The 57,671-nt window shown below is 63.2% G+C and carries 51 protein-coding genes (2 of these 51 running past the window's edge); 18 read left to right on the top strand and 33 right to left on the bottom strand.

The window, feature by feature from the left end; translation table 11 throughout:
- The 11 genes from fadD32 to glf all read right to left on the bottom strand — a co-directional run.
- Window positions 1-995: the 5' portion of a long-chain-fatty-acid--AMP ligase FadD32 gene (fadD32, locus tag FEZ59_RS06765; protein ID WP_064073591.1), read on the bottom strand. The gene continues 895 nt to the left of window position 1, outside the view; 995 of the gene's 1,890 nt are visible here — the first part of the coding sequence; its start codon is at window positions 993-995; its stop codon lies off the left edge, out of view.
- Between the two features lie 182 nt (window positions 996-1,177).
- Window positions 1,178-2,173 carry an LLM class F420-dependent oxidoreductase gene (locus tag FEZ59_RS06760; RefSeq protein ID WP_019746410.1) on the bottom strand — a complete coding sequence of 332 codons (996 nt, stop codon included), beginning with the start codon at window positions 2,171-2,173 and terminating at the stop codon, window positions 1,178-1,180.
- Window positions 2,174-2,379: 206 nt separating this feature from the next.
- On the bottom strand, window positions 2,380-3,333 hold the full coding sequence (locus FEZ59_RS06755) for a cutinase family protein (RefSeq protein WP_172932454.1): 954 nt from the start codon (window positions 3,331-3,333) through the stop codon (window positions 2,380-2,382).
- 9 nt (window positions 3,334-3,342) lie between these two features.
- Window positions 3,343-3,894, bottom strand: coding sequence for a DUF732 domain-containing protein (locus FEZ59_RS06750; protein ID WP_021342459.1), 552 nt, complete (start codon window positions 3,892-3,894; stop codon window positions 3,343-3,345).
- Between the two features lie 106 nt (window positions 3,895-4,000).
- Complete coding sequence (locus FEZ59_RS06745; RefSeq protein ID WP_021342458.1) at window positions 4,001-5,884, bottom strand: alpha/beta hydrolase-fold protein; 1,884 nt, start codon at window positions 5,882-5,884, stop codon at window positions 4,001-4,003.
- 253 nt (window positions 5,885-6,137) lie between these two features.
- Entirely contained in the window at window positions 6,138-7,148 is a 1,011-nt protein-coding gene (locus FEZ59_RS06740; protein WP_020905770.1) for an alpha/beta hydrolase family protein, read from the bottom strand.
- A 331-nt stretch (window positions 7,149-7,479) separates the two neighbouring features.
- Window positions 7,480-9,399: a flagellar motor control protein ZomB gene (zomB, locus tag FEZ59_RS06735; protein ID WP_021342457.1), complete on the bottom strand. Its 1,920-nt coding sequence runs from the start codon at window positions 9,397-9,399 to the stop codon at window positions 7,480-7,482.
- Window positions 9,377-10,282: a decaprenyl-phosphate phosphoribosyltransferase gene (locus tag FEZ59_RS06730; protein ID WP_003943808.1), complete on the bottom strand. Its 906-nt coding sequence runs from the start codon at window positions 10,280-10,282 to the stop codon at window positions 9,377-9,379. The genes zomB and FEZ59_RS06730 overlap by 23 nt, the downstream gene beginning before the upstream one ends.
- A complete protein-coding gene (locus tag FEZ59_RS06725) occupies window positions 10,279-10,812 on the bottom strand; it encodes a phosphatase PAP2 family protein (RefSeq protein WP_003943893.1) in 534 nt (177 codons plus the stop codon). Before FEZ59_RS06725 ends, FEZ59_RS06730 begins: the two co-directional genes overlap by 4 nt.
- A complete protein-coding gene (locus FEZ59_RS06720; RefSeq protein ID WP_134998597.1) occupies window positions 10,793-12,706 on the bottom strand; it encodes a glycosyltransferase in 1,914 nt (637 codons plus the stop codon). The genes FEZ59_RS06725 and FEZ59_RS06720 overlap by 20 nt, the downstream gene beginning before the upstream one ends.
- Entirely contained in the window at window positions 12,703-13,917 is a 1,215-nt protein-coding gene (glf, locus tag FEZ59_RS06715; RefSeq protein ID WP_097388267.1) for a UDP-galactopyranose mutase, read from the bottom strand. Before glf ends, FEZ59_RS06720 begins: the two co-directional genes overlap by 4 nt.
- Window positions 13,918-14,122: 205 nt before the next feature.
- On the opposite strand from glf, the gene FEZ59_RS06710 reads away from it, so the two are divergent.
- On the top strand, window positions 14,123-15,043 hold the full coding sequence (locus FEZ59_RS06710; RefSeq protein WP_172932453.1) for a VOC family protein: 921 nt from the start codon (window positions 14,123-14,125) through the stop codon (window positions 15,041-15,043).
- On the opposite strand, the gene FEZ59_RS06705 is transcribed toward FEZ59_RS06710, so the two are convergent.
- From FEZ59_RS06705 to FEZ59_RS06685, 5 genes are all read right to left on the bottom strand, one after another.
- Window positions 15,009-15,479, bottom strand: coding sequence for a MarR family transcriptional regulator (locus tag FEZ59_RS06705; protein WP_021342452.1), 471 nt, complete (start codon window positions 15,477-15,479; stop codon window positions 15,009-15,011). The two genes, FEZ59_RS06710 and FEZ59_RS06705, sit on opposite strands and share 35 nt — an antisense overlap.
- Window positions 15,480-15,488: 9 nt before the next feature.
- Complete coding sequence (locus FEZ59_RS06700; RefSeq protein WP_141487974.1) at window positions 15,489-16,412, bottom strand: MBL fold metallo-hydrolase; 924 nt, start codon at window positions 16,410-16,412, stop codon at window positions 15,489-15,491.
- A gap of 110 nt (window positions 16,413-16,522) precedes the next feature.
- Window positions 16,523-17,674, bottom strand: a complete 1,152-nt coding sequence (locus FEZ59_RS06695) for an acyl-CoA dehydrogenase family protein (RefSeq protein ID WP_007731824.1) — start codon at window positions 17,672-17,674, stop codon at window positions 16,523-16,525.
- 2 nt (window positions 17,675-17,676) lie between these two features.
- On the bottom strand, window positions 17,677-18,858 hold the full coding sequence (locus tag FEZ59_RS06690; protein ID WP_007731825.1) for a thiolase family protein: 1,182 nt from the start codon (window positions 18,856-18,858) through the stop codon (window positions 17,677-17,679).
- Between the two features lie 90 nt (window positions 18,859-18,948).
- The gene (locus tag FEZ59_RS06685; RefSeq protein WP_019746401.1) at window positions 18,949-20,370 is read right to left on the bottom strand and encodes an amino acid permease; all 1,422 of its coding nucleotides are present in this window, start codon (window positions 20,368-20,370) and stop codon (window positions 18,949-18,951) included.
- A 171-nt stretch (window positions 20,371-20,541) separates the two neighbouring features.
- Between FEZ59_RS06685 and FEZ59_RS06680 the strand changes: the two genes are divergently transcribed.
- Window positions 20,542-22,035, top strand: coding sequence for a PucR family transcriptional regulator ligand-binding domain-containing protein (locus FEZ59_RS06680; protein ID WP_019746400.1), 1,494 nt, complete (start codon window positions 20,542-20,544; stop codon window positions 22,033-22,035).
- A gap of 102 nt (window positions 22,036-22,137) precedes the next feature.
- On the opposite strand, the gene FEZ59_RS06675 is transcribed toward FEZ59_RS06680, so the two are convergent.
- Entirely contained in the window at window positions 22,138-23,700 is a 1,563-nt protein-coding gene (locus FEZ59_RS06675; RefSeq protein ID WP_172932452.1) for a SpoIID/LytB domain-containing protein, read from the bottom strand.
- Between the two features lie 331 nt (window positions 23,701-24,031).
- On the opposite strand from FEZ59_RS06675, the gene FEZ59_RS06670 reads away from it, so the two are divergent.
- Window positions 24,032-26,041, top strand: a complete 2,010-nt coding sequence (locus tag FEZ59_RS06670; RefSeq protein WP_070796556.1) for an N-acetylmuramoyl-L-alanine amidase — start codon at window positions 24,032-24,034, stop codon at window positions 26,039-26,041.
- Between the two features lie 37 nt (window positions 26,042-26,078).
- Here the strand turns inward: FEZ59_RS06670 and FEZ59_RS06665 are convergent, their stop codons facing one another.
- Genes FEZ59_RS06665 through FEZ59_RS06655 form a run of 3 tightly spaced genes read right to left on the bottom strand, consistent with a single transcriptional unit; the run spans window position 26,079 to window position 28,447 of the window.
- The gene (locus tag FEZ59_RS06665; RefSeq protein WP_024488043.1) at window positions 26,079-26,900 is read right to left on the bottom strand and encodes a Cof-type HAD-IIB family hydrolase; all 822 of its coding nucleotides are present in this window, start codon (window positions 26,898-26,900) and stop codon (window positions 26,079-26,081) included.
- 53 nt (window positions 26,901-26,953) lie between these two features.
- Window positions 26,954-27,688, bottom strand: coding sequence for a lysophospholipid acyltransferase family protein (locus FEZ59_RS06660; RefSeq protein ID WP_029254200.1), 735 nt, complete (start codon window positions 27,686-27,688; stop codon window positions 26,954-26,956).
- A 3-nt stretch (window positions 27,689-27,691) separates the two neighbouring features.
- Window positions 27,692-28,447, bottom strand: a complete 756-nt coding sequence (locus FEZ59_RS06655; RefSeq protein WP_020905757.1) for a lysophospholipid acyltransferase family protein — start codon at window positions 28,445-28,447, stop codon at window positions 27,692-27,694.
- 93 nt (window positions 28,448-28,540) lie between these two features.
- Here FEZ59_RS06655 and FEZ59_RS06650 point away from each other — a divergent pair, with 93 nt between their 5' ends.
- The gene (locus FEZ59_RS06650) at window positions 28,541-29,380 is read left to right on the top strand and encodes a hypothetical protein (protein WP_097388048.1); all 840 of its coding nucleotides are present in this window, start codon (window positions 28,541-28,543) and stop codon (window positions 29,378-29,380) included.
- A gap of 10 nt (window positions 29,381-29,390) precedes the next feature.
- Here FEZ59_RS06650 and FEZ59_RS06645 read toward each other — a convergent pair whose 3' ends face one another.
- The 4 genes from FEZ59_RS06645 to FEZ59_RS06630 all read right to left on the bottom strand — a co-directional run bounded on the left by FEZ59_RS06645 (window position 29,391) and on the right by FEZ59_RS06630 (window position 38,410).
- Window positions 29,391-32,573 (bottom strand): Ig-like domain repeat protein, encoded by a 3,183-nt coding sequence (locus FEZ59_RS06645; RefSeq protein ID WP_172932451.1) that lies wholly within the window; start codon window positions 32,571-32,573, stop codon window positions 29,391-29,393.
- A gap of 251 nt (window positions 32,574-32,824) precedes the next feature.
- Window positions 32,825-36,331: an Ig-like domain-containing protein gene (locus FEZ59_RS06640; protein ID WP_242459739.1), complete on the bottom strand. Its 3,507-nt coding sequence runs from the start codon at window positions 36,329-36,331 to the stop codon at window positions 32,825-32,827.
- Between the two features lie 364 nt (window positions 36,332-36,695).
- Window positions 36,696-37,949 (bottom strand): serine--tRNA ligase, encoded by a 1,254-nt coding sequence (serS, locus tag FEZ59_RS06635; protein WP_003945400.1) that lies wholly within the window; start codon window positions 37,947-37,949, stop codon window positions 36,696-36,698.
- 65 nt (window positions 37,950-38,014) lie between these two features.
- Window positions 38,015-38,410, bottom strand: coding sequence for an ankyrin repeat domain-containing protein (locus tag FEZ59_RS06630; protein ID WP_003945404.1), 396 nt, complete (start codon window positions 38,408-38,410; stop codon window positions 38,015-38,017).
- 82 nt (window positions 38,411-38,492) lie between these two features.
- On the opposite strand from FEZ59_RS06630, the gene FEZ59_RS06625 reads away from it, so the two are divergent.
- The 6 genes from FEZ59_RS06625 to FEZ59_RS06600 all read left to right on the top strand — a co-directional run bounded on the left by FEZ59_RS06625 (window position 38,493) and on the right by FEZ59_RS06600 (window position 44,680).
- On the top strand, window positions 38,493-39,587 hold the full coding sequence (locus tag FEZ59_RS06625) for a septum formation family protein (RefSeq protein ID WP_029254194.1): 1,095 nt from the start codon (window positions 38,493-38,495) through the stop codon (window positions 39,585-39,587).
- 3 nt (window positions 39,588-39,590) lie between these two features.
- The gene (locus FEZ59_RS06620) at window positions 39,591-39,941 is read left to right on the top strand and encodes a metallopeptidase family protein (RefSeq protein WP_007736028.1); all 351 of its coding nucleotides are present in this window, start codon (window positions 39,591-39,593) and stop codon (window positions 39,939-39,941) included.
- Between the two features lie 133 nt (window positions 39,942-40,074).
- Complete coding sequence (locus FEZ59_RS06615; RefSeq protein WP_046377729.1) at window positions 40,075-40,374, top strand: PE family protein; 300 nt, start codon at window positions 40,075-40,077, stop codon at window positions 40,372-40,374.
- 76 nt (window positions 40,375-40,450) lie between these two features.
- Window positions 40,451-41,719, top strand: a complete 1,269-nt coding sequence (locus tag FEZ59_RS06610; RefSeq protein WP_172932449.1) for a PPE domain-containing protein — start codon at window positions 40,451-40,453, stop codon at window positions 41,717-41,719.
- On the top strand, window positions 41,719-42,537 hold the full coding sequence (locus FEZ59_RS06605) for an ESX secretion-associated protein EspG (RefSeq protein ID WP_172932448.1): 819 nt from the start codon (window positions 41,719-41,721) through the stop codon (window positions 42,535-42,537). Before FEZ59_RS06610 ends, FEZ59_RS06605 begins: the two co-directional genes overlap by 1 nt.
- A gap of 40 nt (window positions 42,538-42,577) precedes the next feature.
- Window positions 42,578-44,680, top strand: a complete 2,103-nt coding sequence (locus FEZ59_RS06600) for an acyltransferase family protein (protein ID WP_172932447.1) — start codon at window positions 42,578-42,580, stop codon at window positions 44,678-44,680.
- Between the two features lie 9 nt (window positions 44,681-44,689).
- Here the strand turns inward: FEZ59_RS06600 and FEZ59_RS06595 are convergent, their stop codons facing one another.
- Genes FEZ59_RS06595 through FEZ59_RS06585 form a run of 3 tightly spaced genes read right to left on the bottom strand, consistent with a single transcriptional unit; the run spans window position 44,690 to window position 46,939 of the window.
- Complete coding sequence (locus tag FEZ59_RS06595) at window positions 44,690-45,358, bottom strand: histidine phosphatase family protein (protein ID WP_019746386.1); 669 nt, start codon at window positions 45,356-45,358, stop codon at window positions 44,690-44,692.
- Window positions 45,355-46,287 carry a prephenate dehydratase gene (gene pheA / locus FEZ59_RS06590; RefSeq protein ID WP_172932446.1) on the bottom strand — a complete coding sequence of 311 codons (933 nt, stop codon included), beginning with the start codon at window positions 46,285-46,287 and terminating at the stop codon, window positions 45,355-45,357. Before pheA ends, FEZ59_RS06595 begins: the two co-directional genes overlap by 4 nt.
- Before the next feature lie 13 nt (window positions 46,288-46,300).
- Window positions 46,301-46,939, bottom strand: a complete 639-nt coding sequence (locus FEZ59_RS06585) for a hypothetical protein (protein ID WP_172932445.1) — start codon at window positions 46,937-46,939, stop codon at window positions 46,301-46,303.
- Window positions 46,940-47,078: 139 nt separating this feature from the next.
- Between FEZ59_RS06585 and FEZ59_RS06580 the strand changes: the two genes are divergently transcribed.
- From FEZ59_RS06580 to FEZ59_RS06560, 5 genes are all read left to right on the top strand, one after another.
- Window positions 47,079-47,858, top strand: a complete 780-nt coding sequence (locus tag FEZ59_RS06580; RefSeq protein ID WP_019746383.1) for a DUF2470 domain-containing protein — start codon at window positions 47,079-47,081, stop codon at window positions 47,856-47,858.
- 10 nt (window positions 47,859-47,868) lie between these two features.
- A complete protein-coding gene (locus FEZ59_RS06575; protein ID WP_020905746.1) occupies window positions 47,869-48,690 on the top strand; it encodes a type II CAAX endopeptidase family protein in 822 nt (273 codons plus the stop codon).
- A gap of 148 nt (window positions 48,691-48,838) precedes the next feature.
- Complete coding sequence (locus FEZ59_RS06570; protein ID WP_020968096.1) at window positions 48,839-50,074, top strand: LCP family protein; 1,236 nt, start codon at window positions 48,839-48,841, stop codon at window positions 50,072-50,074.
- Window positions 50,075-50,173: 99 nt separating this feature from the next.
- Entirely contained in the window at window positions 50,174-50,644 is a 471-nt protein-coding gene (locus FEZ59_RS06565; RefSeq protein WP_020968095.1) for a hypothetical protein, read from the top strand.
- A 37-nt stretch (window positions 50,645-50,681) separates the two neighbouring features.
- A complete protein-coding gene (locus FEZ59_RS06560; RefSeq protein ID WP_172932444.1) occupies window positions 50,682-51,227 on the top strand; it encodes a ferritin in 546 nt (181 codons plus the stop codon).
- Window positions 51,228-51,238: 11 nt separating this feature from the next.
- Here the strand turns inward: FEZ59_RS06560 and FEZ59_RS06555 are convergent, their stop codons facing one another.
- Window positions 51,239-52,081, bottom strand: a complete 843-nt coding sequence (locus FEZ59_RS06555; RefSeq protein ID WP_166501623.1) for a cytochrome c oxidase assembly protein — start codon at window positions 52,079-52,081, stop codon at window positions 51,239-51,241.
- 126 nt (window positions 52,082-52,207) lie between these two features.
- Here FEZ59_RS06555 and FEZ59_RS06550 point away from each other — a divergent pair, with 126 nt between their 5' ends.
- Window positions 52,208-52,852 carry a thioredoxin domain-containing protein gene (locus FEZ59_RS06550; RefSeq protein ID WP_172932443.1) on the top strand — a complete coding sequence of 215 codons (645 nt, stop codon included), beginning with the start codon at window positions 52,208-52,210 and terminating at the stop codon, window positions 52,850-52,852.
- Here the strand turns inward: FEZ59_RS06550 and FEZ59_RS06545 are convergent, their stop codons facing one another.
- From FEZ59_RS06545 to FEZ59_RS06535, 3 genes are read right to left on the bottom strand one after another with little or no spacing between them, the layout of a single operon-like run.
- Complete coding sequence (locus FEZ59_RS06545) at window positions 52,853-53,800, bottom strand: M56 family metallopeptidase (RefSeq protein WP_172932442.1); 948 nt, start codon at window positions 53,798-53,800, stop codon at window positions 52,853-52,855.
- Window positions 53,797-54,156: a BlaI/MecI/CopY family transcriptional regulator gene (locus FEZ59_RS06540; protein WP_019746375.1), complete on the bottom strand. Its 360-nt coding sequence runs from the start codon at window positions 54,154-54,156 to the stop codon at window positions 53,797-53,799. Before FEZ59_RS06540 ends, FEZ59_RS06545 begins: the two co-directional genes overlap by 4 nt.
- 28 nt (window positions 54,157-54,184) lie before the next feature.
- Window positions 54,185-54,814 (bottom strand): M23 family metallopeptidase, encoded by a 630-nt coding sequence (locus FEZ59_RS06535; RefSeq protein ID WP_021342425.1) that lies wholly within the window; start codon window positions 54,812-54,814, stop codon window positions 54,185-54,187.
- A gap of 179 nt (window positions 54,815-54,993) precedes the next feature.
- Here FEZ59_RS06535 and FEZ59_RS06530 point away from each other — a divergent pair, with 179 nt between their 5' ends.
- Entirely contained in the window at window positions 54,994-55,920 is a 927-nt protein-coding gene (locus tag FEZ59_RS06530; RefSeq protein ID WP_019746373.1) for a cation diffusion facilitator family transporter, read from the top strand.
- Window positions 55,921-56,074: 154 nt separating this feature from the next.
- Window positions 56,075-56,620 carry a ferritin gene (locus FEZ59_RS06525; RefSeq protein ID WP_024487904.1) on the top strand — a complete coding sequence of 182 codons (546 nt, stop codon included), beginning with the start codon at window positions 56,075-56,077 and terminating at the stop codon, window positions 56,618-56,620.
- Here the strand turns inward: FEZ59_RS06525 and FEZ59_RS06520 are convergent.
- Both FEZ59_RS06520 and FEZ59_RS06515 read right to left on the bottom strand, forming a co-directional pair.
- Window positions 56,617-57,435, bottom strand: a complete 819-nt coding sequence (locus FEZ59_RS06520) for an alpha/beta fold hydrolase (RefSeq protein ID WP_172932441.1) — start codon at window positions 57,433-57,435, stop codon at window positions 56,617-56,619. The two genes, FEZ59_RS06525 and FEZ59_RS06520, sit on opposite strands and share 4 nt — an antisense overlap.
- Before the next feature lie 53 nt (window positions 57,436-57,488).
- On the bottom strand, window positions 57,489-57,671 hold the final stretch of the coding sequence (locus FEZ59_RS06515) for a DUF5926 family protein (RefSeq protein ID WP_021342421.1). The gene runs 732 nt beyond the window's last position; the window shows 183 of its 915 coding nt (coding positions 733-915); its start codon lies beyond the right edge, outside the window — the gene reads right to left on this strand; the stop codon is at window positions 57,489-57,491.

Below are 57,671 nucleotides of genomic sequence, written 5' to 3'. Positions count from 1 at the left end.
CCGTACTGAGCAAAAGCGTCGTTGAACTTGCGCATCGACGACGTCGTGACCGGCTCACTGCCGTTGATCAGGCCGATGACGTTGCTCAGGTCCAGGGTCTCGCCGTCCTTCGGCAGGCCGCGCGCGGCAGCGTGCTCGAAAGCGAAGTTGGGAGCGGCGGCAAAGGTGCCTGCGCCGTCGGAAACCGCAGCCAGTTCCTTGATCCACCGGTACGGCCGCTGCACGAAAGCGCGCGGGCTCATGATGGTGATGTACTTGCCGCCCAGAGCAGGCAGGATGACCGTCAGCAGGCCCATGTCGTGGAACAGCGGCAGCCACGTGACGCCGCGTGAGTCCTCGTTGAGTTCGATGGAGTCGACCATCTGCAGCGCGTTCGTTCCGACAGCGCGGTGGGTGATCTCCACGCCGGCGGGAACTCGGGTCGAACCGGAGGTGTACTGCAGGTACGCGATGTCGTCGAGTTCGATGTCGGGACGAACCCACGTTTCACCGACAGTGTCGGGAATCGCGTCGACGGCGATGATGCGCGGACGCTCGGCAGCGGGAAGCGAGCGGAACAACTGACGAACACCGGCTGCCGACGATGCGGCAGTCAGAATCGCAGTCGGCTTGCAGTCACCGAGAACAGCGTGAAGACGGTCGGTATGGCCAGGCTCGTCCGGATCGAAGAGCGGCACCGCGATGGAACCTGCCTGAATGGCGGCAAAGAACGAAATGACGTAGTCGAGCCCCTGCGGCGCAAGAATCGCGACACGGTCGCCACGCTTGGTGACCTGCTGCAAACGGGCTGCAACAGCGCGCAGACGCACACCGAACTGCTCCCAGGTCAGCTCCAGGGCTTCACCGTCACGCTCGCGTGAGTAATCGATGTACCGATACGCGAGCTCGTCCGCGTTGACACGCGAGTGTTGCTCGACGTAGTCGACCAGCGTGAAGCCTGGTTGCAGGCGGATCTGGCCCTTCTCGTCGAGAAAGCCATCGAACAGCGCGTTCATTCCATCTCCTCCGAAGCGATCACACAAGCACTGTCTTTCATGCCTGCGCCCCAGACTTCCTTCGCTCTCTCGGGTCCATCTTCGATCAATCGAATCGCACTTTGTGCGCAACTCACCTGAATCACTTCATCGATCCCAAACCATCGATATGTTACAGATTCGCATCGTCCGTATTCTCCGGCCTACTCGCCCGCCAGTAACGGGATGATCGGGGCGAACGCTTCCATCTGCGTCGGGAAGACCCCGACGTACGACATCGACGTCTTCTCACGGACCAGTCGAATCTGGTCTGCGATTTCCTCGAAAGTGCCCACAGCCAGGTATGGAGAGTTCAGCAACTCCTCCACGCTCAGCTTACGATCCACTTCGATGTTCGGCGGAAAACCTTGGTCCAGAGCGGCGATTGCCATCTCGGCAGCCTGCTCTCGATCGTCGGTGATCATGATCATGGTGATGGTCCAGTTGAGTTCGATCTCATCGAAACGCTCGCCGGCAGCTTCGCGGATCCGCTCGACACGTTCGATGGTCTTTTCCATCGTGATTCCGGAGAGCAGAAGCCGCCCGTCACGGTTGGTCGGTGTGGCGACCGAGATGATGTCCGCGTACTTCGCGGCGAGAGCGAGCATCTTCGGTCCACCGCCACCGACGATGATCGGTGGCCGCGGGCCCTGCCGCGGCCGCGGGCTGCCCTTGAGGCCACGCACCTGATAGTGCTTGCCTTCGAAAGTGCATTCCTGCCCGCGCAGCAGTGTGTCGAGAATCTGCAGAGACTCCTCGAGTTTCTCGATGCGAACGCCGGGGCTTTCGTATGCGATGCCGCCCTTGTCGAACTCTTCCTTCATCCAGCCTGCGCCGATACCGAGTTCGAGTCGACCACCGGACAGCACGTCGATAGTCGCCGCGTCCTTCGCGAGCACAGCAGGATGACGGAAGCCGTTGGCCAACACGGCAGTGCCCAGACGGATCTTGTCCGTGGCCACTGCGAGCGCTCCCAGAGCGGCGATCGGTCCGACCTGATTACCCAGGTGGTCCGGAATCATGAACGAGTCGTAGCCGAGTTCCTCGGCCTTCTGCGCAAGCTTGACGAAACGTCGCGCACCACCCTCTTCGGCGTTGCCCTCGCCACCGGCCGCAAACCGGAATTTGCGTAGGGCATCGCTGCCGTGGGTGGAACTCATATAGCGATTCTCCTGTGATGGACACGTACGTCGTACTCGGACTTCGAAACCGGACAAATCGAACCTACTCGCCAGTCACTTACGTGACAGCACTGTAGAGGACGCCCCCGGACCGTGCAGCACTCTACCGGGACCAAACGAGCAGATTACCCGCGAGCGAACTCCCGAGACGCCCGATTGTGACGAATCAACAGTGCGGCGGTGACTCAACTGTGGGGCGGTGTCGGTGCGGCGTCGATCTGCTCCGCAGCCCACTGTGCCATCCATTGGGTGGCCGTCGTGCCGTTCGGATCGACTTGGAAGGAGTTGTACATCGCGTGCACAGGGTTGTTGTAGTACTCGAGAAGCCGCGGCGCCGAACTCAACCAGTTGGTCGGATTGAGAGCGGCGGCCGGAGCGTCGCAGATACCGTCGCTCGGCGCGCAGATCTGATAAGTCCGGTCGTTGAGGTCACCGAATCCGCCTGGCCTCGGGCCGGTCATCGTGAGACCGGGAAGCTTCAGCCCGTTCAGCGACAGCTCGGCACCGACACCGGCAACGCTCGGGCCAACCGTGTTCCCGAACGCCGGATCGCGCCGACCGTCGGCAATCAAGCCCACGCCCAGAACCAGATCGGCAGGCACCGCGCCGGTACCGTCGCCGATACTCGCGGCGACGTCACCCGCGATCACCGCGCCCTGGGAAAATCCGGTCAGAACGTAGCTCGTGAGCGGGCACTCGGCGTGCCGCTTCATCAGAAAGTCGTTAGTGGCAGCAGTTCCCGCAGCCCGGCTGTTGTTGTAGGACTGCTGTCCGTCCGGCGGGATCGCAACCGGATTCGAAAACTGTGCGACGTAAGGAACGGTGTAGACGTCGGCCCTCGAACTATCGAACTTCTCCTGCAGAGGACGGGTCACGTTCAGCATCAACGACGCCGGATTGGCCGTCGGGTTGTACGGGTCGTCGGTAGCGCTCGACTCCCACGTACCCGGTATGGCTACTACCTGGACATCGGGGCAACTGGCCGGCTGAGAGACCGGTGGCTCCGGACTCGGCGGGATCGGAGTCGGCGAAGGCACCCGCCCGGCCAGGATGTACCAACCGCCGATCACGACCGCTGCGACCACAATAATGATCAGCAGCGGGATCAGGCACCCACGACGCTTTCCAGACCTCGCCATGACCCGCGCCTACTTGCAGTAGGTGGTGTTGGCGACGTCGATATAGATCTGAGCGTTCGCACCTGCCTGCTCGGGAGTGATCTGCTTGCCTTCCGCCGACGCTTCCTGGCCGACGAAGGCAGTCACGAAGGTCAGGACCTCGTCGTCGGTCTGAGGACCGGCAGCGCAGATGTAATTGGCCGTGTTGACGGCGATGCTTCCGTCACCGGCTGGGGTGATGCCCTTCGCCTTCAGTCCGTCGAGGAACTTCTGTGCCTCTGGACTGACCTCGACGACTGTGGGGCCTGGGAAGCCTTCGATGCTCTGCGGCTGCTCCGGCGGCGCAGTGGCTGCTGCTCCTGGACTGGTGGGCGCAGCCGACGCCGTCGTGGTCGCAGAGGCGGACGCAGACGCCGAACCGCTCGAGGACGAAGCCGCAGCGGACGTCGTGGTGACCGGATTGGAGGTTGCAGTGGAGTCGTCACTACCGCACGCGACAAGCGCGCCGCCCGCGGCGAGCGCCAAGGCGCCGACCGCGATCGCGCGTGCACAAGTGTTTCGGTTACCCGAGAAAAGCGACATCAATGTCCGTCCTTGCCTTCAGTCGAAAGTCCATCAACAGGTTACGCAACGCACGCGGGCGGGCACCGATCCGTGATCGGGCCCGCCCGTCGTGCACCACTGTGAGTTAGTGAACTTCTGTCTTGTCACCGATCACCGTGATGTAGCCGAACTGGAAGTTCTGCTGGACACCACCGGGGATGTCGAATTTGTCACTGATCGGGAATCCGAGGCGGCCGCCCTCGTATCCGACGCTCTTCCAGCCGTCGAAGAGCGGGCCGTTCTCGACGGACCATGCACCGGTGCCGGGGCTCCAGTAGATGTTGCCGCCCTCGAACTCGGTGAAGCGTCCGTTGTCCTTGATCGGAACCTCGTTCGACTTCGGGAATCCGAGCCAGCCGTTTTCCCAACCGAGTTCGCCGTACTTGCCCATGATCATTCCGAGAACCGCGTGAGTTCCGTTGGCGCTGCTGTACATCGCGCCGATCTCGAATCCCTGAACCTTGCCCGGCTTGCCGGGCGTCGCGATCTCGTCAGCGGTCGGGTAGCCGAGCGGGCCACCTTCCCATCCCTGTGCGGACCACTCGGCGAGGATGTCGCCGCTGACGGGGTGAGCACCGGTCTGCGGGGTCCAGTAGATAGAGCCGTTCTGGAAGTGGTTGAAGCGTCCGCGTCCGTCGGGGGTACCGAGTTCCGGAGTGCGCGGGAAGCCGAGCGGGCCGGCCGCTGCTCCGGTGTTCATGTACGCGCCGGCGATACGACCGGCGACAGGCTGGGCGCCCGTTCCACTGGTGAAGTAGATGCGACCGTTGCGGAAGTCCTGTGCCAGGCCACCCGCGACGCTGTACTCGGGGGTGATGCAGTCGCCGATCCAACCGTTGGCTGCGGCCGTCGCACCGATCTCACCCGAAGTGCCGCAAGCCGGCTTCTCGACCTCGACGCCGATGGCGTTGGCCAACTGCGGCCACAGCTGATGAAGCTCGAACTGCCAGTACGGCCACGAGTGGGTTCCTGACGGGCGGTAATTGACCTGCGCGGGGATGCCGAGCTGGTTGAGCTTGGTCGCGAAGGTCTGCGAGGTCAGCCGAGCGAGGATCTCGAGGCCCATACCTGCGTAGTTGGTGCTGACGCCGGGAATTCCCGACGGCTGGTCGTACGGGCCGGTCGTACCGCTACCACTCGAGACGTACAGGCTGACGCCCTTGAGCTTCTCGGCGAGCGCATACGGATCGTGTGCAGCCCACTGTGCGTTGGACGGCGGTCCCCACATCGCGGCGGAGTTGTATCCACCGGCGTCGGTCATCGCGAACTGGATTGCCTGAGGCATGCCGAGCGAGGTGGTGGTGAGGATGCCGGACAGCGAAGCCGCGAACTTGAAGAAGCCGGGGTTTCGCGCCGTGAGGAACATCGCGGACGTTCCGCCCATCGACAGTCCGACGACACCGCGCGTCTGCGTGGTCCGCCAGTCCTTTTCGAGGATGGGGGGCAGTTCCTTGGTCAGGAACGTCTCCCACTGGTAGTTCTTGCCGTTGTCGGGCTGCAGCCAGTCGGAGTAGAAGCTGGACTGACCGCCGACGGGAAGAATGACGTTGACGTTCTTGTCCGCGTAGAAGGACTCGGCGTCGGTTTCGTAGGTCCAGGCGTTCTCGTTGTCGGTCGCGCGAAGACCGTCGAGCATCCAGACCGAGGGGAAGCTGGCCGACGGATTGACGTTCCAATCGCGAGCCAAGAGGATCTGCACCTGAATCGGGGTGCCCATCGCGGGAGAGTTCACCCACAGCGCGACGCGACGCTCACTGAGCCAGTCGACCTTCGTGACCGCTGCGCCGGTGGGGTTCTGGGTCACGGCCGGTGCGGCCTGAGCAGGTGCCGGCGCGGCTGCCGCGGTTCCGGCCGTCGTCAAGCCCGCGGCGATCGGCAGTACCAGCATCGCTGCCAGTGCGCCGACGACCTTTGTCCGGAAGGTTGCCCGGGACCGGCGACGGTCCTCCGTGGCAAGGCCTACTCGCATGAGCTCACTCTCTTTCCTTACGTTCGGTCCGCGCGTCGATCGTGTAGCCGCCTGAGCAGCCAGACCCCCGTTGAAACTATTTCTACACGCAAACGATCCCCGCTTGGGGTAGCCGCGCTGTTACTGGTGGTGCAATTGTTACTGACCTCAGGCGATCGTGCAGCACCTGAATACACAAGTGCCGTCCCGGTTTCCCTTGGAGGGAGTCCGGAACGGCACTGGTGAAGTGACTAGGTCACGGGATGGCGCACGATCACCAAGCGTTCATGGTGTCGAGGATCTGGCCGCGAGCCTTCCACAGCTCTGCCGACCAGTACGGCCACGAGTGCGTGCCGTTGGACGGGAAGCTGTAGGTGGCCGGGATACCCAGCGAGTTCATGCGGATCTGGAATGCACGGGTGTTGACCAGGGCGAGAGCTTCGAGGCCCATGCCGTTAGCCGTGTTGTAGTAATCGATCGGTGCGCGCGGGTGGTCGTATTCACCGGGCAGGCCGCTTGCCGACGAGATGTACATCGACAGGCCCTGCAGACGCGGTGCGAAGACGAACGGGTCGTTGCGCAGCCACGACGGGCTCCACGGCGGTCCCCACATGGAGTCGACGTTGAAGCGACCGGCATCGAGCATTGCGACGCGGATTGCCTCGCGCATGCCGGGAGCCGAGATGTTCAGGTAGCCCGACAGCGAGCCGGCGAACTTGAACTGGTCACGGTGGTAAGCAGCCAGCGTCAGAGCAGCGCTGCCACCCATCGAGAGACCGAGAACCGCGTTGTTGTTCGGCGAGACGCCGTAGTTCGCGAGGAAGTTGGGGAGTTCCTGCGTGAGGAACGTTTCCCACTTGTACGTGATCTGCTGGCCGTTGAAGTTCGACGGTGCATACCAGTCGCTGTAGAAGCTGGACTCGCCGCCGACGGGCATCACGAGGGTGATGTTGTCGTTGCGGTACTGGTCCATCGCGTTGGTCTCGAAGCTCCACGCGTTGGCGTCGTTGCGCGCACGCAGGCCGTCGAGGAGGTAGAGGGCAGCGTTTCCGCCGCGTGCGGCCCACTGGACCTGGACCTTGATGTTGCCCATCGAGGAGGGCACCCACAGCTCGTCGTATCCGCCGGAGGGGGCGGTGTGGCTGGGAGCAGTGTGCGCGGGCGCAGCAGAGGCGACAGCACTACCGGCAACTCCTGCAGCAAGGGGTAGCACAAGTGCTGCGGCACCGATGGCCAACGCTCGGTGCTTGAGGCGCTGGGTCAGCCTCTTTCTGGCAAAACGCATGGATACTGCTCTCTCTCTTCGTCTGCGGCACTCACTCGGTGGAGTGGCTCCGGCGGATTCCGTCGGGGAACAGGCTTTTCTGCCAGCCCGAACAAGTTCGGGTCGGCAGCGGACCTCTTCCAAGTCACACTGCGCTCGCTGGACTTTATGTCACAGGTTCAGCTGTGACAAATAGACAGACCGTTACGTCTCAGTCCGCGGGCGACGCCGTCATCACCCCTAGGGAGTGATTCAGGTTAGGTGAATCGTCTTCGAGTACATCGTGGCCAATCGATTCGGTGTTACTGAATCGAAATATTCAAACCTTCAACGGTCGGTGATGCTGATCACATCACTTCGACGGCTCCGGCGGAACGAGCCCGCAGCGTTCCAATTCGTAGGCCGGAACCCGGTCGAATCGGTACTTCGCGAAGTCGAAAGCCTGCTGGAAGTTCTGTTTGAATCTGGCCCAGGTCAGCTCGGAGCGATACGACGTGAGCAGCTCCTGCGTTTCCGGGCACGTGATGGCCAGCTTCGCGTCGGCAACCCAGTCCTCGTCGAGGAAGAACGGCAGCCACGGGCGAACGTCGATCATTCCGGTATCAGCGACCACCCAGTCCGGATAGAGATTCTTGTCGTGCCCGATCCGGCCGTCTTCGAGGCGCTCGGTGTGTGCTGCCAGGGGGTACGCCAGCCCCATCTGATCGAGCACCCGAACGTCGAGGCCCACGTTCATGCTCGTCATTCCGAGGTTGAGGAAGAAGACGACGTGCTCGGCAGGCTCCTCGAGCGGCCCTGGCGGTGGGACGACGAACCAGGAGTCGTAACTCGCCGACGGCAACAGCAGCCCACCCTCCGGAGTCCGCGCGATGGTCTCCACCATGGCACGCATTCGCGGATAGTCGAGGTAGTCCTCGGCAAGAATCGGGTGCTTGTGACCGGTGTTGAGTGCATAGAACGCACGCTCGTCGACGATTCCCGAGCGACCCACCACGGAGCCTTCCGGCATGCCCGTCGTGTTGGCGGCGAAGAAGGCCCAGATGATCGTGCCGATCCACAGCACCGCCGAGACTCCGAAGATCGCGGTGTCGCGGTTACTTCCGAACGCTGCCCGCGCCGGAACCCGCAGCGGAATGACGGCGACCGGAATGAGCAGGCAGAACAACACCGGCAACAGGACGCGGCCGTGCATGAAGTCGCCGCCGACGCGCAGAGAGTAGATCCCGAGAATCAGCCCACTGCCGAGAATGAAGGTGACAATCGCCCGCGGCGTGCGCAGAAACTGCTGAAAGCGCTCCCACAGCGGGCGTACAGGTTGATCGGTGGCGGTGGCAGGTGCGTCCGCTCGGCTTCGCCACACGAGCAGCAGCGCGCCGATGAGCAGGAAAAGCAGCGGCAGCCAGAGCAGGTACGGCCCGACGAGGTTCCACAGGTACGCAAAACCCTGCGCCCACTTCGCGCCACCGGCGTCCTTCGACACCGCGGTGTTCGGGTACGGCAGGGCGTAATAGCCCATTCGCCAGATCTGATAGCCCACCGGCACAAGTCCGGCGACGACCACGATCAGTGCGCGAACCTTCCAGGTCAGGCCTGCGGAGAGAACGATCATCATCAACGCGGCGGCACCGGGAATTGCCATCTCGGGTCGAACCAATGGTCCGAGGCCTGCCACGAACGAGAGAGTCAGGATCGACGCCGTGGACGGCGTCGACGCCTGCGCCCACCGAACGAGCAGTAGCCACAGGAGCGCGATCCAGAAGATCACCAAGCAAGTCTCGAGCCCGGAAGTGGCGAAATCTCGCGCAGGCGGAACCGCGATGTAGACGAGAACACCTGCCGGCACCAGCAGGATCGTTCCGCCCGCCGACGGCCGAACGCCGCGGTACAGACGACCGGTGCCGAGCATCGCCAGCACGACGGCGGCAGTCGAGAGTACGAGCGCGATCGTCAGAACGACGTATTCGAGGCGGATCTGCGTGAGCCAACTGAACGCGTAGACGATGTACGTCCACGCGGTACTCGTGTTCGCCTCGACACGCTCACCCGCATTGAAGACCGGGCCGTTCCCCGCGAGCAGGTTGCGGACGGTTCGCAAGACGATGAGTCCGTCGTCGGCGATCCAGCGACGCTCCCACGCCCCCCAGAACATGAGGGCAGCAGCAAGCACCACCCCGCCGAGAAAAACTCCTCGACTGAGGGTGGTGCGATTCGCCGCAGTGTCGACGTGCGGGTCGGCCTCGGTGCGTGGCTCAGACGAGGTAGACAGCGACACCCACTACTCCGATCCACGCAATCGCGAGGAGTTGCAGCACCCGGTCACCGAGCGCGATCTCCTCAGGCTCTCCGGCTTCGCCGCCGTCGACGTCCACCGCGTATCGCAGCACCGCGATGGTGAAAGGCACCATCGAGATGGCATACCAGTTAGTGCCCTTGATGGCGTCCTGTTGGAACGCCCACAGTCCGTAGCAGAGGACCAGCGTCGTCGCTGCCATCGTCCACACGAAACGCAGGTACGTCATCGTGTAGCTCTCGAGGGACTTACGGATCTTCGCGCCGGTCTTCTCGGCCAACTGCAGTTCGGCGTAGCGCTTGCCTGCCGCCATGAAGAGTGAGCCGAACGCCATCATCAGCAGGAACCACTGCGAGAGATCGATCTCGGCGGCAACGCCACCGGCGATCGCTCGAAGCAGGAAGCCGGACGAGACGATGCAGATGTCGATGACGGCCTGATGCTTGAGACCGAAGCAGTAGGCGAGCTGGATGACGATGTACACGCCCATGACCACGGCGAGTTGCCAGTTGGCCAGGAAGGACAGCCCGATCGCACCGGCAAGCAGCACGACTGCCATTCCGTACGCGATGTTGACGGGTAGAACTCCGGCCGCGATGGGACGGAATCGCTTCGTGGGGTGAGCACGGTCGGCTTCGACGTCCATCGCGTCGTTGACGAGGTAGATGCCCGATGCCGCCATGCAGAACACGACGAACGCCAGCGCGACGGGCAGGAGCACGTCGGCTTCGGTGGCGGTTCCGGCCGCGATGGGCGCTGCCAGCACAAGGACGTTCTTGACCCACTGACGTGGGCGAAGCGCCTTGACGATGCCGGCGGGCAGGGACTTCGGGGGTCCGCTGACCGTAGCCGGTTCCTCGCTCATTTATCTCCACATTTCTGTTCGGCTCTGGCTTCTTCGACCCGGCGAACTACCGCCGCGGATGCGGCTCCCAGTGCCGCTCCGGCGAGTACGTCGGTCGGGTAGTGAACTCCCAGGACCAGACGCGAGAGCATCATCGGGGGCACCAGCAACGCCGGTAAGGGTAGCCCGGTGAGTCGACCGATCAGCACAGCCGCCGCCGTCGTCGACGTCGCGTGGGATGACGGAAAGCTGAGCTTGCTCGGTGTCGAGACGTTGACCTGCACCGAAGGGTCGGAAGGTCGCTTGCGCCTGACGACTCGTTTGATCACCACGGAGGCGGCGTGTGCACCGAATGCTCCGACGGCTGCTCCGGCCCATTCCCGTCGACGCGGCTTGTCCACGGCAGCTCCGACGGCAGCAATCGCGATCCACCCGAGGGAGTGCTCACCAAAGTGAGACATACCGCGGGCGACCTTGACGGCTCCCGGCAGCTGCCCGACGGTCGATTGAATACCGGCCAGAATCTGTACTTCAGGAGATGCCGAAGACACGTTCCCACCTTTCCGTGCTGGTCAGTGAAGGAACGGCGTCCTGGTACTGCTTCTTGAGCTCGGGGAAACGCGCGGCGAGTTCGCGGCGCAACCGTGTGGCTTCCTTGAGCAGTTCGAGCGCAAGCTTGGGGTTTCGCTTGCGGTAGACGACGCCGCGACCGTCAGCGGTGGTGACCGTGACCCCGTCGACCTGTGAGAGCAGGAACCAACGGGCGTCGATGGTCGGCACGTTGAGCTGAGGGCGCTCGAGGTGTTCCGGCTTGGCCGGCTTCACGTTGTGCACTCCGGCCTTGAGGACCCGGGTGATCTTCGCGACGGTCGACAACGGCAGGCTCACGTCCCCGACGTCGGCACCCGAGGGCAGCGGCAACGCAGTCGACGACGGCAGTACGACGGCGTCGGAGAATTCCTTGCGCTGGGCGTGGACCTCACCGAGTGCCGTCGGCAGCATGTTCGCGACGTGCTCGGGTCCGGCGAGGAAGTCTGCGATTGCCTTGTTCTGGATCGCGACGGTGGAGTACTCGAGGCACAGCAGGTGCTTGAGCGTTGCCTTCACCGTGTTGACCACGAGGCCACGGCCGTTGCCCGGCATGTGGAGCGCTGCCACCACCAAGCGGTTACGGAGGTGGAAGTACGCCTGCCAGTCGATGGCGTCGTCCTTGTCGCTCCACGCCATGTGCCAGATCGCGGCACCCGGAAGCGTGACGGTCGGGTATCCGGCTTTCTTTGCGCGCAAACCGTATTCGCAGTCGTCCCACTTGATGAAGAGCGGTAGCGGCTGCTTGATTTCTTCGGCGACCTGGCGCGGGATCATGCACATCCACCAGCCGTTGAAGTCGACGTCGATGCGGCGGTGCAGGAGTTTCGATTCGCGCAGCGGCTTCTTCGAGAAGTCGTGGTCGTATTCGACGTTCGGTGCCGCGGTCCACATGAAGATGCCGCGGTTGACCACTTCACCCATCACGTGGAGGTGGCTTCGTTCCTGCAGGTTGAGCATCTGCCCACCCACCAGCATCGGCGACTTCGCGAAACGTGAGAACGAAAGCGCACGCAGAATCGAGTCGGGTTCGATCTCGATGTCGTCGTCCATGAACAGGATGTGCTGGCACTGCGTCGTCTTGAGCGCCTCGTACATGATTCGGCTGTATCCGCCCGAACCACCGAGGTTGCCCTGATCGTGAATGGCGAGCCGATCACCGAGCGCTGCAGCAGCTTCGGCAAATCCGGGTTCGTCGCGCACCTTGCGCGTGCCCTGATCCGGCATGATGACGGCCTTGATCACGTCCGACACCAGGGGATCGGAAGCAAGTGCAGCGAGAGCCTTGACCGCGTCGGTCGGACGGTTGAACGTCGGAATACCAACGGCAACAGTCGCTTCGCCGGGAGCCTCGACGGGCGCGTACCAGCCACCACTCTCGACGACGACGGCCGTATCAGTGGTGATGTCGAACCAGATCCAGCCACCGTCCTCGAACGGCGCCAGTTCCACCTCGAACTCGACCGCGGCATCGCCGTCGGCAAATTCCTTACCTTCCACGTGAATTCGCGAGGAATCGGCCTTGGAACGATAGATGTCGACGCGGCCGTGTCCGGACAGTTCGAGTCGAAGGACCACCGATTTCAGGATGGACCAGCGCCGCCAGTAGCTGGCGGGGAACGCGTTGAAGTAGGTCGCGAACGAGACCTCGGTCTCGGCGCCGAGCGCTACCGACGTGCGCGAGGTCGAGTGCGCCCGTCGACTGTTGGACCAGGACTCTTCCAAGTACAACGTGCGGACGTCGAGCGGCTCACCGGCACGGGGCAGGATGATCCGCTGGAGCAGGGACTTGCCGAGGTAGGTCACCTCGTCGCCGCTGACGGCTTCTTCGCCTTCGAGTAGATGACGTGCGTTCATTCGCTCTCCCCTGCCAATTCCGCACCCGTTTCGAGATGCGGGCGCAGGGTGTTCTCGAACATCGTCAGTGCACTGGCGATCGCCATGTGCATGTCCAGGTACTGGTAGGTGCCGAGACGCCCACCGAAGAGGACCTTGTTCTCCGCGGTCTCCTTCTTGGCGCGTGAGCGGTACGCGGAGAGCTTCTCGCGATCCTCGGGAGTGTTGATCGGGTAGTACGGCTCGTCCTTCGCCTCCGCAGCACGTGAGAACTCACGCATGATGACGGTCTTGTCGGTCGGGTACTCGCGCTCCGGGTGGAAGTGACGGAACTCGTGGATGCGGGTGAACGGGACGTCCGCGTCGTTGTAGTTCATGACGGGGGTGCCCTGGAAGTCTCCGGTGGGCAGAACCTCGGTCTCGAAGTCGAGGGTGCGCCATCCGAGCGAACCTTCGGAGTAGTCGAAGTAGCGGTCGAGCGGGCCCGTGTAGATGACGGGTGCCTCGGGGCTGGCGGTGCGCAGTTCGTCGCGAACGTCGAAGTAATCGGTGTCGAGGCGGACCTCGATCTTCGGATCCTTTGCCATGTTCTCGAGCCACGCCGTGTAGCCGTCGACGGGCAGGCCCTCGTACGTGTCGTTGAAGTAGCGGTTGTCGAAGTTGTAGCGGACCGGCAGGCGGCTGATGTTCGCCGCGGGCAGCTCGGTGGGGTCGGTCTGCCACTGCTTTGCCGTGTAGTCACGCACAAATGCTTCGTAGAGCGGGCGTCCGATCAGGGAGATCGCCTTCTCTTCGAGGTTGGAGGCATCCTTCGAATCGATCTCGCTGGACTGCTCGGCGATGAGGGCCCGTGCCTCTTCGGGAGTGAAGTACCGACCGAAGAACTGCGACACGAGGCCGAGGCCCATCGGGAACTGGTACGCCTGTCCCTTGTGCAGCGCGAAGACGCGGTGCTGGTAGTTCGTGAACTCCGTGAACTGGGTGACGTAGTCCCAGACCTTCTTGTTGGAGGTGTGGAACAGGTGGGCACCGTACTTGTGGACCTCGATGCCGGTCTCCGGCTCTGCCTCCGAGTATGCGTTCCCCCCCAGGTGGTGACGGCGGTCCAACACCAGCACGCGCTTACCCAGCTGGGTAGCGGCACGCTCGGCGATGGTCAGCCCGAAGAATCCCGAACCGACGACGATCAGGTCGTACTGGGCACGGGCGGTCTCTGAATTTGCAGCGGTCACGATGAACCAGGGTATCGGACCTGTTCGGACGCCGAGGGTTGGATGCGTCACCAGGGACTATGGCCCTTGTTTCCTGATTTCAGCATCCCTGGCGGCTACTACTCATAAATTACTTGGCAATACCAACGATTGTCTTGCCAATCATTGGTAACACTGCTTATATTTTGGGAACAGTGACCATCAAGTGCATTCGAGGGAGATCATCGTGATTCAGGAACTGTCGTATATCGGAGTCGCGTCACCCAGGGCTGAGGACTGGAGAAAGTACGGAACGGGACTTCTGGGCGCGAAACTGTCACCAGACGGACCGGATGGCGCAATCCGGCTCGCAGTAGACGACGTCAACTATCGAATTGCCGTCCACCCCGGCAAGGTAGACGAATTCCTTTACGCCGGCTGGGCAATGGCCAATGAATCCGATCTTCACTCGTTTGCCGCACACCTCGACCGGAACGGCATCACGCTGCACGACGGCAATCCCGACCTGCTCGCCGAGCGGCAAGTCGCCGAACTCGTGTGGTTCACCGACCCATGGGGAACTCGACACGAAATCTCGTGGGGAAAGGCATCGACGCCACTGTCGTTCACACCGGGTCGTGTCATGCGCGGTGGATTCGTGACCGGAGATCAAGGCCTGGGCCACATCGTTTTACAGGTACCGAATATCGAGGAAGCCAACAAGTTTTACGTGGATGTGCTGGGTTTCCGACTCTCGGACCGGATCACCAACGACCAATTCACCGTGCGCTTCTATCACGTCAACGGGCGTCATCATTCACTTGCGCTGGCCGAATATCCCGGCCACGTCGGCTTCAACCACCTCATGCTCGAAGTCGAATGCATGGACGATCTCGGACGCCTGATCGATCTTCTCGACAGCCACGACACCGAGGTCATGCAAACGCTGGGGCGCCACACCAATGACCTGATGACGTCGATCTACATCGGCAGCCCGTCCGGTCTGCAGATCGAGTACGGGTTCGGTGGTCTCACCGTCGACGATCTGAGTTGGGTGGCAAGAACTTACAACCAACCGAGTTACTGGGGCCACAAGCGTCCAGCCGAGATGAGCAAAAGAATACCCGGAATCATCAGGCCTCTGACGGCCGCGCCGTCGGCCCCGTGAGCTTGGCGGATACGACCGTCAATGTCTCACGTTCCTGATCGGTCAACGACTCGAAGACCTCTTGCTCGACGGCGTCGAGGGCCGCATCGCCCTCGATCAACTTCGCTACTCCGGAGTCCGTGATCGATACGACCTGCCTACGCCGATCAGATTGATCGCGTTCGCGCACAACGTATCCCGACTCCTGCAGACTGTCGAGATAGGCAACGATGTCACCGGGGTCGACCACCACTCGGGAAGCAAGTTCCTTTTGATGGCATGGGCCGAGTTCATCGAGTGTGCTGAGAATGGCGTGATGATTGGGCAACAGTCCGACGCGAGACAAAGCCTCCGCGTACGACTGCCTCACGCGGAGTGCGGCTTTGACCAAGCCGTATCCGATCCGACTCGAAAGCGGCCTGCCGGAGAGCGATGGCGTCGATTCGGTCGCAGGCATTGGCCCATTCTATGCAGGCCTCGCAACATATATCGAAGGTGCCATCGGGCGATCGTCCTCGTTTAACCGAACCGTGATCGGTTCGTCGACGGGGAAGTGTGCGGGAAGTAGAAGCAGTCCCTCCGACGCGCAGCGCTCGAGAAGTTCGCGGCGGGTGACCCTGGCGATCTCGGGATCCGCGTCGCCGCCCTGGCTGAGGTCCGGGTACAGAAACTGGATCGGATGGTGGATCACGTCGCCGGCGATGACGGCGCCGCCGTCGGCAATGCGGATCTCGATCACGACGTGACCCGGCGTGTGACCGGGCGCGCCGCGCACGACGACGCGTGTGCCTTCGGACTCGGCCAGAACGTGGCCGTCGTCGACCGCCTCCCACTTCGCCCCGTCCAGAACGGGACGGACGCTGTCCTCGAAGGTCTGCGCCAAATCCGAGACCACTCCTTCGTGTGGACCGTCGGCGGCGAGTTGTTCGAGCGCGGCCAGTTCGGTGCGGTCGAAAATGTAGGTCGCGCGGGGAAAGGTGGGCCGCCAGGTTTCGGCCTCGAGGTTGGTGTTCCAACCACAATGATCGGGGTGCAGATGTGTGCTGACCACCAGATCGACGTCGCCAACGTCGACGCCGGTGTCGGCGAAGCGCGAGAGGTAGTCGGTACCGAACATGTGGTGCGGCAGGAGGTTCGGCCGGTGCTTGCTGTTCCCGTTGCCGGTGTCGACGACGATGGCCTTGCCCCCGATTTCCACCAGGTAGGTGTGGATGGCAAGTACGAGGTCACCGCTACCCGCGTCGAAGAACTCCGGTGTCAGCCGCGCCGACGCGTCCTCGATCTCCGCATCACCCGCGTGCGGAAAAAGCTCTCGCGGCGGAAACGGCCAGTGCGCCAGCTCCGTCAGTTGGGTGACGCGCGCCGATCCGACGTCGATGGTGAAGCTCATCAGTGTTTGCCTTCCGAACAGCTCGATACCGCTTGTAGGCACACACAAAGGCACCCACCGAAATGCTCGGTGGGTGCCTGGTCGGTGTCAATGGTTTTCGACGCCGGTGATCAAAGACTCTTCGCGATGATGCCCTTCATCACTTCGTTGGCGCCGGCGTAGATCTTCTGGACGCGGGAGTCCTCGTACATGCGCGCGATCGGGTATTCACGCATGTAGCCGTATCCGCCGTAGAGCTGCACGCACCGGTCGACGACGGCGCACTGCTGTTCGGTGAGCCAGTACTTGACCATCGCGGCGTCTGCGCCGTCCAGCTCGCCGTTGAGGTGATCCTCGATGCAGTTGTCGAGGAAGACACGGCAGGTGCGTGCGATCGTCTGGCACTCGGCCAGCTCGAAGGCGGTGTTCTGGAACTCGAAGAGGCTGTGCCCGAACGCTTGACGCGCCTTGGTGTACGCGACGGTCTCCTCGACGGCACGCTCGATGGTGCCGATGGCCTGCGCGCCGATGATGAGACGTTCCTGCACCAGCTGCGCCATCAACTGACCGAAACCGAGCCCCTCGGACTCGCCGAGGAGGTTCGAAACGGGAACGCGGACATCGGTGAAGGACAGCTCCGACGTATCGGCGCCGTGCTGACCGACTTTGTCGAGGACGCGGCCGACCGCAAAGCCTTCGCAGTCACGCAGATCCACGATCAGGAGCGAGACACCCTTGGCGCCCGCCTTGGGATCGGTCTTGACGGCGAGCACGATCATGTCTGCGCTGCCACCGTTGGTGATGAAGGTCTTCGACCCGTTCACGACGTAGTGGTCACCGTCGCGGATCGCGGACGTGGTGATTGCCTTGAGGTCGGAACCTGTTCCCGGCTCGGTCATTCCGATGGCGCCGAGGATTTCACCCGTCGCCATACCTGGCAGCCAGGCCTTCTTCTGCTCTTCGCTTCCGTACTCGAGCACGTAGTGGGCGACGATGCCACTGTGTACGGAGTTACCGAGTGCATAGTCACCGCAGTAACCCTGCGCCTCGAAGACTGCAAGATCGTGCGCGAAAGTTCCACCGCCCCCGCCGTATTCCTCGGGAATCGAGCAGCACAGCAGGCCGAGCTTGCCGGCTTCGAGCCACACGGACCGGTCGACGCGATGCTGAGCGTCCCACTGCTCACGCTTGGCGATCAGTTCACGATCGAAGAAACCACGGGCCAGTTCGGCTACTGCGGTGATCTCGTCGTCATGCCACGACGGCTTGCGCTTGGTCGCCATGATCAGACCCGCTTCAGCAGGGCAGCGAGTGCCTGACCGCCGCCGATGCACATGGTGACGATGCCGAATTCGAGGTCGCGACGGACCATGTCGCGTGCCGCGCGCAGCGTCAGGATGGCTCCGGTGGCACCGACCGGGTGTCCGAGGGCGATTGCTCCGCCGTACGGGTTGGTCTTCTCCGGATCCAGGCCACTGTCACGGATGACGGCGATGGCCTGCGAAGCAAAGGCCTCGTTGACCTCGGCGGTGCCGATGTCGGACGGCTTCAATCCTGTTTGCGCAAAAAGCTTTTCGAGAGCGAGCACGGGAGCGTAGCCCATCAGGCCGGGCTCCATGGCTGCCGTCGTGACGGTTTCGAGCGTGACGAGTCCGGTGAGGCCGCGCTTGGCTGCCTCGGTGCCTGTAGCGAGGACGAGTGCGCCGGCGCCGTCGTTGATGCCCGACGCGTTGCCGGCGGTGACGGATCCGCCCTCTTCGAATGCGGGGCGCAGCTTGGCGAGGGTTTCGACAGTGGTTCCGGGCTTGGGGTGCTCGTCTTCGGTGACGGTGACGGAGCGCCGACCACCGGTCTCGACGGGAGTGATCTCCTCGGCGAATGCTGCCTTGGCTGCGTCGGTAGCAGCGCGGCGCTGAGATTCCACGGCGAACTCGTCCTGCTGCTCGCGGCTGACGCCGTACTTGCGGGCGACGGCTTCGGCGGTGCGGCCCATATGGGCCTTGCTGAACGGGTCGGTGAGCATGGCGACGGTGCCGTCGACGAGGCTGCGATCGCCGAGCTTGTAGCCCGAGCGGGCGGCGAAATCGTAGAACGGCATGCGGGACATGCTCTCGTCGCCGCCGGCGAGGGTGATGGCAGCTGCGCCCCAGCGCATCTGCATCGCCGCAGACCACACGGCCTGCAGGCCGCTGCCACAGAGGCGGTTGACGGTGTAGGCGGGAACGTTCTCGGGCAGTCCGGCGGCGATGCCCACGCGGCGTGCGTTGTAGGCGTCTGGGCCGACCTGGCCGATGCAGCCCATGACGACCTCGTCGATGTCTTCGGGTGCAACGCCGGCGCGGCTCAGCGCAGCCTTGGCTGCTGCGGCACCCAGCTCGTGTGCGGGTACGTCCTTGAAGACGCCGCCGAAGCTACCGACGGGGGTCCTGGCCCCGTCGACGATGACGATCGGTTCGGGTGTGGTCATGATTGTCCCCATCTGCTGTGCTCACGTCGATTTCTCTGTCCGTGGCCGATACTAGGACATCTAAGTATCTCGCAGATGGGGACGTTGGTGTCAGGGTGTGGGAGCGCTCTCGGACACGGGTACAACCTCGGCGTCGGCGCCTTCGGCGTCCTCGGTCTCTTTGTGGTTCCGGTATCGGTAGAGCCCGATGCCCACGAGGATCGCTGCGAGCCCCAGGGACACGATCATCTGGCTGCGCGTCGAGTCCAGGGTGAGCATGCCGATGCAGAGCGCGATGATGGCGGCGATCGTCGCGTAGGTCAGGTACGGGAAGAACCACATCTTGAGTTCCAGCTCCTGGCCCGAAGCTTCGAGCTTGCGGCGGGTGCGCAGCTGGGACACCGAGATGACCAGCCAGACGAACAGCGCGATCGCACCGGAGGAGTTGACCAGGAACAGGAAGACCTTGTCCGGGGAGAGGTAGTTCATGCCGACGGTCAGGAAGCCGACGATCGTCGAGACCAGGACAGCGCGCATCGGGACGCCGGTCTTCTCGATACGTGAGAGCGACTTGGGGGCGTCGCCGCGGCCGGCGAGAGAGAAGATCATGCGGCTCGCGGTGTAGAGACCGGAGTTGAGGCAGGACAGAACCGACGTGAGGACGACGACGTCCATGATGTTGCCCGCGGCCGGAATGCCGTAGGAGTCCATGACGGCGACGTACGGGCTGAGCGCGACCGATGCGCTGTCCCAGGGAAGCAGAGTGACGACCACCGCGATCGAGCCGATGTAGAAGATGAGAATTCGCCAGACGACGGACTTGACGGCAGCGCGAACAGCTTCGAGCGGGTTGGCCGATTCACCGGCGGCGATGGTGGCGATTTCGGCGCCGAAGAACGAGAACACGACCACAAGGACTGCGGCGAGCATGGCTCCTGTTCCGTTCGGCAGGAAACCGCCGTGACCGGTCAGGTTGGTCATTCCCGGTGCTTCGACGCCGGGCATCCATCCGCAGATCGCCACGATGCCCATGCCGAGGAACGCGATGATGGCGACGACCTTGATGGAAGCGAACCAGAACTCGAACTCGCCGAACGACTTGACCGAGATGATGTTGGTCAGCGTCAGCACGATCATCAGAATCAGAGCCCAGGTCCACTGGGGAACGCCGGGAACCCAACGATTCATGATGAGGGCACCGGCGGTGGCCTCGATGCCGAGCACGATGATCCAGAACCACGCGTACAGCCAGCCGATCGAGAAGCCCGCCCAGCGGCCGATGGCCTTGTCGGCGTACGACGAGAACGAGCCGGTTTCCGGCGACGCTGCCGACATCTCGCCGAGCATGCGCATCACGAGGATGACGACTACGCCGGCCAACGCGTAGGAAACCAGGACACCCGGTCCCGTCTCCTGGATCGCCACACCGGAGCCGACGAACAGTCCGGCGCCGATGACGCCCGCGATCGCAATCATCGACAGATGCCGCTTCTTCAGCGTGTGCTGAAGTGCCGGCTGGTCTGTACTGGACATCAGTACTCCTTGTGGGCTGTTCGGGAGGGTGGATCTCGGTGACGCTCTTCTGGAGCGCATTTTCGATAGCGCCAGTGTCGGACCTTCGGCAAGCTCGCGTCAGGCTCCACTTTGTACAAACGTGACCGCAGGCACTACAAAGTGGCGAGTTCGAGGTGTCAGACTGGACCCATGCCCATCACGCTCCGCCAGCTTTGTGCGACCGAACAGTTCGGCCTTCGCGTCCTGGCTGGGCACGACCAGCTCGATCGCACCCTGACCTGGGCACATGTCTCCGAACTTCCCGACCCGACGCCCTTCCTCGACGGCGGCGAACTACTACTCATCACCGGGGTGTCGCTACCGACGACGGCCGCGGAAACAACGCGATTCGTACGGACCCTGGTGGCGGCCGGAATTGCCGGAATCGGTTTCGGAACCGGCCTCGGATACGAGCAGGCGCCGCAGACTCTGGTGGATGCGGCCACCCGTTTCAGTGTGCCCCTACTCGACGTCCCATTGCGAACACCTTTCATCGCCCTGACCAAAGCGGTGTCGAAGGCGCAATCCGACGACGACATGAAAGCGCTGCGCAGCAACTACCAGAGCCTTCGGCGACTACTTCAAGCTGCAGTGACGGTCAACGGCACCCGGGCAGTCGTACGACGGGTGGCGGAATTGATCGGCGGATGGGCGGCCCTGCTGGACTCGGCCGGCCATACCGTCGAGATCTCACACACCGCTGCTGCCGCAGGAATCGAGCGAACGGCTCCCGAGCGCGACGCCCGCCCGATGGAAGTCAGTTTCCTCACGAGTGAGAACGAGGACGTCATCTCGCACCCTTTGATGACGTCGAGGGGAAAGCTGATGGGGTATCTCGTCGCCGGCTGCCCCGGCGCCGTCGGCTCTCTGAATCAGGGCATCGTCATCGCCGCCGCGTCTCTGCTCACGTTGATGACGGCTCGAACCCGAGATGCGCAGTTGACGATGAACCACTTGCGTACCGTGGCGATGCATCAGCTGTTCGAAGGACAGAATGCGCTCGCCCGCAACATCTCCGGGGAACTGTGGGGAGGATTTCCGGTCGAACCTTTCCAGGTCTTCCACGTAGCGGGCCCGAGTGGCCTGCTCGAGAGCGTGTCCGTCTCACTGCTCGACGGTCTCAGCCGCGATCTGGCGTTCGGCATCACCGACGGAGCGTTGATCGCCGTCGTCTCGGCTACCGACAGCGGGCGAATCCTCGCCCGTGTCAACGAAATCGACGTAACCGTCGGCGTGTCGGACATGCTGTGGTGGGACGATCTCTCGCGCGCCAGACGCCAAGCCGCGCAGGCAGCAGCCGAGGCCGGCGCCCGCAACCTGCCTTCGATGCGGTTCGCCGAACTCTCGGAGAGCGGATTGTCCGCGTTTCTCGATCAGGATCGCTCGACGGCATTCGCGGCGGCACACTTGCGCCCGCTTCTGGAAGCGAAGGGCGGTAGCGATCTCTACCGAACCTTGGCCATGTGGTTGGCACACAACGGCGTGGGCGACGCCGCAGCCACAGCGCTGAATATTCATCGGCATACGTTGCGCAGCAGACTCGCTCGGATCGAGAGTCTTCTCCAACTGGACCTCGGCTCCCCCACGGAACGTGCGGAGTTGTGGCTCGAGTACCGCTTGCTCGGCGACGCTCCGACCATCTGACCGACAACCAATGAGCCCTGAACGACCTGAAGGGCCTCCGCCGGGTTACGGCAGAGACCCTTCAGAGTCGATACGTGCGAGTCGCTACCGACCGACCTTCCCCTAGCTTCCGCCCGTCGGTATCCACTCGCGGAGCACGTTGGCATCAACTACCTGCGCACCCAAAACCTTTGTCCAGATGATGGTTCCGTTTTCGTAGACACGGAAAGTGCCTGCTTCGGAGGGCAACTGCATCTCCGGGCCGGCAGGAGCACCGAGAGAGCCGCTTTCACCGCCGAGCTCCCGATACTTCTTCTCGATCTGCGTCTCCGTAACCGTACCCGATGGATCGTCGGATGGCGAATTGGATTCCGGCACTGTCGATTCCGAATCCGGTGCCACTACCACACCAGCGCCGTGGCCGACGGTAAACCAGTCCGATTTCAGGCCGAGTTTCTGACGGAACTGCATTCCGGTGGCGCCAACAGTTGCATCTGTTCCGACCACCTCGACTGCCGTCACTCGCCCGCCGTCGGTACCGAATCCGTTGCGCGAGAGAATCTTGAGCGATTGCAGCTCGCCCACATCGAAGGCGTCCGCAATCTCACCCGCGGTCAGATTCACTGTCCAGTCGTGATTGGGCGAAAGGGCGTCACCGAGATCCTCGACGGCCGGGAATTCACCGCCGGAGCTGTAACCTCCTGTGGACGAAGAGAATTCGGTGGCAACAATCTTGCCGTCACGCGACAGAACGGCGCCGGCGGTGGACCGAACGGCTTCAGTGGTCCGGGGATCTTCCTTGCCAGCTCCGCCGTAGACCTGGCAGTCCTGAGTGTCGCACGTGTCGGCGTACGAGCTGCGATGCTCGGTCGCAGCGTACGAGCGCGCCGCCACGGCTTGCGCCCGTAGTGCTTCGGCCCCACCGGAATCGGCCCATTCGGCTTTCGCCTCGACCGGCACCACGCCGAGCAGGTAGTCCTCCATGTCGAGGAGATTGACCGTCCGAGCCGAGCCGTTGTCGAGCACTACGCCGAGGGCGCCGCGATAGGGCGCGTCGTTGTTGCACAGCTTCAGGAACTGGTCGGCGGGTCGATCGGGACTGAGATCCACAGGATCCACCCACGGATGCTCGGTGACCGCTTCCCAGACAACCCCGCCACCACACCCGCTGGTGACAACCACCTGCGCACCGCCACCGGGCAGTGCAGTGAGATGGGCAGCCTCGCCCGGCGCGGTGCGCTGACCGTTGACCACGAGGCCGGCGTCGGAGTAGACGTCGAGCGTCGAGTTGTCCTGGGCTGTGAGCCGCACACTCATCTGGGCGGGCGGCAAGGAGTCCAGGACGGTTCCGCCGTAGTAGTGACTGAGGATTCGCTCGCCGGACCAGCCGTCGTTCTTGGCGTAGCCGTAAGCGCCCCACTGCCCCATTCCGCGGCCGTGTCCGTTGCCATGACCGGAGAGCGTGAATTGTGTATCGGCGGCGACGGCGTGCAGGATCGATGGCTCGTCAGCGCGGATTTGCGTGAAACCTCCGATCGCGACGCCGAGCGCAAGAGCCGGAACGAGACCGAGGACCGAGACCCGCATCAGCGAGGTTCGCCTCCCGGGTCCGCCCACCAGAAAGCGACCTGCGCGACCGGACACAGGCTTCTTACCTGCAGTTCCGCTTCTTCCGCTTCTCGCCATCAATGCTCTCCTCATCGCTACCGGCCTCACGAGTCCGCGAAGTCGGTACTTCGCGCGCAGGCCAGTCCACAACGATTTAACTAAAGTCTCACCCTAAGGTTGAGCGTTATGGACTTTTGTGACTAGTGTGGCAAGAGTGTTTGGAGTTAGCAACACCAGTCACACGAGTCACATCAGCATCACGAGTTGCAGACGTACGCGTCCGAAAACTGGAGTTCAACCCCAGAACATGGCATCCGACCTGCTCGGATCCGGTTTTGAAGGATTCCGTTCACGGCCGTCATCGGCCCTGAAGTTCGCTCGCAAGTAACTACAACCGAGGAGTAATCCCTTGCCACACCGTCGACCGAAGCCCTCGCTCGTACTCGGGGCTGTAGCCGCAGTGGCTGTCGCAAGTCCTTTTGCGGTCTACGGCTTCACGAGCACTACGTCCGATGTACGTTCCGCGAACGAAACGACGTCAGTAGCAGTGCCGACCCAGATCGCAGAGGTGCTCCTCGCGTCGGTGCCCGACATCATCATTCCGGTCAAGGAGCTGACCGGTCTCGATCTCCCCGACATCAACCTGGGCGATCTCAGAAACCTCAAGCTCCCGACCGAAATCCCGCTACCTCCAGGGATCACGTTGCCGACCGAGCTCTTCCCGGCACCCGCTGCTCCCGGTGCCCCGACCGAAACCGCTCCGGTTCCTTCCGAGGAAGAGCCAGGTGCCGTGGTCAAGGAAGTCACCCGCGACACTCCGTTCAGCATGGTCGCGTTGACCTCGGACACGCTCGCTTCGGCGCAGTCCAAGGTCCGCGCCCTGGCCGAAGACGGCACCTGGGGTCCGTGGTTCACCCCTGACGCCATCGACTCCGCCAGTTCGGATCAGGCCACCAACGCCGGTACCGCCACCGAACCTGTCTTCGTCGGCGCCACCAAGTCCATCCAGATCCTCACCCCGCAGGGTGTCGCTGCCCCCGCGGCCGAAGCTGTGCCGGCTCCGGAAGCCGCACCCGCACCTGTCGAAGCACCTGCTGAAGCGCCTGTGCCTGCCGAAGCGCCGGCCGAAGCACCTGTGCCTGCGGAAGCACCCGCAGCCACCGGCGAACTCGGGTACACCCCGGCTTCGGTGTCCAAGCCGCTTCGCCAGGCGACGACGGCAGCAGATGCCGTTACCGCAGTGTTGATCGATCCGGGTACCAGCGACGCGGACAGCAATCTGCAGGCAGTCGCGGCACCGCTCGGCGGCAGTGGACCCTCCGTCATCACCCGCGCACAGTGGGGAGCCGACGAGTCACTTCGCTGCGACTCCCCCACGTACGACGACTTCACCGGTGGAGCAACCGTTCACCACACCGCGGGCAGCAACAACTACACCAAGGAAGAATCGGCTGGCATCGTCCGCTCGATCTACGCCTACCACGCACGCACTCTCGGCTGGTGCGACGTCGGATACAACGTCCTCGTCGACAAGTACGGTCAGACCTTCGAAGGCCGCGCAGGCGGACTCGACAAAGCAGTTCAGGGCGCGCACGCCGGCGGCTTCAACGAGAACACCACCGGTATCGCGATGATGGGTGACTACTCCACCGTCGAGCCTTCGCAGGCGACGCTCAACGCCGTCGGCAAGTTCCTCGGTTGGAAGCTCGGCCTGGCCGGCCTCGACCCGAAGGGCCGAACGACGATGTACTCCGAGGGCACGGAATTCACTCCGTACCCGCAGGGCGCAGCAGTGGATCTGCCGATCATCTTCGCCCACCGCGACGTCGGAAACACGGCTTGCCCTGGTGATGCCGCATACGCACACATGAACGACATCCGGAACATCGCGGCCGCGAATATCGGCGGATCGTTGAACCCGTCGAACCCCTCCAATCCGTCGACGCCTGCGCCCAAGCCGACCACTCCGGTCGACACGGTCACCGGTGGCACCGGATCGTCGATCCCGGATCTGGTCACCCAGATTCTGAAGATCACCGACAATTCACCGCTCGCGCAGAAGTGGATCGCCGAAGGTGGTGACCTCGGACGCCTCGGCCAGGCGCTGTCCGGAATCCTGCAGGCGAAGCTCGGCAACCAGGGTGCGTTGTTCCAGAACGGCGCTGTCTACACCTCACCCAACGGCGGAGTGTTCACCGTGCTCGGCGAGATCTTCAAGTCGTGGCAGAGCTTCGGTTCCGACGCGGGTGAACTCGGATTGCCGATCTCGGACGAATACTCGATCCCGGACGGCCTGCGCAGCGACTTCGAGAACGGTTCGCTGATCTTCAACCAGATCACCGGCATGGTCACGAAGGTCCTCAAGACCTACAACGAGACCTTTGCCCAGGAAATGGCCAACAGCGCGCCTGTCGGCTGACACTCGCGCAGTACACGTCCTCGGGCGCTGGTGGGTTCTACGACCACCAGCGCTCGAGGACTTTTGCGACCCCGTGCGCCGAATTGGTGTCGGTGACCTCGTCGGCTGCGGCTTTGGCTTCGGGGTGAGCGTTGCCCATGGCAACGCCGAGGCGTGCCATCCCCAGCATCGGGATGTCGTTGGGCATGTCCCCGAAGGCAACCAGACCCGACAGGTCGAAGCCGAACCTTTCGGCCGCGGCAACCAGGCCGGACGCTTTCGTGATTCCCGGCGCCGAGAGTTCGATCAGTCCGTTCTCGGTGGAGTACGTCATGTCGGCGAGCGCACCGACGTGCGGGGCGAGCGTGTCGTACATCGCCGTGCTGGTCATGCCTGGACGGCGAATCAGGAGTTTGACGGCCGGCGCCGCAAGCACTTCGTCCTCGGACATCTCGGTGTTGTCCGGGTTGAGCCAGGCGTGTTCGTAATCTGGTGAGCTGACGAACTGTGGGGTGGCGGCGTCGTGTGCGCTCTCCCCCACCCGTTCCGCGGCCAATCCCGACCCGGGAAGTGCAACCAGAGCCAGCTCGGAGAGTTCGGTGAGTGCGTCGACCGACAAGGTCGCGGCGCTGAGGACGCGGTCGGCGTAACTGTCGTAGACAACAGCACCGTTTGCGCAGACCGCGAGTGGCGCGTATCCCAAACCTTCGACGACGGGCGAAATCCATCGCGGAGGACGTCCGGTGGCCAGCAGGAACGGCGTGCCGGATTCGACGACGGCATGCACGGCGGCGCGGGTGCGGGCACTGACCAACTCGTCGTGATCGATGAGGGTGCCGTCGACATCGGTCGCAACCAAGGTTGGGCGGTCAGGGCTGATACGACGGTCTGGGCTCACACCGCCATTGTGCCTGCCCGGTACGACGGTCTCGCTCAGCGCGCCCGCTTCGCGCGTTCCTGTGCGTCCATGGCCGCGGCTTCCGCCGGCGTCGGCGCGCCACCGCCGAGTCGGCGAGGCACCCAGTACGCCCCGGGTTCGTGCACGAATCCGTCCTGAACGTGGCGCAGGATCGCATCCATCTCGATGCGCAGGATCTCGCTCAGCGCTTCGGCGGGCTCGACCGGATCGATCGGTGCACCCACCTCCACCGAGATCGGGAAATGATTGCGGCCCAGATTTTTCGGTCCGCCCTTGGTGACGATCCGCTGGGCGCCCCAGACGATCAGCGGAATTATCGGCACGCCGGCGTCGATGGCCATCCGAGCTGCTCCGGATTTCATTTCCTTGATCTCGAAGCTCCGGCTGATCGTCGCTTCCGGGTAGACGCCCACCAATTCGCCACGCTCGAGGGCGTCGACTCCGGCTCGATACGCCTGCGCTCCGGCGGAGCGGTCCACTTCGATGACGCCGCATCCACGCATGAGGAAGCCGAGGACCTTGTTGTCCGCCAGCTCAGCCTTGGCCATCACTCTGAGCTTGCGTTTCGCGGTGCCGACCGCCAGGGCCGCCGGTATGAAATCGAGGTAACTCGTGTGGTTGATCGCGATGACGGCACCGCCGGACACCGGGACGTGTTCCGTCCCGGTGCGGGTGACTTTCACGCCCTGGAAACCGCTCAGACCACGCGCGACTACCTCGACGGCGGTGTAAACGGGTTCGAAGGACATGGGTCAGCCTTCGGACTTCCGCGCCTCACGTGCTTTGGCTTTCGCCTCGGCCTCGTCGGCATCCATCTTGTCGGCCTGCTCGAGCGTCGGCGCGCTGCCACCGAGGCGGGCCGGTACCCAGTACTCGCCGGCGGGATGGTCGTAGTCCTTCTGCAGATCGAGTAGCAACTCCTGCATCGTCGACCGTAGCTTCGCCGTCAGCTCACTCGCCGGTTCGAAAGGTGCAATCGGCTCGCCGACGGCAATGGAGATGGGAGTGTTGGTGCGGCCCAAACGCTTCGGATAACCCTTCGTCCACACGCGCTGAGCGCCCCAGATGACGACGGGAACGATCGGGACGCCCGCCTCGATCGCCATCCGGGCGGCTCCGGACTTGAATTCCTTGATCTCGAAGCTCCGACTGATCGTCGCTTCGGGGTACACGCCCACCAATTCACCGCGCTTCAGGAAATCTACGGCCGCCTTGTAGGAGTCGGCGCCCGCGCCGCGGTCGACCGGGATGTGCTTGAGGGCCCGCATGATCGGTCCGGAGATCTTGTTGTCGAAGACCTCCTTCTTCGCCATGAACCGGATGTAGCGCTTGGGGGTCCGCGCCGGCAGTCCCGCATACGTGAAGTCCATGTATCCGGTGTGGTTGATCGCGATCACGGCGCCACCGGACGCCGGGATGTTCTGCTCTCCCTTGACGGAGAACTTCAGGCCCTCGAAAGCGAAGACGGTACGGGCGATGCCGATGACTGTTCTGTAAACGGGATCCACAGTTCGCTAGCGTAGACGGGAATCCGTGATCTGACCCGCAGCAGTTATGGGGTGGATGTTGGTCAGAATGTCGCAAAAGGGGCGTAAGAACGAATGAAGTCGGCAGGACGAGCGGCAGTGGGGGCAGTCGCACTCGCCATGACGTTGGCGATAACCGCATGTGAGGACGACGGACGGACAGGAATCCTGACGGACGAACCGTCTCCGCCTACGACGGAAACCACGACGACAACCACTCTCGCGCCCACGACCACCACTGCGCCCGCCACGCCGGTCGCGCCACCTCCGGTTGGTGACGTGCCCGGTAATCCGGCTGCTGCGCCGGCCTTGGCGGCCTGGGCAACGGACCTGGTGTCTTTGGACGTCGACGCGCTCACGAACGCATGCTGGACGATGCCGCCCACAACAATTGCCGACCGATACTCGGATGTGCCCGCCATCTTGACGGCCATCGCCGCGCCAGGTGTCGACGGCCAGTACGCGGTCACCTGGAGTGGCGGCGGACTCTCCGTCGCCGCCAAACGCTCGGAGATCGCTTCCGGCTATGCGTGCCCGTTCGTCTTCCCTGCGGGGCAATCCAACTTCTACACCCCGGCCGACGCTTCCCATGCCGTCGTCCGGTTTCTCTCACGCGCCACGGGACGGCCGGTCAACACCCGCGACGTCGAGACGTTCTATCCGCTGATCTGCCCAGGCAACAGCCCCTGGGATCCGGACGGCACCGGCGCCACCGGCCAGCCGCCGCTCAAGCTCGATCCGAATCAACTGGCCGGTATCAAGTCTTTTGATGCCGCCGCCGCAACAGTCACCCCGGTTCGCGGCGACTACCTCCGTGTCACCCTGCCCGTCACTGACGGGATCGGTAACTCACGCCCGATGCAGTTCACCCTGTCGATCGGCCCCGAGGGATACTGCCTCGGGGCCGCGACCTGAACTGTTCCGGTCAGGAACCGAAGGGAAGGAAATCGCTCGAGCCAGCGCTGCCTGAACCGAGGCTGCCCGTGCCACCGCCGGTTGCAGCCTTGATCTGAATTGCGTGGGCCGCCGAGGTGGAGCCTGTGAATCCGGCTGCGCCGCTGTAGATTGCCGAAATCGAATGCGCGCCGGTTGTGGCGAAGGCGTGGTTCAGCGCCGCGATCCCGTTGACCACTGGCACAGCGTCACCGATCGGGGTGTCCCCATCCATGAACTGCACCGTTCCACCGTTCTGCACCGAACTGACAGTCGCCGACAAGGTCACCGACTTGTTCACCACAGCATCGGCAGGCGCCGTCACCACTGTCTCCGTGGTGACATCCGAAGGCACAGGGTCCGTTACATTCACCGTCCGCGCCTGGGCCGAGGACCCGACTACACCGGCTCCTCCCGAGTAAACCGCCGTGATGCTGTGCGCACCCGCAGAGGTAAACGTATGCGACAGACCAGCAGCGCCGGCCGTAACCGGTTCAGGACCGCCGATCGCGCCGCCACCGTCGTAGAACTGCACGGTTCCGACGCCGACAGCGTCATCCGACGACGTTCGGACTGTTGCCCACAAGTCGGTCGCCACACCAGTTTTGGCATCGGTGGGGATATTCAGTTCGACGACGGATTCCTGGTCGGCAACACTCACCTGAACTGACTTCGCACTCGCAACCGAGTTCTTGAATCCGGAACCAGCGGTGAAGTCCGCGGTAATGCTCTGAGCACCAGCAGCATCGAAGATGTGCGAGAGCGTCGCGGTCCCACCGGAAACTGTCACCGGTGAACCAATGGCCGTGCCGTTCGACTTGAACTGCACCGTGCCCACAGCGTTGTTCGGAGCAACCGTCGCGGTCAGATCAACCGCCGCACCCGTAGTTGCCGTAGCGGGAACCGAGAGCGACGTCGTGGTCTCGACATCGACCGGAGCCGGATCCGAAACGGTCACCGTCTGAGCCGACGCCGACGAACTCACAAAGCCAGCACCGGCAGTGAAGTCCGCCGTAACACTCTGAGCACCAGCAGCATCGAACGAATGCGACAGCGTCGCGGTTCCACCGGAAACTGTCACCGGTGAACCAATGGCCGTGCCGTTCGACTTGAACTGCACCGAACCCACCGCATTGTTCGGAGCAACCGTCGCAGTCAGATCAACCGCCGCGCCCGTGATCGCCGTCGCCGGAACCGAGAGCGACGTCGTCGTCTCCACATCCACCGGAGCCGGATCCGAGACCGTCACTGTCTGAGCCGACGCCGACGAACCCACAAACCCCGCACCAGCGATGAAGTCAGCCGTAACGCTCTGCGCGCCAGCGGCATCGAACGCGTGCGACAGCGTCGCAACACCCGCGGAGACTGCCACCGGCGTGCCGATCGCCGTGCCGTTCGACTTGAACTGCACCGAACCGACAGCGTTGTTCGGAGCCACGGTCGCCGTCAGATCAACAGCCGCACCCGTGATCGCCGTCGCCGGAACCGACAACGACGTCGTCGTCTCGACATCCACCGGAGCCGGATCAGAGACCGTCACCGTCTGAGCCGACGCCGACGAACTGACAAACCCTGCACCGGCGGTGAAATCCGCCGTAACACTCTGAGCGCCAGCAGCATCGAACGAATGCGACAGCGTCGCAACACCCGCGGAGACTGCCACCGGAGTGCCGATCGCAGTGCCGTTCGACTTGAACTGCACCGTGCCCACCGCATTGTTCGGAGCAACCGTCGCAGTCAGATCAACCGCGCTGCCCGTGATCGCAGCAGCCGGAACTTGAAGCGTTGTAGTCGTACTCAGCGCTGAGCTCGAGATCTCGATGGTCTGAGCTTGCGCGGTCGAACCACCAAAACCTGCAGTGCCTGAGTAGACCGCAGTGATCGAGTGCGATCCCGTCGTAGTGAACGTGTGATCCAGGGTCGCCGCTCCGGCAGTCACCGCGATCGGTCCGCCGATGTCTGTGCCACCGTCCTTGAACTGGACCGTTCCGCCGTCAGCTGCCGGAGAGATGTTTGCGGTCAGCGCGACCGAGGTCTGCTCGACGGCGCTGCTCGGAACTGTCAGCGCCGTGGTCGTCTGTACATCGGCAGCAGCCACGCTCACTGTGCGCGCCGGTGACGTTGAGGTCAGGAACTCGAGAACTCCGTCGTACACAGCGGTGATGGAGTGATCTCCCGCCGCGGTGAATGTATGCGGCAGTGTGGCAACGCCATTGGCGACGGCCACCGGGGCGCCGATGTCAGTCCCGCCATCCTTGAACTGAACGGTGCCGCCTGTCGGCGCCGGGGAGACCTGCGCAATCAAATCCGTCGATTGACCGATCGTTGCCGACGCGCCGGACGTCACTGCGGTCGTGGTCGCCGCCTGCGAGACGACGTTGACGGTGGCCAATGCCTGACCACCCGCATTCAACCCACCACCACTCGAATCGCGCGGAGAGCAGTTGTACCGCTCCCAGTACCCCGGCCAAAGGGTCTCGTACTGCAAGAACGTGAATGCATTCTTCGGCGAATTGAACGCACCCGAATCACCATCTGTGGCACGCAACTTCGGCTGCACCGTACTACCCGCGGCACCGGCAACCACCGTCACGTCGATCGCGGGCAACCGGAAGGTCTTCCCCGCCCCTACCTCGATTCCACCGTCACTGTTCTTGCTCGTGCTCGGGCCGTTACCGCCCTTGTTGTTTGAGTCAGCAGTCTGATTGTTCCCCGAAATACGCAGATGCGTACCCGCGCCATCTGGCGAACCGCCGTCGTTGATCCGAATCACCGACGGAGTCACACCGGACAAATTCGACGAAGTACCTGCCACGACCTGAGCATCCACCAACGACACCCCTGCAGGTATATCGAAGTCGTACTTGAGCCGCGTCCACTTACCGACACTGCGGCCTGCGTGCCCACCCGTCGGCACCGACATCACATTCGGTTGAACCCGATAGGTGAACGTCGACCCCGCCACCACTTTCTCCGGCGCAGACACCGTCGCACCCGTCGAATGAAACACATCCGCGATATCAACAGCCAGATGTTCATAACCATCGCAACCCAGCTTGAACCCGATCGTGTTCTCCACCGCGGGAGATGACGTCGGAGCAGCCGAAGCAACACCACCTGCCACCAGCACGCCACCGACCAACGCTGCCACCACAACCGCGGAACTTCTTCTCACCAACACGAACTCTCCTCAGCTAGCAACAGACGTGGATCGGGAACCGCACGGAAGGAGGTCACTCGAACAGAGCGGAAATCAGAATGGAGCTGGACGCTCGTACAGTACCCGTCGAAAGTAGTACTTGTATCAGTTATTTCAGACAAATATTCACGAATTGCCGATAGTTCTGCTAACGACCAATCATCGATTCGCGAAGAGCGATGCCCCTTGCACCCGTCGGGCGCAAGGGGCATCACCTCATCGGAGAATCAGGACCCGAACGGCAGCGACAACGATCCGAGCGAACCGAAGTCACCGCCCCCGTTACCGACGTTCACAACCGATGCAGTCGACGTGGAACCCGTGACGCCCTGGGCTCCGCTGTAGACCGCGGTGATCGAATGGTTGCCGGTCGTGGTGAAGGTGTGGCTCAACACAGCCTGCCCACCGACAACATCGACGGCCGTTCCGATCGGAGTCGTTCCATCGAAGAACTGGACGGTTCCCGACGTCGCGCCGGAAGAACTGACCACAGCCTTCAGCTGCACCGACGTGCCGACCTTTGCCGAAGACGGAGCCGTCAACGACGTAGAGCTTTCGACATCCGACGGGGTCGGAACCGTGACATTGACGTCGACGGATTCCGCGGTGGACGACGTGAACACGCCGGAGCCACTGAATACAGCCGAGACTACAAAGGTGCCTTCTGCTCCGAACACGTGCGGCAGCTTGGCAACTCCGTCAACAACCGCGACCGGGGCACCCTGATCGACTCCACCGATCTTGAACTGAACCGTTCCGCCGGACGGCACCAGGGCGTCCGAGGGATCTTCGGACACTGTCGCGAAGAGATCAACAGGCAGTCCGACCTTGGCTTCACCCTGAACGCTCAGAACCGTCTTCGTCGCCTTGTCGATCGGAGCCGGATCGGAGACCGTCACCGTCTGAGCCGACGCCGACGAACTGACAAACCCTGCACCAGCGGTGAAGTCCGCCGTAACACTCTGAGCGCCAGCAGCATCGAACGAATGTGACAGCGTCGCGGTTCCACCGGAAACCGTCACCGGCGAACCGATCGCAGTGCCATTCGACTTGAACTGCACCGTACCGACAGCGTTGTTCGGAGCCACCGTTGCCGTCAGATCAACCGCAGTACCCGTGATCGCCGTCGCCGGAACCGAGAGCGACGTCGTGGTCTCGACATCGACCGGAGCCGGATCAGAAACCGTCACCGTCTGAGCGGACGCCGAGGAGCTGACGAACCCTGCACCGGCGGTGAAGTCCGCCGTAACACTCTGAGCGCCAGCGGTATCGAAGGAATGTGACAGCGTCGCGGTTCCACCGGAAACCGTCACCGGCGAACCGATCGCAGTGCCGTTCGACTTGAACTGCACCGTACCGACAGCGTTGTTCGGAGCCACCGTTGCCGTCAGATCAACCGCAGTACCCGTGATCGCCGTCGCCGGAACCGAGAGCGACGTCGTGGTCTCGACATCGACCGGAGCCGGATCAGAAACCGTCACCGTCTGAGCCGATGCCGAGGAGCTGACGAACCCTGCACCGGCGGTGAAGTCCGCCGTAACACTCTGAGCGCCAGCGGTATCGAAGGAATGTGACAGCGTCGCGGTTCCACCGGAAACCGTCACCGGCGAACCGATCGCAGTGCCGTTCGACTTGAACTGCACCGTACCGACAGCGTTGTTCGGAGCCACCGTTGCCGTCAGATCAACCGCCGTACCCGTGATCGCCGTCGCCGGAACCGAGAGCGACGTCGTGGTCTCCACATCGACCGGAGCCGGATCCGAAACGGTCACCGTCTGAGCGGACGCCGACGAGCTGACAAAGCCAGCACCGGCGGTGAAGTCAGCGGTAACACTCTGAGCGCCAGCAGCATCGAACGAATGCGACAGCGTCGCAACACCCGACGCGACTGCCACCGGCGAACCGATCGCCGCACCGTTCGACTTGAACTGCACCGTACCGACAGCGTTGTTCGGAGCCACCGTTGCCGTCAGATCAACCGCAGTACCCGTGATCGCCGTAGCCGGAACCGACAGCGACGTCGTGGTCTCCACATCGACCGGAGCCGGATCCGAGACCGTCACCGTCTGAGCAGACGCCGACGAGCTGACGAACCCTGCACCGGCAGTGAAGTCAGCGGTAACACTTTGTGCACCAGCAGCATCGAACGCGTGGCTCAATGTCGCAACACCCGACGTGACCGTCACCGGCGAACCAATGGCCGTGCCGTTCGACTTGAACTGCACCGTACCGACAGCATTGTTCGGAGCCACCGTTGCCGTCAGATCAACCGCCGTACCCGTGATCGCCGTCGCCGGAACCGAGAGCGACGTCGTGGTCTCGACATCGACCGGAGCCGGATCCGAAACGGTCACCGTCTGAGCAGACGCCGACGAGCTGACAAACCCTGCACCGGCAGTGAAGTCAGCGGTAACACTTTGTGCACCAGCAGCATCGAAGGAATGCGACAGCGTCGCAACACCCGCGGAGACTGCCACCGGCGAACCAATGGCCGTGCCGTTCGACTTGAACTGCACCGTACCGACAGCGTTGTTCGGAGCCACCGTTGCCGTCAGATCAACAGCCGTACCCGTGATCGCCGTCGCGGGAACCGAGAGCGACGTCGTGGTCTCGACATCGACCGGAGCCGGATCCGAAACGGTCACCGTCTGAGCAGACGCCGACGAGCTGACAAACCCTGCACCGGCAGTGAAGTCCGCCGTAACACTCTGAGCGCCAGCGGCATCGAAGGAATGTGACAGCGTCGCGGTTCCACCGGAAACCGTCACCGGCGAACCGATCGCAGTGCCATTCGACTTGAACTGCACCGTACCCACAGCATTGTTCGGAGCAACCGTCGCAGTCAGATCAACCGCCGTACCCGTGATCGCCGTCGCCGGAACCGAGAGCGACGTCGTGGTCTCGACATCGACCGGAGCCGAAGCAATGCTGATTGTCGCGAGCGGACCCGCGCCGGCATTGAGCGGTGTGGTGTCCTTGTTCTCGCGGGGCGAGCAACGGGTCGGCGCCCACTGTGTACCAAGGAAACTCGCCTTTGCGAGCTGAGTGCTGAAGTTTTCGCTGGCACCGAGGTTGCCGGCCGTACCCGCGGTCCTCACCTTCGGTTGGATCACTCCCGTCGCACCAGCGACCATTGTTACGTCGACTGCGGGAAGCCGGAACCAGGTGTCTCCGTTTCCGTTTGTCGAGCCATCGAGGTTCTTCTTGGACTTCGGTACTCGAATACCTCCCTCCGAGTTGGTACTCGTCGTCGGACTGTTGCCGATCACCTGGTTGTTTCCGGACAGCCGAAGGATCCCGCCGCTACCGTCGACGTTGCCAGAGTCGTTGACCCTGAGAACGTTCGGTGCGACGCTGTCGAGTCCGACCGAGGTGCCCGCGACGACGGCCGCGGAAACGAACGTCGCGTTGGCCGGGATTGCGTAGTCGACCTTGAGACGTGACAGGTTCGTAGTCGTCGCGCCGGAATCCTTGTCCGGATACGACGTTCCGCTCGGCTGAATTCGGTAGGTGAAAGTCTCGCCGGGTTGGACAGAAGCGGGTGCGTCGACCGTGATGAGGTTGTCGGTGACCTTGTGGACGTCTCCGATGATGGAGCCTGCGACACACGCTGTTTTGAAACCGGTGGTCGAGATCGCGGCGGATGCGGGCGTGCCGATCAGCAGCATCCCCGCGACCATGGCGGTTCCGGTTATGGGCACGGCGAATCGCCGCAACTGAGAGATTTGGGGCATGGGCACTTCCTTCGGAAGGGCAAACATAAGCAGTGGATTCGGACAAAACGTGTGCGCGCCGTCACAACATAACGAAAAAACTAGTACGTGTACTACTTTTGGCAAGACACTTGTCCAATTCACCCCGGACTCACCCTCACATCACCTGACGGGGGATAAAAAAGCAGGGTATGGAAGCCCGATTGAACGCAAAACTAACGCCAAAGCGGTCTATCGACAACGCTTTTGGTGGTCAACTCGTCAATCGGCGGGAAAAATTTGATATTCCGCCAGTTCAGAAAAAGTTCCAAACCTACCAGTACGAAAGTACGAATCAGGGCCGCGACGGAGTCCGTCGCGGCCCTGATTGTGTTTGTTCAGTGTGTCAGCGAAGCACATCCGTGCCGACGAACGGCACCAATGCCTCGGGCACTCGCACCGAGCCGTCGGCCTGCTGATGGTTCTCGAGAATCGACACGATCCAGCGCGTCGTTGCCAGGGTGCCGTTGAGAGTGGCAGCCGTCTGCGGCTTGCCGTTCTCGTCGCGGTACCGAACTCCGAGGCGGCGGGCCTGGAAAGTCGTGCAGTTGGACGTCGATGTCAGCTCGCGGTAGGTGCCCTGCGTCGGAACCCATGCCTCGCAGTCGAACTTACGCGCAGCCGAAGAACCGAGATCTCCGCCGGCGACGTCGATCACGCGGTACGGAACGTCGATGGCCGCCAACATGTCTCGCTCCCAGCCGAGGAGACGCTGGTGTTCGGCGTCGGCATCCTCGGGACGGCAGTACGTGAACATCTCGACCTTGTCGAACTGATGGACACGGATGATGCCGCGGGTGTCCTTGCCGTAGCTTCCGGCCTCGCGGCGGAAGCACGACGACCAACCGGCGTAGCGCTTCGGGCCTTCGTTCAGTTCGAGGATCTCGCCCGAGTGGTAGCCGGCCATGGGTACCTCGGAAGTTCCGACAAGGTACAGGTCGTCATCCTGCAAGTGGTAGATCTCGTCCGAGTGAGCACCGAGGAAGCCGGTACCCGCCATGATTTCCGGGCGTACGAGCACCGGCGGAATCATCATCGTGAATCCGTTGGCGATCGCCTTCTGCGCAGCCAACTGCAGCAGTCCGAGCTGGAGCATGGCTCCGTAGCCGGTCATGAAGTAGAAGCGCGAACCCGAAACCTTGGCGCCGCGTTCCATGTCGATCAGGCCGAGCGACTCGCCCAGCTCGAGGTGATCCTTCGGCTCGAAGTCGAACTTCGGAATCTCACCGACGTGTTCGAGCACGATGTAATCGTCCTCGCCGCCGGCCGGCGCACCTTCTTGTACGACGTTGGAAATCGCGCGGTGTGCGGAGTCGAGCGCGGCCTGCGCCTCGTGTTGCGCGGCCTCGGCTTCCTTGACCTTGGCCGCCAGTTCCTTGGAACCCTCGAGCAGCGCGGGACGCTCCTCCGGAGATGCCTGTCCGACCTTCTTGCCGAAGGCCTTCTGCTCTGCGCGGAGGTTGTCTCCGGTCAGAACGGCAGCGCGTCGGGACGCGTCGGCTTCGAGCAGAGCGTCGACCAGTCCTGGATCTTCTCCACGGGTGCGCTGCGACTCGCGGACGATTTCGGGGTTCTCACGGAGAAACTTGAGGTCAATCACGACTTCGAACTTTACCCACTCACCGCAGCTCGCCGACGGTCACGTCCACGTCGGAGAGGGGGAGATCACGATTCGAGCAGACTCAGGTAGTCCTCGCGTCCGAACATCCGAGCCGCGTCGACGGCCGTCGGGTGTCCGCCTTTCGGGTCGGCTCCCCCGCTCACCAGCGCTTTCACCACCGCATCCTCGCCCTTGAAGACGGCTCCGGCGAGGGGTGTCTGGTTCTTGTCGTTGGGCCGGTTGACGTCGGCGCCGCGCTCGATCAAGGCAACGACGGCGTCAGCGTGACCGTGATACGCCGCCAACATGACGAGCGTGTCGCCACTCTCGTTGGTCAGATTGACGGGAACTCCAGCATCGACGTACGACGCCAGCCCGGCCGCGTCGCCGGTTCGTGCCATGTCGAAGAGCCGGCCCGCCAGCTCGACAGCCTCGGGATCGAGTGGGGTGTTTTCGCTCATGACTACAAAATACTCACAGACGCGTTTGTGAGTTTTGTAGTGAAGGTTCGATATCGCCACGGCAACAGGCATGATGGAATCGATGTCCGAAGACAAGATCGAGAAGTCGCCAGATCCGGCAGATCCCCAGGGGACGCCGGCGAAGAAAACTGTCTCAGCGAGTCGCACCCGTCGGGTACTGGCTGCCGTGGCGGTAGGTGCGGTGGTCGCCGCGATCGCAACGATCGCGATTTCCGGTGGATTGAACAAGGACGACTCGTCCTCGGTCAGTGTCAGTGGTGGCGGTCCAGCAGCGACGGGATCTACTCGCGACGACGCCTTCACCGCGGCTGCGGCCGGCGACTGCCTCAACTGGACGCCTGCGACCGAGTCGGGCGGGGACCGCACGGACATGTCAAAGGTTCAGTGCGGAACTGAACACCGCTTCGAGGTTGCCGGACCACTCGACCTCTCGGTGTTCCCCGGCGCCGAGTTCGGCCCCGGTTCCCGGTACCCGGGCGCCCTTCGATTCGCCGAACTCCGCGACGAGCACTGCACACCCATCGTCATGTCCTACCTCGATTCGAAGTTCGATCCCAAGGGCAAGTTCAGCGTCGGCCTGATGTTCCCGAGCGAATCGGGTTGGGCTTCGGGCGAGCGCGCACTGCGTTGCGGCTTGCAGTTCTCGACCACGACCGGCGAACTACAACCGTTCGTGGGCCGCGTGGCGGACCAGGACCAGTCGAACGTGTGGGACGTCGGCACGTGCATCGGCATCAACCAGAACCTCCCGACCGATCCGGTCGATTGCGCGAAACCGCATGCATACGAGGTTATTTCGGTGATCGACCTCGGCACTCAATTCCCGGGCGCAATGCCGTCGGTCGAAGATCAGGACCGTTACCTCGAGGGCGTCTGCACTCAGGCGTCCAACGAGTACCTTGGTTCCGCAGACGCGCTTCGCGACAAGACGCTGACGCTGTTCTGGGACAACATTTCACTGGAAAGCTGGTTGGCCGGTAGCCGCCGAGTCAATTGTTCGATCGGCAAAGAGGTCGAAACCGGCGGGTTTGCCGCGATCACCGGAAGCGCCAAGGGCGAAATCCTGATCAACGGCGCCGCTCCGGTCCCGCCACCCGCTGCACCGGAAGGTCGGTCGCTGCCGACGCCGTTGCCCGGCGCAGCTCCGCCGTCGTAAGCCATGACGGTGACTATGACGCCCGACCGGTTCGAGGAACTGGTCGGCGAGGCGCTCGATCTGATTCCGCCCGAACTTGCCAAGGCCATCGACAACGTCGTGGTGCTTGTCGAAGCGCGTGACGAGGAAGAACCGGGGCTGCTCGGTTTGTATCAGGGCGTCGCTCTGACCGAGCGGGATTCTCATTACGGTGGGTACCTGCCGGACACGGTCACTATTTTCCGCGATTCGATACTCGACATCTGTGCATCCGAGGACGAGGTTGTTCACGAGGTTGCCGTGACTGTCATCCACGAGATCGCGCACTACTTCGGCATCGAAGAAGACAGATTGCACGAACTCGGCTGGGGCTGAGGGCAAAGTCGTCCGATTACGGGGGAACCAAAAGCGGCCGGCATGCATCAAACTATGTGCGGGGGGATTTCGACGGCTGTGTGCACGACCTCCCGACCACTTATCCGCCCTGGTCAGGAAGGAGTTCGGCACTATGTACGTCGACCCTCAAGCCCTAGTTGCCGCCGCAATGGAACTCGAGTCTGCGGCGACGCGATTGCGCGGAATCGTCTCTACTGCGCAGCCGACGCTACGCGTTCTCCCAGCCGGATCCGAAGAAGTGTCCGGTAGCGCGGCAAATTACTTCAACACCATCTCGGGCAGCCTTGCCTCGTCCACCGATCGGGCAATCGAGGAGCTCACCGCGGCTGCGGCAGCTCTGCGCAAGAATGCAGCTGCCTACGAGCTCGAAGACCAGCTCACCAAGTCCAGCCTGGCAGTCGCACCGATCTGATCGACAGAAATCGAACACGGTAACTCGGCAACTCGGCAACTCGGCAACACAGTCACACTTCCTGGGGGGAAGAACAATGGTCGGCATCACCGGCGTCATCTGGTATCCACGGGGCGCAGCACCCAACTCTGCAGCACTGGTCGCCGGGGCCGGGCCGGTCCCTCTCGGTGTGGCGGCCGGGGCCTGGTCCACCGTGTCGTCCGGACTGACCGACACCGCTGCGTCCATCTCTCGCGTGATGGCGGACCTTCGCACCGGGTGGTCAGGAGAAGCCGCGGATGCCGCGTTGAGCAAGTTCGCACCGTTCCAGGAATGGGCTGCCGCGGCCGCGCTGCTCGCCGGAGAAACCGCTGGTAAAGCCCAAGTGCAGTCCGGTTCCTACACCGTCGCCACCCTGGCCATGCCGTCCCTGGCGGAGATCGCGGCAGTTCAAGCGGCCAAGGTCGCCGCATACTCCATCGGCGGGGCCCTGGTCGGCGGTGCCGCTGCCGCCGAGGCTGCCGAAGAAGCTCTCAAAATTCGAGCGGCGGTGACGATGGAAACGTACGACGCCGCAACGACGCATCTGGCCGTGCAGCAGAACTTCGACTCACCACCGTCCATCGCGGAACCCACAGCTGGGGCATCCGCTTCGGCCGAAAGCCCAGGCAGCGCCGCACGACAGTCCGTCGTGCAAGCGGCATCAACGCTCGCTGACGTAATCGCGGATCCCGTGCGCGCCGCAACCGCTGCTGTCGCATCCGTAGTTTCCAACCCGGTATTTGCCGCCGCTGCCTCACAGGCCGGTGCCATCTCCGGTGGAGCGTCGGCCGCCGTCAGTGCCGCGACCGCCGCCGTCACGGGCGCCACCACTGCCGCATCAACTCTCGCGACGGCCGGAGCAGGACTCACCGGACTGGGCGGCGCAGGGCTCGGTGGCGCAGGGCTCGGTGGCGCGAGACTCGGCGCTTCCACACCATCACTGTTCGGCACCCCGTCGGCAAGTCGGGCAACGGCACAGGTCAGCGCAGCTTCCGCGACCACCGGAGCCGGAGCATTCGCGGGCTCGTCGTCGAGCAGCAGCACCGGCCGGCACGCTCTTCCGGATCCCTCCACCGGCCAGAGCGCCGCGCGCCAGAACCCCGTGACCTCGTCGGTTCAGGGCACCGTCGATACCGTCAAAGTGGATCCGGCCCGAACCGCAGGCGGATCTGCGCCGATCGCCGGCGGCCGTCATGCGGCCCAATCTGAAGACGACACCGAGCACGACACACCTGATTATCTGAAGCACTTCGAGCACTTCGCCGACGGCCGAACAGTCATCCCGTCCGTGATCGGTGGCGCACTCGAAACTGCAGAGCGTTGATGGTGGACCTCGGCACCTCACCTGATGGGTGGAATTTGCCTGTCGTCGCCCTCTCACAGGACGAAATCGACTATGTACGTGAGCGACTCGGGCTCGATGCGCTTCCGGTGGTTCTCGGTGGCGCGACGGTTCACGCCAGTGCGAGCGCTCACCATACGGCGATGCAGTCCGCGGCAGATTCGCTCTCCGAGCGCGATCTCCTCCCCGGCGGGGAGATCCATCACGAACTCAGCGCCCGCCTACGCGTCCTGACCCACCCCAAATGGGAGTTGGCGCTGCGTCGGCATGTCGGTGGAAGGATTTCACGCCTCTGCGTCGCACAGGGCGAGTTCCTTTGTGTCGAAGCAACTTCAACCGATTCTTCGTTCGCATTGTGCAGCGTCACCGCCGAACCAGCAGCACCCGTTGTCACCGCGCTCGGCAGCGCCGAAGCAATGCCGATTGCCGTGATCAACGCACCGACCGAGATGCTCAGCCTGGCATTCGGCGCCGGCCCGGATGCAGACAGCGTGACCTCGGCCTTGATCAACGCCGGGATACCCGAAGACGACGCGCGCCAACTGGGTAGCGCAATCGTCACATGCACTGCCTTCGCCGAATTGGTTGGAATACCACACAGTTTGGGAGCGGCGACGCTCATGACCGGCGCAGTGACTGTGTACGACACCTTGGCCGGCCGGCTCGTGGGTTCGACTACTCGGGCTTCCGACGGCACCGAGTGGACGTCCATCAGTTCCGGAACACTCCATCGGGTGCGACAAGCCGTGAACGCGCTGGTAACCGAACTCGAGGAATCGACGCCGGAGACTTCCGGGTAACCTCGGGGCGTCCCTTCAACGCCCGGAGCCTTACTTCAGCATGCAGTTCTCGCGTCAACCGTCGTCACCGGGCGAACAAGGCTCGGTCGCCACGATCGACCGGCCGAACGAAGTACGGGCAACAACACCGCACCGACAAGACCTGAACGGACTGCGTGGCCTCGCCATCGGTTTGGTGGTCGTGTTCCACGTGTGGTTCGGACGGGTATCGGGCGGGGTGGACGTCTTCCTGGTTCTGTCCGGATACTTCTTCGTCGGCTCACTGGTTCGACGCGCCGAAGCCGGGGGTTCACTCAACCCGGTCCCGGCACTGCGGCGGGTGTTTCTGCGGCTGTTCCCCCTTATCGCGGTGGTCAGCATTTTGACCGCACTGGGGACCGCGTTGCTGCTGCCACGCACACGCTGGGCCGATCTGGGCGATCAACTGATCGCGGTGCTCGGGTTCTTCCAGAACTGGCAGCTCGCCAGCACCGCAAGCGACTACCTGGCCGCCGACGGCTCGGTCACTCCCCTGCAGCACCTGTGGTCGATGGCCGTGCAAGGTCAGTTCTATCTCCTGGCCATCGCACTCGTCTCCGTGATCGCTTATGTGGCTTCACGCGTGAATCCCAACTATTTCCGCCCGTCACTCGCGGTCACCCTTCTGGTTCTGACCGCAGGATCTTTTCTCTACGCACTCGCCAAATCTTCGCGTCACCAAGCCTGGGCGTACTACGACTCCGGCGCCAGGTTGTGGGAATTGGCCCTCGGTGGTCTGCTGGCCGTTCTGATGACCAGCACGCGCAGTCGGCAGATCGCATCCCTGCCGTTCTCGGTCAGAGCGACGATCGGCTGGGCGGGTCTTTCGTCGATCCTGTTGTGCGGCATAGTGCTCGACGGCGCCCAGCAGTTCCCCGGCCCGTGGGCGCTGGTACCGGTGCTGGCCACTCTTGCGTTGATCCTGTCCGGAGTCGGCGACGACACACCTTGGACGTCGAAGACGCTCGCCCATCCGGCACTGACGTGGCTCGGCTCGTTCGCATTCGCGCTGTACCTGATTCACTGGCCGATTCTGGTGTTTGCACTCGTGATCACCGGACGCCCCGAAGCCGGCCTGCTCGGCGGGGCACTGATCATCGCCCTCTCCGTCGCGGGGGCGCTTGCACTCCGGCGCCTGGTCGAGGTTCCGGTGGAGCGCGGAGGCCGCTCGCGCCGGTACACCGTCCTGGCATGCGTCGTCACCGCTGCCGCGGTCCTCGCCGCTTCGGTCGCCTGGCAGTCGTACGCGAGCAGCCAGACGACGGGCCAGCGGGCGGTCGACACCCTCGACCTCCCGACCCATCCCGGCGCACTCGCGCTCACCGACGGTGCCGAAGTACCCAAGGCGTCGATGGTTCCCTCGATCTTCGATGCGCCACTGGACCTTCCGGCCAGTACGCTCGACGGCTGTATCGCCGATTTTCTCGAGCGGGACGTCGTCCACTGCACCTATGGCGACGCCGATGCAGACAGAACCATCGCGCTCGCGGGTGGTTCGCACTCCGAGCACTGGCTCACTGCGCTCGACGAACTCGGCAAGAGTCACGGGTTCCGCGTCGACACGTATCTGAAGATGGGCTGCCCGCTCACCGTCGACTCCATGCAGACGTTGTCGGACAACGACTATCCGGATTGTGTCGACTGGTCGCGTGGAGTGCTGACCGAGTTGGCCGACGCCTCACCCGATTTCGTGTTCACGACGGCAACCAGGCCGAGTTCCGACGGCCCTGGTGACGTGACGCCCGAATCGTACGTTCACGTATGGGAGGAACTGGGGCGCGACGGTATCGACGTCCTCGCCATTCGCGATACCCCCTGGCTGCACCACGACGGCGTCGCCTACCGCGCGATCGACTGTCTGGCGACAACCACGTCACCCGATCACTGCGCGATGCCACGGTCCGAAATGCTCAGCGACGTCAATCCGGCGCCGTCGGCAATTGCCGATCTGACCAACGTCCGCCTACTCGATCTCAGCGACGGTGTGTGCGGACCGGAGTTGTGCCGCGTCGTAGAGGGAAATGTGTTGGTGTATCACGATTCCCACCACCTGACAGCCAGCTACGTGAGCACACTGTCGGCTGAACTGGGGCGCCAACTGAGCGTCCAGACCGGTTGGTGGTGAAACCGGCTGTCAGCCCATCACGTCGTCGGCGCCGGGGATGAGTCGGTGCTCGAACGGCGGGTTGACGGCTCCCCAGCGTAGGCATTCCCAGCCGCCATCAGCTGAGGGCAACAGTTCGACGGTCTCGGTGTTGGCCAAGTGGTTGTTGGCTGCGAACAGTCCGGGGACACCGGCAAGCTGGGCGGCGACAAGACGAATCGCAGCACCATGACTCACCACGACGATGTCGCCGCCGTCTCGTGAGCCTTCGAGAAATTCTTCGCGCAGCGCATTGACGACGGGGACGTACCGTTCCAGGACGTCGTATCCCGTTTCACCGCCGGGAATGCGAGCGCCGAGGTTGCCGGTGTGCCAGTGATGGAACGTCTCCATGAACAGTCGGTGCGCGGCCTCGTCGGTGCGATCCTCGAGGTCACCGGCCTGGACCTCGTGCAGTCCGTCCCGCACATCCAGGGATACACCGGCGGCCTGCTCCACAAAACCTGCTGTCTGCCGGGCACGCAAAGCCAAGGACGATACGAGCGCCAGAGGAGGAGCCGAAGCCAGGCCGATGCCCAACGTCTCGGCCTGCGCCAACCCTTCCGGCGTGAGCTTTGCTCCGGGCAGAGCGGTGTCGAGACGTTTGGCGACATTCGCCTCCGTCTGACCGTGCCGAACGAGGATGAGCCTTCCGGTCATCGTTCTCCCCCTCCATGCTTGAGTTCGTCGATCCACCGAATCGCTTCTTCGTCCGAAGGAGGTTGTGGCCCGGTCGAATTCGCTGTCGCCCACGACCCCAGGAAGCGGACTCCGGATTTCCGATGCAGTGCACGCATCGCCTCGGCCACCAGCGAGTCCTCGACGTGTCCGACGCAGTCCACGAAGAACCGGTACGTACCCAATTCCGTTCGCATCGGACGCGATTCGATCCGAGTCAGATCGATACCGCGAGCGGCGAATTCGGAGAGTGCGCGCACCAGGGAGCCGGGAGCGTTGTCGAGGTGAAGCACCAGCGCGGTGCGATCGGCACCGGTCCGTTCGGGAACCGGAGCCGGCTTGGTGACCAGCACGAAGCGTGTACGGGCGCCGCCCACATCGGCGACGTTGTCCGCCAGGCTGTCGAGTCCGAGCATCTGACCGGCCAAAGCCGTGGAGACACCGGCATCGACTGTTCCGGCCTGCACGTCCAGCGCCGCACCGGCGTTGGACGAGGCCAACACCACCTCGGCCTGGGGCAGGTTCTCGGAGATCCAACCGCGGACCTGTGCGCCCGCATGCGGGTACGCGCCGATCGTGCGGACCTTGTCGGCGGTGGTCCCGGCGCGAACCAGGATGGAGAAACTCACGTCCAGATCGGTTTCGGCGACGATCTGCAGGGGCGAACCGAGAGCGAGTGAATCGAGCGTCGGTGCTACGCCGCCTTCCACCGAGTTCTCGAAGGGAACTACGGCCCCGTCCACGGAACCGTCGCGAACCATGTCGAGAGTCGCCGGCGGACTGCCGGCCGGTACTCGCTCGACGGTTTCGCCGAACGCGCCCTCAGCCTCCAACTGGGCGAGAGCTATCTCTGTGAAGGTTCCCGACGGACCGAAATACGCGATTCTTGGCACGCCTAAAAGATTACGCATCGACCCACGCCGGTCACTGCAAACCCGCGGCACGCAGAGCCGTTTCCACCGCAGGCAGATCCGCGACCTCGATCGTGAGCAGCACCTCGCGCATCGCGGACGCGGCTTCCGGGATCAGCGCGGCGAGTTTTTCGGGCTTCGGATCGACTATCGCGGCGCGCACGTCGTCGCCGCGTAGTGCAGCGACGGTGCCACACAGTAGGGCGATCACCTCGTCGCCGTCGGCTGCGCGGGCTACGAAACCGACGGACTCGTGCGCGAGCACCGCCAGGAAATCAGCCACTTCGGTGGGCGCGAGACCGGCGGCGAGTCCGGGGATCCGTCCACCTTCGCACAGGCGCAGCGCCGCTTCGGCGGGTGTCAGATCCTCTTCGCCGCCGTCGACGTACACCGCGAGCGGAGCGGGCAGACGTAGCGCGATCGCGTCGTCGATCTGGTCGGTGGTGACGTCGACGTCGAAACGGACGGCCTCGTACGACGCTTCCGTGTCCGCGCGCAGTTCTTCCGGATCGATATCGAGGCGGACGACAACCCGGCCTGCTGCTTCGCCACCGATCAGGGCCGAAGCCGGAACGACCGGGAGAAAGAGTGCTTCGAGGAGTCCGCGCGAGTTTCTCGGGGCGGGCAGCCCGAGTGAAAGAGGAATGGCCACAGACAAACCGTAACCCCGGCGCAGGCGGCGGATTCCACGCGAGTTGCGCAAAAGTCTTGCGATTCACACCGAAGCGCCTTAGGTTAGGGTTACCTCATCATCCGATGGAGTTCGAGAGAACACCCGCCAAGGGGGCAGCATGGCAACGAAGACCAGCACCGGCCCGTCCACCGCCGAACGCGTCCGCAGCGCCTGTGTGCGCGCACAGGACGCAGTTCTCGCCATCGAAGGCAGCGATCCCACCGTCACGTCGGTGCATCACCTGCGTTCGAACGGTGACGTCGTCGTTGCAGTCCCACATGCCTCCGCAGCTGCGGCCCTGGCCTGGAACTCCGGCGGCGGCGGACTGCCTGCCGTCCTCGAGATCACCGATCACGCACCACTGCGTCTGCGTGAGCCCGTGCGCTCCCTCGTGTGGCTTCGCGGCTCGTTACACGCCGTGCCCGACTACGAGGCACGCGTTCTCGCCGACGACGTCGCATCCGAACATCCCCACCCGGGGCTCCTCGACATCGGCCACACCTCGGTCCTCCTTCGCCTGAGCCTGGCCTCGGCCGTTGTCGCCGACTCGACGGGGGCAGAGCCCGTCGCCGTGGACGAACTGCTGAACGCCAGCCCCGATCCCTTCTGGGAAATGGAGACGGCGTGGCTGCAGCATCTCGACGAAGACCACCGCGATCTCGTGGACCTGCTCGTGCGCAAGCTTCCCCCGTACATGCGCACCGGACGCGTTCGCCCACTCGGCATCGACCGCTACGGACTGCGCCTGCGGGTCGAGGATCACACCGGCGACCGCGACGTGTGGATGCCGTTCGCCAACCCCGTCGACGACGCTCCCGCGCTGAGCCGTGCCATCCGAATGCTTGTCGGGTGCCCTTTCCTCAACGGCCTCCGATCGGGTGGCGCTGCAAACGGCTAGCGTTGCGCGGGTGAATGCCCGCGAAACCGTCCGCACCTGGTTACGGCCGCCGTCTCCCGTTCGAACGGACCCGGAACTAGATCCCGCCGCCAGGCGCGGAATCCGGATCGAGATCACTATCGTTCTGCTGGTCACCTTCGGGCTCAGCGGATTGTCCGGGATCCTTTCGCTCGCCGAATCCTTGGCGACGCCGGTTGCGCTCTCGGATCAGACGGTTGCACTCAACCCGTCGCGAGCTGCCATTGACTGGATCGACCTGGCGCGCCAATTACTCGGCGTTGCAAAGCTTCTCGCGTGGGCAGCGCTGGGACTCTATCTACTGTGGCGTTCGGGGATCGGTCCACGTGCTGCGGGCCTGACTCCCAAACCTCGATTCGGTCGCGACATAGCTCCGGGATTCGGCCTCGCCGCTGTGATCGGCCTCCCCGGCCTCCTGTTCTACCTCGTCGCTCAGGCACTGAGCATCAACCTCACCGTCCAGGCCAGCGCGCTCGACGACCACTGGTGGCGGGTTCCGATCCTCGTACTGTCCGCAATCGCGAACTCGGGCGCCGAAGAGGTACTGGTCGTCGCCTACCTGATCACTCGCCTCCGGACACTCGGCTGGAGCGAGAACAAGTCACTGCTCGCCTCCTCGCTCCTGCGCGGTAGTTATCACCTCTACCAAGGGTTCGGCGGCGGTGTGGGAAACGTGATCATGGGGCTCGTGTTCGGTCGATACTGGCAGCGCACCGGCAAGCTGTGGCCGCTGATCATCGCCCACGCGCTCATCGACATGGTGGCGTTCATCGGTTACGCCCTCCTGCGCGATCACGTCTCCTGGCTGCCGTGACCGGTACCGTGAACTGGTGACCGGCGACTCCGAATATCCTCAGCGCCCTCCGCGGCGCCAGCCGCCAGGGCCACCTCCGCGGCGCCAGCCGCCCCCGCGTGGACCGATGCCACCCCGTCAGGGCCCACCCCCGCAGCGGCGCCCACCGATGCCGCCCGAAGGGCCGACGGTCATTCGCCGCGACGGACGTCCACCGCAGCAGAATCCGGCCAATCAGGCCTGGTCACAGGTCCCACCAGAAGCGCCGCAGCAACCCAGGCGTGAGGACTGGGCGCCGACCCAACGCCCGCAGCCGTTCCAGGACGACCCCCGCAGGCAGGGGCCGCCGCGTCAGGATCCGCAACGCCAGGCGAAGTACGCACCCGCGCCGCCGCGCCGAACCCCGCCGAACGCCCCTCCTCGCCCTCCTGAACCCCCGAAGCAGCGACGCCCACGCAAGCGTCGCAGCTGGGGTAAACGTATCGGCATCACGTTGTTGGTCTTGCTGCTCGCGCTGGCCGGCGCGGTCTATTACGTCGACAGTTCGCTCAATCGAATCGACGCGCTGCCCGACTACGCGGGACGCGTCGCCGATACTCCGGGCACGAACTGGCTGATCGTCGGCTCCGACAGTCGTGAGGGACTCACACCCGAGCAGGAGCAAGCGCTTGCGACAGGTGGTGACACCGGCCCCAAGCGCACTGACACGGTCATCTTGGTCCACGTTCCCAAGAGCGGGAAGACGACGATGGTCAGCATCCCTCGCGATTCGTACGTTCCGATTCCCGGCTACGGCTCGGACAAGATCAACGCCGCCTTCGCTTTCGGTGGTGCCCCCTTGCTGGTGCAGACCGTCGAGGAGGCAACCGGACTTCGCATCGACCACTATGCCGAGATCGGATTCAGCGGGTTCGCCGGCATCGTCGACGCCGTCGGTGGCGTCAATGTATGCCTGACGCAGGCGATCGACGATCCGCTGGCCGGAATCAACCTCCCCGCTGGATGCCAGGACTTGAAGGGTTCGGATGCACTCGGGTTCGTGCGGACCCGAGCAACCGCGCTCGCAGACCTCGACCGCATGAACAACCAGCGCCAGTTCATGTCGGCGTTGCTGTCGAAGGCGACGAGTCCGAGTACGTTCCTCAATCCGTTCCGGTTGTGGCCGCTCGTCTCCGATACGGCCAAGTCTTTGCAGGTCGACGAGGGCGATCACATCTGGAATCTGGCCTCACTCGCCTGGGCGCTTCGCGGCGGGATGACCACCACGACGGTTCCCGTCGCCGGTTTCGAGGACGTGGACGGGTCGGGCAACGTGTTGTTGTGGGACAAGGCACGCGCTTCGCAATTCTTCGACGCCCTGGCCAACGATCAGCAGATTCCGCAGGATCTGATCACCACGGGGTGATTGCCCTGAGTTTCGGTAGTACCCCGGGAGGACAGGCCGAGCGAACAAATCGCTTTCCGGCAGGACGCGGAACGGCCGGCGGAAAAATACCGTGAAGGTATGAACACAGCACACCGCCGATTCCGCACCGCCGCCGTCATCGCCGCCTCGGCCGGAGCGGCTTTACTGGCCACGTCCTGCTCGGGCACCTTCGACAAGTTCGACGAGTCGAAGGCATACAAGAAAACCGAAACCTTCTCTTTTGCAAAAGCATCCAACGGAATCGACACACTGCCGAGTTGGGTTCCCGCCGGCGCGACGGGTATCGACGAGGTCATCCGCACCACCGGCAACGAACGCATCCTGCGCATGACTGCGAACATCACGGAGATAGATCACAACAGCTGCATCGCACGACCTACCGTCGAAACTCGTCCGGCATCGCTGTCCGCACAGTGGTGGCCGACGGGGGTCGAGAAGGGCAGTTCTTTCCAGTGCGGCGACTGGTACGTCGGCGAAAAGGACTCGTTCGTCTACGGATACCGGCCGGAAACTCTCGACTTCATCATCGATCAGCTCGACAACAAGTAGCTCCCTGTCCGTGCCGCCGACCCAGTAATCTGTTGGGATGACACAGGCGAAGAACTCGAGCGAATTCACCACTCTGCTGCGTCAGCAGATCCGTAACGAGTTCACTGCATCGCAGCAGTACATCGCGGTAGCGGTGTACTTCGATGCACACGATCTTCCGCAGATGGCCGCGCGCTTCTACAGCCAGGCCACCGAGGAACGCAGTCACGCGATGATGATGATCCAGTACCTGCTCGACAACGACCTCGACGTGGACGTACCGGGTGTCGACGACGTCGTGACGAAGTTCGACAGTGTCCGGGCTCCGGTCGAATTGGCACTCGAGCAGGAGAAGACGGTCACCGAGCAGATCACGCAGTTGGCGCGCACCGCGCGCGATACCGGCGACTACCTGGGCGAGCAGTTCATGCAGTGGTTCCTCAAGGAGCAGGTCGAGGAAGTTGCAAGCATGACAACACTTCTCACCATCGTCGACCGTGCCGGCGACAACCTCTTCCACCTCGAAACGTTTGTCGCACGCGAGATGAACACACCGGCAGCTGCCGACGCAATGGCGCCGACACCCGCCGGCGGCGGCGTCTGAGGGCCACCGGCCTACCGAGTCTCCGGCCGCTCGGCGGCGCTCAGTGATCTGAGGAAGTTGTTGTATGCCTCCAGATCACTGTCGCCGTCGATCTCGGCGCGGCGGTCCTGGGCGGCATTCATCCGTTTGTCGTCCCGGTTCCAGCGCATCGCGAAGATCACGACCACCACCAGCGCGACGGGCTCACCGTACGACCACGCAAGGGCACCGGCCAACTGCTGGTCCTGCATCACGTCCACGCCCCACTCGGGAGGCGGATTCACGAACGTGGTCAGCAGCGGCTTTGTCGCCATCATGAGAACGACTCCGATGAACACGTGCAGCGGCATCTCCACGAAAAGGTCGAAACACCGGCCGAGATAGCTTTGCCGCACCGGCAGTGGTCCGGTGGCGAGCACGGGCATGATGAAGAGCAGACCGCTGGCGAGAAAGAAGATTTCGAGAAAGACGTGTCCGGCCGCCGGACGGCTGCGCAATGCCGACAGTGCAAGCGCCAGAACATTTCTCCCGGGACCTCGATGCGACGTCGAACGCAGTAGCAGCAGTCCTGGCGAGCCCAGCACCCACAGCGGCGGGATCGCCATTGAGAGCGTCAAATGTTGGAACATCCAGACACTGAAGAGTTCGTTCCCGTAACTTTCGACCTTCGAACCGGTCACGGCGATCAACAGCAAGCATCCGGCCAGAAAACACGCAGTTCGATACCAGGGCCATAGCCGTCCCCGCGCACGCACACGGTGCATTGACCACCAATACCAAAGCGCCAGAACAGCTCCCAGCAGAACAAGAGGGGACAGGGACGAGGAGTCCCAGGTCAACATCTGTCCGATCGACGGCGGCGCCAGACCGTTCACCTCCGATTCACGGGCGAACCCTCCTTCGAATCCTTTCGGGTACCGTCGACTCTACACCTAAATACTATGTTGGATAGTATTTAAGTAATCGACGGAAGGTCAAGGTACACAGCAGTGTCCAGAAGCATGAAGATATCCGCCGCCCTGATCGCATTGTTCGCGGTAGCACTGATCACGTTCATCACCGTCGATCCGATCAGAGCGGACAACGAGAGCACCGATCGGGCAGCACAATCCACCGCCGTCCTGACCGACGACGCGTACCGATTGACCTCGGCCGCTGACGACAAAGTGAATCTTGTCGAGTTCCTCGACTTCGAATGTGAGGCCTGCCTCGCGCTGTACCCGACGATGGAGCGAATCAGAGCCGAGTACGAGGATCGAATCACATTCGGTATCAGATACTTTCCGATTCCGAGTCACACCAACAGCACTCTCGCGGCGCAGGTCGTCGAATCCGCATCTCGCCAGGGCAAGTTCGTCGAGATGTATCGGCGGATGTACGAGACGCAATCGCAGTGGGGTGAATCCGCCGAATCGCAGGAGGCACTGTTTCGCGCCTACGCACAAGATCTCGGCCTGGACATGACCCGATTCGAATCCGACCTCAGCAGCCGCGGCGTCCGCGAGCGGGTCGAGCGCGACTTCAACGAGGGCAAACGCCTTGGCGTCCAGGGCACCCCGACGCTGTTCCTCAACGACGTGAAGCTGGCCCAGATGCCGAGCTACGACGATCTGAAAGCCCAGATCGACTCAGCCTTGGAGCAATGATCAGGTCAGAACAGCGCAGATACCGGCGGAGACGGCCACCGTCACGGCTGCGGCAACGGCCGTCGTGATGGCCGCCGGCACGCACGCCGCGACCGCGCAGGTCAGTCGCCGAGGCGACGCCACGTCGCCGTCGACCAGGGAACGCAATCGCACTGCGGTCGCGCCGCCGCGATCGCCCAAGCTCCAGTCCGGCTGAGGAAGCGGCGATTTCGACACCACGGCAAGGGCGGAACGCACTGCAGCCGGGCTGGTGACGCGAGCGGCGTGCCGGTCCGCCGACAGTTCCACGATCGCGCCGACGGCAGCAGGTGCCGCCGCGAACAACGGCACTCCCGGCAGAACAGCGGCCAAGACTTCACAGGCACCGACGATTCGGTGATGACCGCCGCTCAGGTGCGCACGCTCGTGCGCGAGGACCGCGTCACGCTCGCCCCCGGTAAGAGCGGATGACAAGCCTTGTGTCGCAACAACAAATCCAGGCTTTCCGGCGACACTGTAGGCCATCGGCAGCGGATGATCCAACCACAACACGTCGGACTCCGAGTTGTCGCGGCGCGCGACGATCGAGAGAACATCACGATGGAACTCTCGGACTCTCGCGTGCTCACGTGCCTGTTTGCGGCCGGCCAGCACGATCCGAACAGCGATCAAACCCACCACACCAACGGCTGTGCCGGTGATCAGTTCACCCACCCATGAACTCGTGCCGTGCGCGAAGGCGCTGAAACACCGAGCGATACCGTCGACCAGCCCCTCGACCGGCGCGTGGCTCGGCCACACCAGAACCAAGACCGCGGAGAGAGCGAGATACAGAGCCGACGCCATATTGCCGAGCCACGCCGCGAGCAGCACCGTCGGTGACAACGTCGAGGAAACGGCCCGTAACGCTCTCGGAACCAAAAATCCGACGAATACCGCACCGAGAAGCATCGGCAAGGCCAGTGTCATTGCGCACCTTCCCCGGAAAGTCCCCGGCGCAGGGCCTCGTTCTCAGCGTCCGTCATAGTCTTCGCAAAGTGCAACAGCACGGCAGCGGAATCGGAACTGCTGTCCAACAATTCGCGCAGTGCCCTGGATGTGGCCTCTTCACGGCTGCGACTCGGCCGATAGAAGTAGGCGCGACTCTTCTTCTCACGACTCACCCAGCCCTTGTCGTAGAGATGAGTCACGACGGTCAGGATGGTGGTGTACGCGAGTTGTCGACGCTCACCCAGGATCTCGACCAGATCCTTGACCGAGAGCGCGTCGTCGGACTGCCAGAGCACATCCATGACCTCGGCTTCGAGTCCGCCCAGCCCCTGCATTGCTCCTCCATCGCGTCGTGACAGAACTTCAGCCGCTCGCGGCCTTCTCCCCGAACGACACGCCCCGGGAATTCAGATACGCGAGCGGATCAGTCTTCTGCCCGTCAGATTGCCACACCTCGTAGTGCAGGTGCGGTCCCGTCGATTGTCCACGATTGCCGACGGTCGCGATCAGTTCACCCGCCCGCACCTTCTGACCGGCAACCACGAGCGCCTCGTTGATGTGCCCGTAGACGCCGACGGTCCCGTCGTCCTGCTGGATGCGGACCCAGAGCCCGAATCCCGCGGCGGGACCGGATTCGATCACAACACCGTCGGTCGCCGAGACGATGGGCGTACCGATCGAGTTTGCGATGTCGAGACCGTAATGGGTTGTTCCCCAGCGTGGACCGAAGTTGGACGTCATCGTCCCACTGACGGGGGCCATCACCCGCGGCTTTTCTGCCTCGTACGCCAACGCCGCCCGTTCGGCTTCGAGTTGCCTCGTTTTACCGAGTTGTTCGGCTATCCCGGCAAGATCCGTCGTCCGAACAAGGTCGAGTATCTCCGGCACCGACACCAGCGCTGGACCTTCCGCTGCAACTGGAAGCGGCGATGCGTGCCCGATGGAAGTGCCGGACGCCAGGATTGCGCCCGTCGCCACGGAAACCGCGGCCATGCGCCCGCCGGGTCTGGTCGGCTCGGATTTTCGATGTCTTCCCACTTCTCGGTCCTCGCGTCGATGACAAATGAAGGTCTTCGCCGCCACCTTACAACTATGTTGCATAGTTTTTAAGACATGCACTATTGCGCATATATGCATATGCGTCTAGGCTGACGTCGACGAAAGGACCTTCGATGTCACACGGACACGGGCACGGAATCTCTCCCGCCGAGGCTGCGACCAGCAACAGCGGCAAGCATGTCAACAAACTGTGGATCGCCGCCGGCCTCGGGTTGGTGACGTTCGTGCTGCAGGTGACGGTCGGCTTCTTCACCTCGTCGCTGGCGCTGCTTTCGGACTCGGCGCACGTGTTCACCGACATCTTCGGCATCTTCATGGCGCTCGCCGCGATCCTCGTCGCACAGCGCGCAGCACGGCGCCCGGATCGCACTTTCGGCATGTACCGCACGGAAGTGTTTGCGGCACTGGCCAATGCGATCCTGCTCTTCGCAGTCGCCGGGTGGGTGCTCTACGAGGCGGCCAGCCGATTCTCGGATCCGCCCGAGGTTCCGGGCCTCCCCGTCGCGATAGTCGCCGTCGTCGGTTTGGCGATGAACGTCATCGCCTTCCTGATGCTCCGCAGCGGCGCGAAGGAAAGCATCAACATCCGCGGCGCCTACCTCGAAGTCATGGCGGACATGATCGGGTCCATCGGCGTCCTCGTCAGCGGCTTGGTCACGCTCGCTTTCGGTTGGCGCTACGCCGACCCCGTCATCGGCGTCGCCATCGGCCTTTTCGTCTTGCCGCGCGCCTTCAACCTGGGCCGCCATGCCGTCCGCATCTTGCTCCAGCAGGCTCCCGATCGCATCGACGTCACCTCGATACTCGAGAAGATCAACACACTCCCGGGAGTCGTCGACGCGCACGATCTGCACGTCTGGACACTCACCTCGGGGATGGAAGTTGCTTCCGTTCACGTCACCGCGGCCAGTGACGCCGATCCCACTACGGTGCTCGCGGCCACCCAAACCTTGCTGGCCGAGGTATTTGAACTGGAGCACGCCACCGTGCAGGTGGAACTCCAGGGAAGTGACGGTAAATGCACGGAACTCGCCTGGTGAAAAGGACATTCCTAAATGAAACATTCGCTTTCGGGCCAATGGATAACCGCACCGAATTCGAAAAGAAATTAGGTCTTCTTTAGTTTGGGAACGCTTACCACAATAAGGTCAGACTGGGATGACAGGGCCTCTGACCTGCACTATCTTGGAATTCATGACTTCTGGGGAGACTCACATGACCAAATTCCACGCACTACTCCGAGACCAGATTCGCAACGAGTTCAACGCTTCGCATCAGTACATCGCGACAGCGGTTTACTTCGACAATGCGGACCTGCCACAGCTGGCAAAGCACTTCTACAAGCAGGCTGTGGAAGAGCGTAACCACGCCATGATGATCGTTCAGTATTTCCTCGATCGCGACATCAACGTCGAACTCACCGGCGTCGACGCCGCGAAGGCCGACTTCAAGGATGCCCGTGAGCCCATCGCTCTCGCGCTGACGCAGGAGAAGACGGTCACCGAGCAGATCGTCCAGCTCGCGAGCACTGCCCGCGAAGAAGGCGACTACCTCGGCGAGCAGTTCATGCAGTGGTTCCTCAAGGAGCAGGTCGAGGAAGTTGCCAGCATGACAACACTTCTCACCATCGCGGACCGCGCAGGCGCCAACCTGTTCGACCTCGAAGACTTCGTGTCCCGCGAGATGAGCACCGTCGGTGACACCACCGGTGCGCCGAACGCAGCAGGCGGAACCATCTAGCCTGCAGCACTCACGGATTTTGCCCTCGAGCCGAACGGTTCGCTTCCTGCCAGCAGGATCGAACTGATCAGCTCGGGGGCATCTGTCATCGGTACGTGCCCCAGTCCGGGCAAAACCATCAACTTCGCCTGCGGGAACGGCTTTTTCACGCGCTGCGCTTGGTACACGGGCAGAATGAGATCGCGTCGACCCCACGCAACCGTCACCGGCACAGTGGGATCCACGATGGGCGGCAATACGAAGTCCATCTCGAGACCGAGATCGACGAGTTCGTTGGACACGAGCGAACGGCAGTCGGCCAACGCCGCCGCATAACCGACATGACTCGGATGAGCGAAGAACGCGGCGAGCGCCGGATAGCGAATCAGCTTGTACCGCAATGCACGTGGCAGATCATCGCCCATGAGCTTGGCCGTGCCGCGCAGTGCACGGAACGTGTTGATCGCCCGCACCTGATCGAGGTGATTGACAAAGAACCCGGCCGGCGACAGAGCTGTCGCCGACGCGACGTCTCCGCGCGCTGCCAGCGAGAGTGCAATCCATCCGCCGAGTGAGTTTCCGGCGACGTGGGCGCGCTCCCCCGCCGGAGTCACTTCCTTGACGAACTCACTGACGTCGTCGATCAGCTGTCCCATGACGTCCGGACCGAGTTCGGGCAGCACGGACTCTCCGTGACCTGGCAGGTCGACCGTGACCACACGGCGATACGGCGTCAGCTGGTCCAAAAGCGAATCCCACGCCTGCCGTCGATGGACGATGCCATGGACGAGCACAAGCGTGGGACCGCTACCGGAGATGTCGTGCGACAAAGTCATGCCGCCAACATTAACCGTAACTTTGCGTAACGCCTATAGTTCTGGCGAAAAAATCAGCGCAGCGTGACCTGGCGTCCGCGCAGGCCGTCGCGCGAGCGCAGCTCGGCCGAGGTCAGTGGAGCGTCGACGGCCAGAGCCTCGGCAAGACGCTCACCGAGCTCGACGGTTGCCGCTACCCACTCGTTTGCATGCTTTTCGCGGTCGAGGTCGAAGACGGGGACCAACAGGCCGTGGGT

The sequence above is a fragment of the Rhodococcus sp. MS13 genome, from assembly GCF_013277835.1.
GTDB lineage: Bacteria > Actinomycetota > Actinomycetes > Mycobacteriales > Mycobacteriaceae > Rhodococcus_F > Rhodococcus_F erythropolis.
This window is presented reverse-complemented; position numbering and strand designations above follow the sequence as displayed.

What these genes read in the sequence shown, in the direction of transcription:
- FEZ59_RS06760 (WP_019746410.1), bottom strand. Translation starts at nt 2,173, where the DNA reads ATGAGTTCCACCCACGGCAGCGATGCCCTACGCAAATTCCGGTTTGCG.
- FEZ59_RS06755 (WP_172932454.1), bottom strand. Translation starts at nt 3,333, where the DNA reads ATGGCGAGGTCTGGAAAGCGTCGTGGGTGCCTGATCCCGCTGCTGATC.
- FEZ59_RS06750 (WP_021342459.1), bottom strand. Translation starts at nt 3,894, where the DNA reads ATGTCGCTTTTCTCGGGTAACCGAAACACTTGTGCACGCGCGATCGCG.
- FEZ59_RS06745 (WP_021342458.1), bottom strand. Translation starts at nt 5,884, where the DNA reads ATGCGAGTAGGCCTTGCCACGGAGGACCGTCGCCGGTCCCGGGCAACC.
- FEZ59_RS06740 (WP_020905770.1), bottom strand. Translation starts at nt 7,148, where the DNA reads ATGCGTTTTGCCAGAAAGAGGCTGACCCAGCGCCTCAAGCACCGAGCG.
- FEZ59_RS06730 (WP_003943808.1), bottom strand. Translation starts at nt 10,282, where the DNA reads ATGAGCGAGGAACCGGCTACGGTCAGCGGACCCCCGAAGTCCCTGCCC.
- FEZ59_RS06720 (WP_134998597.1), bottom strand. Translation starts at nt 12,706, where the DNA reads ATGAACGCACGTCATCTACTCGAAGGCGAAGAAGCCGTCAGCGGCGAC.
- FEZ59_RS06705 (WP_021342452.1), bottom strand. Translation starts at nt 15,479, where the DNA reads ATGCCTGCGACCGAATCGACGCCATCGCTCTCCGGCAGGCCGCTTTCG.
- FEZ59_RS06700 (WP_141487974.1), bottom strand. Translation starts at nt 16,412, where the DNA reads ATGAGCTTCACCATCGACGTCGGATCGGCGCGCGTCACCCAACTGACG.
- FEZ59_RS06695 (WP_007731824.1), bottom strand. Translation starts at nt 17,674, where the DNA reads ATGGCGACCAAGCGCAAGCCGTCGTGGCATGACGACGAGATCACCGCA.
- FEZ59_RS06690 (WP_007731825.1), bottom strand. Translation starts at nt 18,858, where the DNA reads ATGACCACACCCGAACCGATCGTCATCGTCGACGGGGCCAGGACCCCC.
- FEZ59_RS06685 (WP_019746401.1), bottom strand. Translation starts at nt 20,370, where the DNA reads ATGTCCAGTACAGACCAGCCGGCACTTCAGCACACGCTGAAGAAGCGG.
- FEZ59_RS06680 (WP_019746400.1), top strand. Translation starts at nt 20,542, where the DNA reads ATGCCCATCACGCTCCGCCAGCTTTGTGCGACCGAACAGTTCGGCCTT.
- FEZ59_RS06675 (WP_172932452.1), bottom strand. Translation starts at nt 23,700, where the DNA reads ATGGCGAGAAGCGGAAGAAGCGGAACTGCAGGTAAGAAGCCTGTGTCC.
- FEZ59_RS06660 (WP_029254200.1), bottom strand. Translation starts at nt 27,688, where the DNA reads ATGTCCTTCGAACCCGTTTACACCGCCGTCGAGGTAGTCGCGCGTGGT.
- FEZ59_RS06650 (WP_097388048.1), top strand. Translation starts at nt 28,541, where the DNA reads ATGAAGTCGGCAGGACGAGCGGCAGTGGGGGCAGTCGCACTCGCCATG.
- FEZ59_RS06640 (WP_242459739.1), bottom strand. Translation starts at nt 36,331, where the DNA reads ATGCCCCAAATCTCTCAGTTGCGGCGATTCGCCGTGCCCATAACCGGA.
- FEZ59_RS06630 (WP_003945404.1), bottom strand. Translation starts at nt 38,410, where the DNA reads ATGAGCGAAAACACCCCACTCGATCCCGAGGCTGTCGAGCTGGCGGGC.
- FEZ59_RS06625 (WP_029254194.1), top strand. Translation starts at nt 38,493, where the DNA reads ATGTCCGAAGACAAGATCGAGAAGTCGCCAGATCCGGCAGATCCCCAG.
- FEZ59_RS06620 (WP_007736028.1), top strand. Translation starts at nt 39,591, where the DNA reads ATGACGGTGACTATGACGCCCGACCGGTTCGAGGAACTGGTCGGCGAG.
- FEZ59_RS06615 (WP_046377729.1), top strand. Translation starts at nt 40,075, where the DNA reads ATGTACGTCGACCCTCAAGCCCTAGTTGCCGCCGCAATGGAACTCGAG.
- FEZ59_RS06610 (WP_172932449.1), top strand. Translation starts at nt 40,451, where the DNA reads ATGGTCGGCATCACCGGCGTCATCTGGTATCCACGGGGCGCAGCACCC.
- FEZ59_RS06605 (WP_172932448.1), top strand. Translation starts at nt 41,719, where the DNA reads ATGGTGGACCTCGGCACCTCACCTGATGGGTGGAATTTGCCTGTCGTC.
- FEZ59_RS06600 (WP_172932447.1), top strand. Translation starts at nt 42,578, where the DNA reads ATGCAGTTCTCGCGTCAACCGTCGTCACCGGGCGAACAAGGCTCGGTC.
- FEZ59_RS06595 (WP_019746386.1), bottom strand. Translation starts at nt 45,358, where the DNA reads ATGACCGGAAGGCTCATCCTCGTTCGGCACGGTCAGACGGAGGCGAAT.
- pheA (WP_172932446.1), bottom strand. Translation starts at nt 46,287, where the DNA reads ATGCGTAATCTTTTAGGCGTGCCAAGAATCGCGTATTTCGGTCCGTCG.
- FEZ59_RS06580 (WP_019746383.1), top strand. Translation starts at nt 47,079, where the DNA reads ATGGCAACGAAGACCAGCACCGGCCCGTCCACCGCCGAACGCGTCCGC.
- FEZ59_RS06570 (WP_020968096.1), top strand. Translation starts at nt 48,839, where the DNA reads ATGCCGCCCGAAGGGCCGACGGTCATTCGCCGCGACGGACGTCCACCG.
- FEZ59_RS06565 (WP_020968095.1), top strand. Translation starts at nt 50,174, where the DNA reads ATGAACACAGCACACCGCCGATTCCGCACCGCCGCCGTCATCGCCGCC.
- FEZ59_RS06560 (WP_172932444.1), top strand. Translation starts at nt 50,682, where the DNA reads ATGACACAGGCGAAGAACTCGAGCGAATTCACCACTCTGCTGCGTCAG.
- FEZ59_RS06550 (WP_172932443.1), top strand. Translation starts at nt 52,208, where the DNA reads ATGAAGATATCCGCCGCCCTGATCGCATTGTTCGCGGTAGCACTGATC.
- FEZ59_RS06545 (WP_172932442.1), bottom strand. Translation starts at nt 53,800, where the DNA reads ATGACACTGGCCTTGCCGATGCTTCTCGGTGCGGTATTCGTCGGATTT.
- FEZ59_RS06540 (WP_019746375.1), bottom strand. Translation starts at nt 54,156, where the DNA reads ATGCAGGGGCTGGGCGGACTCGAAGCCGAGGTCATGGATGTGCTCTGG.
- FEZ59_RS06535 (WP_021342425.1), bottom strand. Translation starts at nt 54,814, where the DNA reads ATGGCCGCGGTTTCCGTGGCGACGGGCGCAATCCTGGCGTCCGGCACT.
- FEZ59_RS06530 (WP_019746373.1), top strand. Translation starts at nt 54,994, where the DNA reads ATGTCACACGGACACGGGCACGGAATCTCTCCCGCCGAGGCTGCGACC.
- FEZ59_RS06525 (WP_024487904.1), top strand. Translation starts at nt 56,075, where the DNA reads ATGACTTCTGGGGAGACTCACATGACCAAATTCCACGCACTACTCCGA.
- FEZ59_RS06520 (WP_172932441.1), bottom strand. Translation starts at nt 57,435, where the DNA reads ATGACTTTGTCGCACGACATCTCCGGTAGCGGTCCCACGCTTGTGCTC.